Annotated in this window: 69 protein-coding genes, 2 tRNA genes, 3 rRNA genes, 1 pseudogene and 2 other annotated features (2 of these 77 only partly in view); of the genes and pseudogenes, 70 read left to right on the top strand and 5 right to left on the bottom strand. The window is 43.0% G+C overall.

All coding sequences use genetic code 11. The features are described from left to right. The 64 genes and pseudogenes from gltX to salA all read left to right on the top strand — a co-directional run. Positions 1-723, top strand: the final stretch of a protein-coding gene (gltX, locus tag M1D94_RS21060; RefSeq protein WP_014478617.1) for a glutamate--tRNA ligase. Its footprint begins 729 nt before the window's first position; only the last 723 of its 1,452 coding nucleotides appear in the window; its start codon lies beyond the left edge, outside the window; it ends in the stop codon at positions 721-723. 2 nt (positions 724-725) lie between these two features. Next, positions 726-956, top strand: a binding site (T-box leader). 68 nt (positions 957-1,024) lie between these two features. Further along, a complete protein-coding gene (gene cysE, locus M1D94_RS21055; RefSeq protein ID WP_003225749.1) occupies positions 1,025-1,678 on the top strand; it encodes a serine O-acetyltransferase in 654 nt (217 codons plus the stop codon). Continuing rightward, positions 1,675-3,075, top strand: coding sequence for a cysteine--tRNA ligase (gene cysS / locus M1D94_RS21050; RefSeq protein WP_038827787.1), 1,401 nt, complete (start codon positions 1,675-1,677; stop codon positions 3,073-3,075). The genes cysE and cysS overlap by 4 nt, the downstream gene beginning before the upstream one ends. 3 nt (positions 3,076-3,078) lie before the next feature. After that, positions 3,079-3,510, top strand: a complete 432-nt coding sequence (locus M1D94_RS21045) for a mini-ribonuclease 3 (RefSeq protein ID WP_014475597.1) — start codon at positions 3,079-3,081, stop codon at positions 3,508-3,510. Continuing rightward, entirely contained in the window at positions 3,494-4,243 is a 750-nt protein-coding gene (gene rlmB, locus M1D94_RS21040; RefSeq protein ID WP_014475598.1) for a 23S rRNA (guanosine(2251)-2'-O)-methyltransferase RlmB, read from the top strand. The genes M1D94_RS21045 and rlmB overlap by 17 nt, the downstream gene beginning before the upstream one ends. A 6-nt stretch (positions 4,244-4,249) precedes the next feature. Then, positions 4,250-4,762 (top strand): ribosome-dependent mRNA decay endonuclease Rae1/YacP, encoded by a 513-nt coding sequence (rae1, locus tag M1D94_RS21035; protein WP_003235032.1) that lies wholly within the window; start codon positions 4,250-4,252, stop codon positions 4,760-4,762. 62 nt (positions 4,763-4,824) lie between these two features. Then, a complete protein-coding gene (gene sigH / locus M1D94_RS21030; RefSeq protein ID WP_003225758.1) occupies positions 4,825-5,481 on the top strand; it encodes an RNA polymerase sporulation sigma factor SigH in 657 nt (218 codons plus the stop codon). A 92-nt stretch (positions 5,482-5,573) separates the two neighbouring features. Next, positions 5,574-5,723, top strand: coding sequence for a 50S ribosomal protein L33 (gene rpmG / locus M1D94_RS21025; RefSeq protein WP_003156421.1), 150 nt, complete (start codon positions 5,574-5,576; stop codon positions 5,721-5,723). 33 nt (positions 5,724-5,756) lie between these two features. After that, the gene (secE, locus tag M1D94_RS21020; RefSeq protein WP_004399676.1) at positions 5,757-5,936 is read left to right on the top strand and encodes a preprotein translocase subunit SecE; all 180 of its coding nucleotides are present in this window, start codon (positions 5,757-5,759) and stop codon (positions 5,934-5,936) included. A gap of 178 nt (positions 5,937-6,114) precedes the next feature. Beyond that, complete coding sequence (gene nusG, locus M1D94_RS21015) at positions 6,115-6,648, top strand: transcription termination/antitermination protein NusG (RefSeq protein WP_003225764.1); 534 nt, start codon at positions 6,115-6,117, stop codon at positions 6,646-6,648. Between the two features lie 167 nt (positions 6,649-6,815). Next, complete coding sequence (rplK, locus tag M1D94_RS21010; protein WP_003156430.1) at positions 6,816-7,241, top strand: 50S ribosomal protein L11; 426 nt, start codon at positions 6,816-6,818, stop codon at positions 7,239-7,241. Between the two features lie 94 nt (positions 7,242-7,335). Beyond that, positions 7,336-8,034, top strand: coding sequence for a 50S ribosomal protein L1 (rplA, locus tag M1D94_RS21005; protein WP_003235040.1), 699 nt, complete (start codon positions 7,336-7,338; stop codon positions 8,032-8,034). Between the two features lie 45 nt (positions 8,035-8,079). After that, positions 8,080-8,220 (top strand) — a sequence feature (ribosomal protein L10 leader region). A 65-nt stretch (positions 8,221-8,285) separates the two neighbouring features. Beyond that, positions 8,286-8,786: a 50S ribosomal protein L10 gene (gene rplJ / locus M1D94_RS21000; RefSeq protein WP_003235042.1), complete on the top strand. Its 501-nt coding sequence runs from the start codon at positions 8,286-8,288 to the stop codon at positions 8,784-8,786. A gap of 45 nt (positions 8,787-8,831) precedes the next feature. Next, positions 8,832-9,203, top strand: a complete 372-nt coding sequence (gene rplL / locus M1D94_RS20995) for a 50S ribosomal protein L7/L12 (protein ID WP_003156436.1) — start codon at positions 8,832-8,834, stop codon at positions 9,201-9,203. A gap of 89 nt (positions 9,204-9,292) precedes the next feature. Further along, positions 9,293-9,898: a class I SAM-dependent methyltransferase gene (locus M1D94_RS20990; protein ID WP_003235045.1), complete on the top strand. Its 606-nt coding sequence runs from the start codon at positions 9,293-9,295 to the stop codon at positions 9,896-9,898. A 245-nt stretch (positions 9,899-10,143) separates the two neighbouring features. Next, positions 10,144-13,725, top strand: a complete 3,582-nt coding sequence (gene rpoB, locus M1D94_RS20985) for a DNA-directed RNA polymerase subunit beta (protein WP_128441293.1) — start codon at positions 10,144-10,146, stop codon at positions 13,723-13,725. 61 nt (positions 13,726-13,786) lie between these two features. Then, entirely contained in the window at positions 13,787-17,386 is a 3,600-nt protein-coding gene (rpoC, locus tag M1D94_RS20980) for a DNA-directed RNA polymerase subunit beta' (RefSeq protein WP_004399688.1), read from the top strand. A gap of 178 nt (positions 17,387-17,564) precedes the next feature. Further along, positions 17,565-17,813, top strand: a complete 249-nt coding sequence (locus M1D94_RS20975; protein ID WP_003225778.1) for a 50S ribosomal protein L7ae-like protein — start codon at positions 17,565-17,567, stop codon at positions 17,811-17,813. A gap of 113 nt (positions 17,814-17,926) precedes the next feature. Further along, the gene (rpsL, locus tag M1D94_RS20970) at positions 17,927-18,343 is read left to right on the top strand and encodes a 30S ribosomal protein S12 (RefSeq protein ID WP_003225781.1); all 417 of its coding nucleotides are present in this window, start codon (positions 17,927-17,929) and stop codon (positions 18,341-18,343) included. A 41-nt stretch (positions 18,344-18,384) separates the two neighbouring features. Next, complete coding sequence (rpsG, locus tag M1D94_RS20965) at positions 18,385-18,855, top strand: 30S ribosomal protein S7 (RefSeq protein WP_003225784.1); 471 nt, start codon at positions 18,385-18,387, stop codon at positions 18,853-18,855. A 53-nt stretch (positions 18,856-18,908) separates the two neighbouring features. Then, on the top strand, positions 18,909-20,987 hold the full coding sequence (gene fusA, locus M1D94_RS20960; protein WP_003235056.1) for an elongation factor G: 2,079 nt from the start codon (positions 18,909-18,911) through the stop codon (positions 20,985-20,987). A gap of 119 nt (positions 20,988-21,106) precedes the next feature. Next, positions 21,107-22,297, top strand: coding sequence for an elongation factor Tu (gene tuf, locus M1D94_RS20955; protein WP_003235058.1), 1,191 nt, complete (start codon positions 21,107-21,109; stop codon positions 22,295-22,297). 98 nt (positions 22,298-22,395) lie between these two features. After that, positions 22,396-23,352, top strand: coding sequence for an alpha/beta fold hydrolase (locus tag M1D94_RS20950; protein ID WP_041850241.1), 957 nt, complete (start codon positions 22,396-22,398; stop codon positions 23,350-23,352). Positions 23,353-23,588: 236 nt separating this feature from the next. Next, positions 23,589-23,897 carry a 30S ribosomal protein S10 gene (gene rpsJ, locus M1D94_RS20945; protein ID WP_003156464.1) on the top strand — a complete coding sequence of 103 codons (309 nt, stop codon included), beginning with the start codon at positions 23,589-23,591 and terminating at the stop codon, positions 23,895-23,897. Between the two features lie 39 nt (positions 23,898-23,936). Then, positions 23,937-24,566: a 50S ribosomal protein L3 gene (gene rplC, locus M1D94_RS20940; protein ID WP_004399671.1), complete on the top strand. Its 630-nt coding sequence runs from the start codon at positions 23,937-23,939 to the stop codon at positions 24,564-24,566. A gap of 27 nt (positions 24,567-24,593) precedes the next feature. Next, positions 24,594-25,217, top strand: a complete 624-nt coding sequence (rplD, locus tag M1D94_RS20935) for a 50S ribosomal protein L4 (protein ID WP_003225792.1) — start codon at positions 24,594-24,596, stop codon at positions 25,215-25,217. Continuing rightward, positions 25,217-25,504 (top strand): 50S ribosomal protein L23, encoded by a 288-nt coding sequence (rplW, locus tag M1D94_RS20930; protein ID WP_003156467.1) that lies wholly within the window; start codon positions 25,217-25,219, stop codon positions 25,502-25,504. The genes rplD and rplW overlap by 1 nt, the downstream gene beginning before the upstream one ends. Positions 25,505-25,535: 31 nt before the next feature. Beyond that, complete coding sequence (gene rplB, locus M1D94_RS20925; RefSeq protein WP_003225795.1) at positions 25,536-26,369, top strand: 50S ribosomal protein L2; 834 nt, start codon at positions 25,536-25,538, stop codon at positions 26,367-26,369. Between the two features lie 57 nt (positions 26,370-26,426). Continuing rightward, entirely contained in the window at positions 26,427-26,705 is a 279-nt protein-coding gene (gene rpsS / locus M1D94_RS20920; protein ID WP_003156472.1) for a 30S ribosomal protein S19, read from the top strand. A 16-nt stretch (positions 26,706-26,721) separates the two neighbouring features. After that, the gene (rplV, locus tag M1D94_RS20915) at positions 26,722-27,063 is read left to right on the top strand and encodes a 50S ribosomal protein L22 (RefSeq protein ID WP_003156475.1); all 342 of its coding nucleotides are present in this window, start codon (positions 26,722-26,724) and stop codon (positions 27,061-27,063) included. A gap of 3 nt (positions 27,064-27,066) precedes the next feature. Continuing rightward, complete coding sequence (gene rpsC, locus M1D94_RS20910; protein WP_003235068.1) at positions 27,067-27,723, top strand: 30S ribosomal protein S3; 657 nt, start codon at positions 27,067-27,069, stop codon at positions 27,721-27,723. Between the two features lies 1 nt (position 27,724). Beyond that, a complete protein-coding gene (gene rplP, locus M1D94_RS20905) occupies positions 27,725-28,159 on the top strand; it encodes a 50S ribosomal protein L16 (protein WP_003225801.1) in 435 nt (144 codons plus the stop codon). Next, positions 28,149-28,349 carry a 50S ribosomal protein L29 gene (gene rpmC, locus M1D94_RS20900; RefSeq protein ID WP_003156482.1) on the top strand — a complete coding sequence of 67 codons (201 nt, stop codon included), beginning with the start codon at positions 28,149-28,151 and terminating at the stop codon, positions 28,347-28,349. Before rplP ends, rpmC begins: the two co-directional genes overlap by 11 nt. 22 nt (positions 28,350-28,371) lie before the next feature. Further along, positions 28,372-28,635, top strand: coding sequence for a 30S ribosomal protein S17 (gene rpsQ, locus M1D94_RS20895; protein ID WP_003225804.1), 264 nt, complete (start codon positions 28,372-28,374; stop codon positions 28,633-28,635). A gap of 40 nt (positions 28,636-28,675) precedes the next feature. Next, positions 28,676-29,044: a 50S ribosomal protein L14 gene (gene rplN / locus M1D94_RS20890; protein WP_003225805.1), complete on the top strand. Its 369-nt coding sequence runs from the start codon at positions 28,676-28,678 to the stop codon at positions 29,042-29,044. 36 nt (positions 29,045-29,080) lie between these two features. Continuing rightward, a complete protein-coding gene (rplX, locus tag M1D94_RS20885; protein WP_003156486.1) occupies positions 29,081-29,392 on the top strand; it encodes a 50S ribosomal protein L24 in 312 nt (103 codons plus the stop codon). A gap of 26 nt (positions 29,393-29,418) precedes the next feature. Then, on the top strand, positions 29,419-29,958 hold the full coding sequence (gene rplE, locus M1D94_RS20880) for a 50S ribosomal protein L5 (protein WP_003225809.1): 540 nt from the start codon (positions 29,419-29,421) through the stop codon (positions 29,956-29,958). A gap of 22 nt (positions 29,959-29,980) precedes the next feature. Then, positions 29,981-30,166, top strand: coding sequence for a 30S ribosomal protein S14 (rpsN, locus tag M1D94_RS20875; protein ID WP_003156488.1), 186 nt, complete (start codon positions 29,981-29,983; stop codon positions 30,164-30,166). Between the two features lie 31 nt (positions 30,167-30,197). Next, positions 30,198-30,596 (top strand): 30S ribosomal protein S8, encoded by a 399-nt coding sequence (gene rpsH / locus M1D94_RS20870; protein ID WP_003241998.1) that lies wholly within the window; start codon positions 30,198-30,200, stop codon positions 30,594-30,596. Between the two features lie 29 nt (positions 30,597-30,625). Continuing rightward, positions 30,626-31,165: a 50S ribosomal protein L6 gene (gene rplF, locus M1D94_RS20865; RefSeq protein WP_004399690.1), complete on the top strand. Its 540-nt coding sequence runs from the start codon at positions 30,626-30,628 to the stop codon at positions 31,163-31,165. 32 nt (positions 31,166-31,197) lie between these two features. Beyond that, a complete protein-coding gene (rplR, locus tag M1D94_RS20860) occupies positions 31,198-31,560 on the top strand; it encodes a 50S ribosomal protein L18 (protein ID WP_003225816.1) in 363 nt (120 codons plus the stop codon). 24 nt (positions 31,561-31,584) lie between these two features. After that, positions 31,585-32,085, top strand: a complete 501-nt coding sequence (gene rpsE / locus M1D94_RS20855; protein WP_003328273.1) for a 30S ribosomal protein S5 — start codon at positions 31,585-31,587, stop codon at positions 32,083-32,085. A gap of 13 nt (positions 32,086-32,098) precedes the next feature. Further along, positions 32,099-32,278 carry a 50S ribosomal protein L30 gene (gene rpmD, locus M1D94_RS20850; protein ID WP_003156497.1) on the top strand — a complete coding sequence of 60 codons (180 nt, stop codon included), beginning with the start codon at positions 32,099-32,101 and terminating at the stop codon, positions 32,276-32,278. A gap of 30 nt (positions 32,279-32,308) precedes the next feature. Next, positions 32,309-32,749, top strand: a complete 441-nt coding sequence (gene rplO / locus M1D94_RS20845; RefSeq protein WP_003225819.1) for a 50S ribosomal protein L15 — start codon at positions 32,309-32,311, stop codon at positions 32,747-32,749. Between the two features lies 1 nt (position 32,750). Next, positions 32,751-34,046, top strand: a complete 1,296-nt coding sequence (gene secY, locus M1D94_RS20840) for a preprotein translocase subunit SecY (RefSeq protein WP_004399662.1) — start codon at positions 32,751-32,753, stop codon at positions 34,044-34,046. Between the two features lie 54 nt (positions 34,047-34,100). Beyond that, positions 34,101-34,754, top strand: a complete 654-nt coding sequence (locus M1D94_RS20835; protein ID WP_003241987.1) for an adenylate kinase — start codon at positions 34,101-34,103, stop codon at positions 34,752-34,754. Then, the gene (gene map, locus M1D94_RS20830; RefSeq protein WP_003225828.1) at positions 34,751-35,497 is read left to right on the top strand and encodes a type I methionyl aminopeptidase; all 747 of its coding nucleotides are present in this window, start codon (positions 34,751-34,753) and stop codon (positions 35,495-35,497) included. The genes M1D94_RS20835 and map overlap by 4 nt, the downstream gene beginning before the upstream one ends. 65 nt (positions 35,498-35,562) lie before the next feature. Next, a pseudogene (locus M1D94_RS20825) lies at positions 35,563-35,831 on the top strand (ribosome-binding protein ybzG). Further along, the gene (gene infA, locus M1D94_RS20820; RefSeq protein ID WP_003156508.1) at positions 35,809-36,027 is read left to right on the top strand and encodes a translation initiation factor IF-1; all 219 of its coding nucleotides are present in this window, start codon (positions 35,809-35,811) and stop codon (positions 36,025-36,027) included. The pseudogene M1D94_RS20825 and the gene infA overlap by 23 nt, the downstream one beginning before the upstream one ends. A gap of 33 nt (positions 36,028-36,060) precedes the next feature. Then, positions 36,061-36,174 carry a 50S ribosomal protein L36 gene (gene rpmJ, locus M1D94_RS20815; RefSeq protein ID WP_003156543.1) on the top strand — a complete coding sequence of 38 codons (114 nt, stop codon included), beginning with the start codon at positions 36,061-36,063 and terminating at the stop codon, positions 36,172-36,174. 22 nt (positions 36,175-36,196) lie between these two features. Continuing rightward, complete coding sequence (gene rpsM, locus M1D94_RS20810) at positions 36,197-36,562, top strand: 30S ribosomal protein S13 (RefSeq protein WP_003235095.1); 366 nt, start codon at positions 36,197-36,199, stop codon at positions 36,560-36,562. A 20-nt stretch (positions 36,563-36,582) separates the two neighbouring features. Continuing rightward, positions 36,583-36,978, top strand: a complete 396-nt coding sequence (gene rpsK, locus M1D94_RS20805; RefSeq protein WP_009966385.1) for a 30S ribosomal protein S11 — start codon at positions 36,583-36,585, stop codon at positions 36,976-36,978. Between the two features lie 176 nt (positions 36,979-37,154). Continuing rightward, a complete protein-coding gene (locus M1D94_RS20800; RefSeq protein WP_003225835.1) occupies positions 37,155-38,099 on the top strand; it encodes a DNA-directed RNA polymerase subunit alpha in 945 nt (314 codons plus the stop codon). Between the two features lie 77 nt (positions 38,100-38,176). Continuing rightward, the gene (gene rplQ, locus M1D94_RS20795; protein WP_003225836.1) at positions 38,177-38,539 is read left to right on the top strand and encodes a 50S ribosomal protein L17; all 363 of its coding nucleotides are present in this window, start codon (positions 38,177-38,179) and stop codon (positions 38,537-38,539) included. A 127-nt stretch (positions 38,540-38,666) separates the two neighbouring features. After that, positions 38,667-39,512: an energy-coupling factor ABC transporter ATP-binding protein gene (locus M1D94_RS20790; RefSeq protein WP_004399689.1), complete on the top strand. Its 846-nt coding sequence runs from the start codon at positions 38,667-38,669 to the stop codon at positions 39,510-39,512. Further along, positions 39,488-40,357, top strand: coding sequence for an energy-coupling factor ABC transporter ATP-binding protein (locus tag M1D94_RS20785; protein ID WP_021482003.1), 870 nt, complete (start codon positions 39,488-39,490; stop codon positions 40,355-40,357). Before M1D94_RS20790 ends, M1D94_RS20785 begins: the two co-directional genes overlap by 25 nt. Further along, positions 40,354-41,151, top strand: a complete 798-nt coding sequence (locus M1D94_RS20780; RefSeq protein WP_004399656.1) for an energy-coupling factor transporter transmembrane component T family protein — start codon at positions 40,354-40,356, stop codon at positions 41,149-41,151. The genes M1D94_RS20785 and M1D94_RS20780 overlap by 4 nt, the downstream gene beginning before the upstream one ends. A 9-nt stretch (positions 41,152-41,160) precedes the next feature. Continuing rightward, positions 41,161-41,904, top strand: a complete 744-nt coding sequence (gene truA, locus M1D94_RS20775; RefSeq protein ID WP_021482002.1) for a tRNA pseudouridine(38-40) synthase TruA — start codon at positions 41,161-41,163, stop codon at positions 41,902-41,904. A 161-nt stretch (positions 41,905-42,065) separates the two neighbouring features. After that, positions 42,066-42,503: a 50S ribosomal protein L13 gene (gene rplM, locus M1D94_RS20770; RefSeq protein ID WP_003241966.1), complete on the top strand. Its 438-nt coding sequence runs from the start codon at positions 42,066-42,068 to the stop codon at positions 42,501-42,503. 20 nt (positions 42,504-42,523) lie between these two features. Then, positions 42,524-42,916 carry a 30S ribosomal protein S9 gene (gene rpsI, locus M1D94_RS20765; protein WP_004399691.1) on the top strand — a complete coding sequence of 131 codons (393 nt, stop codon included), beginning with the start codon at positions 42,524-42,526 and terminating at the stop codon, positions 42,914-42,916. A 460-nt stretch (positions 42,917-43,376) separates the two neighbouring features. Next, positions 43,377-44,144, top strand: coding sequence for a class I SAM-dependent methyltransferase (locus M1D94_RS20760; protein ID WP_456270371.1), 768 nt, complete (start codon positions 43,377-43,379; stop codon positions 44,142-44,144). 185 nt (positions 44,145-44,329) lie between these two features. Beyond that, positions 44,330-44,773, top strand: coding sequence for a YbaK family protein (locus tag M1D94_RS20755; RefSeq protein ID WP_161986757.1), 444 nt, complete (start codon positions 44,330-44,332; stop codon positions 44,771-44,773). Positions 44,774-44,832: 59 nt separating this feature from the next. Next, positions 44,833-45,546 carry an N-acetylmuramoyl-L-alanine amidase CwlD gene (gene cwlD / locus M1D94_RS20750; protein WP_015252979.1) on the top strand — a complete coding sequence of 238 codons (714 nt, stop codon included), beginning with the start codon at positions 44,833-44,835 and terminating at the stop codon, positions 45,544-45,546. Between the two features lie 95 nt (positions 45,547-45,641). Next, a complete protein-coding gene (gene salA, locus M1D94_RS20745; protein WP_003235124.1) occupies positions 45,642-46,700 on the top strand; it encodes an iron-sulfur carrier protein/transcriptional regulator SalA in 1,059 nt (352 codons plus the stop codon). A 35-nt stretch (positions 46,701-46,735) separates the two neighbouring features. On the opposite strand, the gene gerD is transcribed toward salA, so the two are convergent. Then, positions 46,736-47,293, bottom strand: a complete 558-nt coding sequence (gene gerD / locus M1D94_RS20740) for a spore germination lipoprotein GerD (protein ID WP_003235126.1) — start codon at positions 47,291-47,293, stop codon at positions 46,736-46,738. A gap of 109 nt (positions 47,294-47,402) precedes the next feature. On the opposite strand from gerD, the gene kbaA reads away from it, so the two are divergent. Further along, the gene (kbaA, locus tag M1D94_RS20735; RefSeq protein WP_103804246.1) at positions 47,403-47,999 is read left to right on the top strand and encodes a KinB-signaling pathway activation protein; all 597 of its coding nucleotides are present in this window, start codon (positions 47,403-47,405) and stop codon (positions 47,997-47,999) included. On the opposite strand, the gene pdaB is transcribed toward kbaA, so the two are convergent. Further along, a complete protein-coding gene (gene pdaB / locus M1D94_RS20730) occupies positions 48,000-48,764 on the bottom strand; it encodes a polysaccharide deacetylase family sporulation protein PdaB (RefSeq protein ID WP_021481998.1) in 765 nt (254 codons plus the stop codon). Between the two features lie 351 nt (positions 48,765-49,115). On the opposite strand from pdaB, the gene M1D94_RS20725 reads away from it, so the two are divergent. The 5 genes from M1D94_RS20725 (at position 49,116) to M1D94_RS20705 (ending at position 54,129) form a co-directional block, all read left to right on the top strand. Next, positions 49,116-50,665, top strand: a 16S ribosomal RNA gene (locus M1D94_RS20725). A gap of 170 nt (positions 50,666-50,835) precedes the next feature. Then, positions 50,836-53,763, top strand: a 23S ribosomal RNA gene (locus tag M1D94_RS20720). A gap of 55 nt (positions 53,764-53,818) precedes the next feature. Beyond that, positions 53,819-53,934 (top strand): 5S ribosomal RNA (gene rrf / locus M1D94_RS20715). The 16S, 23S and 5S rRNA genes sit together here with 2 tRNA genes alongside, the layout of an rRNA operon. A 45-nt stretch (positions 53,935-53,979) precedes the next feature. After that, positions 53,980-54,054 (top strand) — tRNA-Asn (locus M1D94_RS20710). A 2-nt stretch (positions 54,055-54,056) separates the two neighbouring features. Beyond that, a tRNA-Thr gene (locus tag M1D94_RS20705) sits at positions 54,057-54,129 on the top strand. Between the two features lie 106 nt (positions 54,130-54,235). Here M1D94_RS20705 and M1D94_RS20700 read toward each other — a convergent pair. From M1D94_RS20700 to M1D94_RS20690, 3 genes are all read right to left on the bottom strand, one after another. Continuing rightward, complete coding sequence (locus M1D94_RS20700) at positions 54,236-55,420, bottom strand: tyrosine-type recombinase/integrase (protein WP_456270370.1); 1,185 nt, start codon at positions 55,418-55,420, stop codon at positions 54,236-54,238. Continuing rightward, complete coding sequence (locus M1D94_RS20695; RefSeq protein WP_456270369.1) at positions 55,407-55,940, bottom strand: ImmA/IrrE family metallo-endopeptidase; 534 nt, start codon at positions 55,938-55,940, stop codon at positions 55,407-55,409. The genes M1D94_RS20700 and M1D94_RS20695 overlap by 14 nt, the downstream gene beginning before the upstream one ends. A gap of 85 nt (positions 55,941-56,025) precedes the next feature. Then, positions 56,026-56,180, bottom strand: partial view of a hypothetical protein gene (locus M1D94_RS20690; protein ID WP_456270368.1) — the 3' end only. It continues 511 nt past the right edge of the window; the window shows 155 of its 666 coding nt (coding positions 512-666); its start codon lies beyond the right edge, outside the window — the gene reads right to left on this strand; the stop codon is at positions 56,026-56,028.

The raw sequence follows: 56,180 nt of genomic DNA, 5'->3' as shown, positions 1-56,180 counted from the left end.
CTGATCGTAAACGAAAGCCGTAAAAAGCTCAGTAAACGTGATGAATCCATTATTCAATTCATCGAGCAGTACAAAGAGCTTGGCTACCTGCCAGAAGCGCTGTTCAACTTTATCGGACTGCTAGGCTGGTCACCGGTTGGAGAAGAAGAGCTTTTCACAAAAGAGCAGTTTATTGAAATTTTTGATGTAAATCGTTTATCTAAATCACCAGCTTTGTTTGATATGCATAAGCTAAAATGGGTTAACAACCAATATGTGAAGAAGCTGGATCTTGATCAGGTTGTTGAACTGACGCTTCCGCATTTGCAAAAAGCGGGCAAAGTTGGCACTGAGCTTTCTGCTGAAGAACAAGAGTGGGTTCGTAAACTGATTTCCCTGTATCATGAGCAATTAAGCTACGGTGCGGAAATTGTTGAGCTGACTGATTTGTTCTTTACGGATGAGATCGAGTATAATCAAGAAGCGAAAGCTGTTCTGGAAGAAGAACAGGTTCCTGAAGTGCTCAGCACATTCGCAGCGAAGCTTGAAGAGCTTGAGGAGTTCACTCCGGATAATATCAAAGCATCAATCAAAGCAGTGCAGAAAGAAACTGGCCATAAAGGGAAAAAACTGTTTATGCCGATTCGTGTTGCTGTAACAGGGCAAACTCACGGTCCGGAACTGCCGCAATCAATTGAATTGATCGGTAAAGAGACTGCAATTCAGCGTTTAAAGAATATCTAAATAAATGATTGTTGACAGGGAAGAGTATAAAGCTTTAGGCCATTACAGAAAGGATCTCCATTGGCTGAGAGAGATCCATGAGCCGGGTTTTAGAAGTGCGCCCTTAAGACCTTTGAAGAACGTTTTTTGAAATCAGTATTCAAAGGCGGCCGCCGCCGTTACAGGCTGAAGTTGGGAGAGCAGAAGTCTGCTTTTCAAACAGAGTGGAACCGCGCGGTTAAAGCGTCTCTGTCATGTTTACATGCAGAGACGCTTTTTTTATTGGGTAGAGGAAATCAGATAGAGAAACGGGGGGAAGCATGTGTTTTTTAGAATGCTCAAAGAAGACATTGATACTGTGTTCGATCAAGATCCCGCAGCAAGAAGCTATTTTGAAGTGATTTTAACTTATTCCGGTTTACATGCTATATGGGCGCATCGGATTGCACATGCTTTATATAAACGAAAATTTTATTTCCTTGCACGCCTTATATCTCAAGTAAGCCGATTTTTTACCGGGATAGAAATCCACCCCGGCGCTACAATCGGGAGAAGATTTTTCATAGACCACGGCATGGGGGTTGTCATTGGGGAGACATGTGAAATCGGCAATAACGTAACCGTTTTTCAGGGGGTTACCCTCGGGGGAACGGGGAAAGAAAAGGGAAAAAGGCACCCAACGATTAAAGATGACGCATTGATAGCCACAGGTGCTAAAGTGCTCGGTTCTATTACGGTCGGTGAAGGCTCAAAGATTGGGGCTGGTTCAGTAGTGCTGCATGATGTTCCTGATTTTTCAACAGTTGTCGGTATCCCTGGACGGGTCGTTGTACAAAATGGCAAGAAAGTAAGACGCGATTTAAACCATCAGGATTTGCCCGATCCAGTTGCTGACCGCTTTAAGTCTTTGGAACAGCAGATTTTAGAGCTGAAGGCAGAACTTGAAGACAGAAAAGAAAGGATCAATCAAAAATGACAATCACACTTTATAATACATTGACTAGACAGAAGGAAACATTTGTTCCTCTTGAAGAGGGAAAAGTGAAAATGTATGTATGCGGACCCACGGTTTACAATTACATTCATATCGGGAACGCGCGTCCGGCAATCGTTTACGATACGGTTCGAAACTATTTAGAGTATAAAGGCTATGATGTGCAGTATGTCTCTAACTTCACAGACGTAGACGATAAATTAATTAAAGCGGCAAATGAACTCGGTGAGGATGTACCCACCATTTCAGAGCGTTTTATTAAAGCATACTTTGAAGACGTAGGTGCGCTCGGCTGCCGAAAAGCCGACCTTCATCCGCGAGTAATGGAGAACATGGATGCCATTATCGAATTCGTAGATCAGCTCGTGAAAAAGGGCTACGCATATGAATCAGAAGGTGACGTATATTTCAAAACCAGAGCATTTGAAGGGTACGGAAAGCTTTCTCAGCAATCAATCGATGAACTTAGATCAGGTGCACGCATCCGAGTCGGCGAGAAAAAAGAAGATGCTCTTGATTTCGCACTGTGGAAAGCGGCAAAAGAAGGAGAAATCTCTTGGGATAGCCCTTGGGGAAAAGGACGTCCGGGCTGGCACATTGAATGCTCAGCAATGGTGAAAAAGTATCTGGGTGACCAGATTGATATCCATGCGGGCGGACAGGATTTAACATTCCCTCACCACGAAAACGAAATTGCGCAATCTGAGGCGCTAACAGGCAAAACGTTTGCGAAGTACTGGCTTCATAATGGTTATATCAATATTGATAATGAAAAAATGTCAAAATCACTAGGCAACTTTGTGCTTGTCCATGACATCATTAAACAGCATGATCCGCAGCTTTTGAGATTCTTTATGCTATCTGTTCATTATCGCCACCCGATTAACTATTCAGAAGAGCTTCTGGAGAATACGAAAAGCGCGTTCAACCGTTTAAAAACAGCGTACAGCAATCTTCAGCACCGTCTGAACAGCAGTACGAATTTAACGGAAGATGACGATCAATGGCTTGAAAAAGTTGAAGAACACCGCAAAGCATTCGAAGAAGCGATGGACGATGATTTTAATACGGCGAATGCCATTTCAGTCTTGTTTGACTTAGCGAAACACGCCAATTATTATCTTCAGAAAGACCATACAGCTGATCATGTAATTACGGCGTTTATCGAGATGTTTGACCGTATTGTTTCTGTCCTCGGTTTTTCGTTGGGTGAGCAGGAACTTCTCGATCAAGAGATTGAAGACTTAATCGAAAAGCGAAATGAAGCGCGCCGGAATCGCGATTTTGCATTGTCAGACCAGATCCGCGACCAGCTGAAAAGCATGAATATCATTCTTGAAGATACGGCTCAAGGCACTCGCTGGAAACGGGGACAATAACAGATGCTTGAATTTGATACGATAAAAGATTCTAAGCAGCTTAACGGTCTTGCGCTTGCTTATATAGGTGATGCCATTTTTGAAGTGTATGTCAGGCATCACCTGCTTAAGCAGGGCTTTACCAAACCAAATGATCTTCATAAGAAATCAAGCCGGATTGTTTCAGCAAAGTCACAGGCTGAGATCCTATTTTTTCTGCAGAATCAATCATTTTTTACGGAAGAAGAGGAAGCGGTGCTGAAAAGAGGCAGAAATGCCAAGTCAGGGACAATACCTAAAAATACAGATGTTCAGACGTACCGCTACAGTACAGCATTTGAAGCGCTTCTGGGCTACCTTTTTCTAGAGAAAAAAGAGGAACGACTTAGTCAGCTCGTAGCCGAAGCTATACAATTCGGGACGTCAGGGAGGAAAACAAATGAGTCAGCAACATGATTACGTCATAGGGAAAAATGCAGTGATCGAGACGTTAAAATCTGATCGGAAGCTGTATAAGCTGTGGATGGCGGAAAACACCGTAAAGGGACAAGCACAGCAAGTGATTGAGCTTGCCAAAAAGCAGGGAATCACGATTCAATACGTCCCGAGAAAAAAACTCGATCAAATGGTGACAGGACAGCATCAGGGCGTAGTGGCACAGGTTGCAGCGTATGAATATGCAGAACTGGACGATTTATATAAAGCAGCCGAAGAAAAAAATGAACAGCCTTTCTTCCTCATTCTGGACGAGCTTGAAGACCCTCATAATCTTGGTTCCATTATGAGGACAGCAGATGCGGTCGGCGCTCATGGCATCGTCATTCCAAAACGGAGAGCTGTCGGGCTGACAACAACAGTGGCAAAAGCTTCAACAGGAGCAATTGAGCACATTCCTGTAGCAAGAGTCACCAATTTGGCACGGACGTTAGAAGAGATGAAAGAGCGGGGAATCTGGGTTGTCGGAACGGATGCGTCCGCGCGTGAGGATTACCGTAATATGGACGGCAATATGCCTTTGGCTCTAGTCATCGGAAGTGAAGGAAAAGGGATGGGCCGCCTTGTGAAGGAAAAGTGCGATTTTCTCATTAAACTCCCGATGGCCGGAAAGGTAACTTCACTAAATGCATCTGTCGCGGCTGGTCTTTTGATGTATGAAGTCTACCGGAAACGAAACCCTCTGGGAGAATAAAGACCCATGGATATCCTGTTAGTAGACGGGTACAACATGATTGGAGCCTGGCCGCAGCTGAAGGATTTAAAAGCGAACAGTTTTGAAGAGGCGAGAGACGTACTGATTCAGAAAATGGCGGAATATCAATCGTATACAGGAAACAGGGTTATTGTTGTTTTTGACGCGCATCTCGTAAAAGGGCTTGAGAAAAAACAGACCAACCATAGAGTTGAAGTGATTTTTACAAAAGAAAATGAGACGGCTGATGAGCGGATAGAAAAGCTCGCTCAGGCTTTGAATAATATTGCGACTCAAATTCACGTTGCGACCTCTGACTATACTGAGCAGTGGGCGATTTTCGGACAGGGGGCATTGCGGAAATCGGCCCGGGAGCTTTTGAGAGAGGTAGAAACGATTGAAAGGCGAATAGAGAGACGGGTAAGAAAAATCACTTCCGAAAAGCCGGCGGGTAAAATTGCTTTATCGGAAGAGGTTTTGAAAACGTTTGAAAAGTGGAGGCGGGGAGACTTAGATTAAGTTGACGCTTTTTTGCCCAATACTGTATAATATTTCTATCTACGTGCGCCGGGGGGATCGGAGTGAATCTACAGAACAACAAGGGAAAATTCAACAAAGAGCAGTTTTGCCAGTTGGAGGACGAGCAGGTCATTGAAAAGGTTCATGTTGGGGACAGTGATGCGTTAGATTACTTGATTACGAAGTACCGAAACTTTGTTCGGGCAAAAGCAAGATCCTATTTCTTAATAGGGGCGGACAGAGAGGATATTGTTCAGGAAGGCATGATAGGCCTCTATAAGTCTATTCGTGACTTCAAAGAGGACAAGCTTACCTCATTCAAAGCTTTCGCAGAATTATGTATTACCCGCCAAATTATTACCGCAATAAAGACAGCTACTCGCCAGAAACACATTCCTTTGAATTCCTACGTCTCATTAGATAAACCGATTTTTGATGAAGAATCAGACCGAACGCTGCTGGATGTCATTTCAGGAGCGAAAACCTTAAATCCTGAGGAAATGATCATTAATCAGGAAGAATTTGATGATATTGAAATGAAAATGGGAGAACTATTAAGTGATTTAGAGAGAAAAGTACTCGTCTTATATCTCGACGGGAGAAGTTACCAAGAGATTTCTGATGAACTGAACCGACATGTGAAATCGATCGACAATGCCCTTCAGCGTGTGAAACGCAAGCTGGAGAAGTACTTGGAAATTCGCGAAATCAGTTTGTAATAGGAATTTATGCTATATTGACAGTATTTTTCTGACTATGATATGTTACTAAAGATAAGAACTAATGTCTATTTAGAAAAAGGTGTAATGACATGAGAAAAAAGATTACGTTAGCATGCAAGACATGCGGAAACCGTAATTATACGACAATGAAGAGCTCTGCATCAGCGGCTGAGCGATTAGAAGTAAAGAAATACTGCAGTACTTGCAATTCACATACAGCTCATCTTGAAACAAAATAGTTTTTGCGCTTTTAAATTGTGGAGGTCTTTTACATGCGTATTATGAAATTCTTTAAAGATGTTGGGAAAGAAATGAAAAAGGTAAGCTGGCCTAAAGGAAAAGAGTTAACGCGTTATACCATTACGGTAATTTCAACAGTTATCTTTTTTGTTATCTTTTTTGCCCTCCTTGACACAGGAATTTCTCAATTAATTCGTTTAATAGTTGAATAATGATCAGCAATACGTGCTATAATAGATCATAATATTACTTGCCAAAACCCGTTCAGCGGGTTTTTTATTGTGGCTTAAAATGAAAGTTATCATAGGCTTGCCGCCTATTTTTTGAAGCGTTATGGTAATTCACTAAAACCAAATGCGGGGAGGGAAGGACTGGACAGTCCTGAATAGAATGGAAAAGAATTGGTATGTTGTTCACACGTACTCTGGTTATGAGAATAAAGTAAAAGCCAACTTGGAAAAACGTGTTGAATCAATGGGGATGCAGGATAAAATTTTCCGTGTAGTCGTACCCGAAGAAGAAGAAACAGATATCAAAAACGGCAAGAAAAAAGTCGTGAAAAAGAAAGTATTCCCTGGTTATGTGCTTGTTGAAATTGTAATGACAGACGACTCTTGGTATGTTGTCCGCAACACGCCGGGCGTTACTGGATTCGTAGGATCTGCCGGGTCAGGTTCAAAACCGACGCCGCTTCTTCCGGGCGAAGCAGAAACCATTCTGAAGAGAATGGGCATGGATGAACGAAAAACTGATATTGACTTTGAACTGAAAGAGACAGTGAAAGTAATAGACGGACCTTTTGCTAACTTTACAGGATCAATTGAAGAGATTGATTATGATAAAAGCAAGGTCAAAGTTTTCGTTAATATGTTTGGCCGTGAAACGCCGGTTGAGCTGGAATTTACCCAAATCGACAAATTGTAATGTGAAAAAACTTGAAATTGCTATATATAAATGATAATATAGCAAAGGTACGTCTTGGACTTATCCAAGGCAACTAGCATGATATTTCGTCATTCATATAAAGAATGAAACCTTGAGTGGGAGGGTTTACCCTATTACCACATCACGGACTTAAGGAGGTGTGTCTCGTGGCTAAAAAAGTAGTTAAAGTTGTAAAATTGCAAATTCCTGCTGGAAAAGCTAACCCAGCACCACCAGTTGGACCTGCACTTGGTCAAGCCGGTGTTAACATCATGGGATTCTGTAAGGAGTTTAACGCTCGTACAGCTGACCAAGCTGGTTTAATCATTCCTGTTGAAATTTCGGTTTACGAAGACCGTTCATTTACATTTATTACAAAAACTCCACCTGCTGCAGTATTGCTTAAAAAAGCAGCTGGAATTGAGTCTGGTTCTGGTGAACCAAACCGTAATAAAGTGGCAACCGTTAAGCGCGATAAAGTACGCGAAATCGCTGAAACGAAAATGCCTGACTTAAACGCAGCAGACGTTGAAGCGGCAATGCGCATGGTTGAAGGTACTGCCCGCAGTATGGGTATTGTAATCGAGGATTAATTTGTTTCTTGTCGGGTTGCGAGTTTTAACAAGTTCGCAACCCTTATTCGTGGGAGGTTATTCCGCTATAACCACATAAGGAGGAAATTTTAAAATGGCTAAAAAAGGTAAAAAGTACGTTGAAGCTGCTAAGCTTGTAGACCGTTCTAAAGCTTACGACGTCTCTGAAGCAGTAGCTCTCGTTAAAAAAACAAACACAGCTAAATTCGACGCTACAGTTGAAGTGGCTTTCCGTTTAGGGGTTGACCCTCGTAAAAACGACCAGCAAATCCGTGGAGCAGTTGTTCTTCCAAACGGAACTGGTAAAACTCAGCGCGTTCTCGTTTTCGCAAAAGGCGAAAAAGCGAAAGAAGCTGAAGCTGCTGGTGCAGATTTCGTAGGCGATACTGACTACATCAACAAAATTCAACAAGGCTGGTTCGATTTCGATGTTATCGTAGCTACACCTGACATGATGGGTGAAGTTGGTAAAATCGGTCGTGTACTTGGACCAAAAGGTTTAATGCCAAACCCTAAAACTGGTACAGTTACTTTCGAAGTTGAGAAAGCGATCGGCGAAATCAAAGCTGGTAAAGTTGAATACCGCGTTGATAAAGCTGGAAACATTCATGTTCCTATCGGTAAAGTTTCTTTCGAGGATGAAAAACTTGTTGAGAACTTCACAACAATGTACGATACAATCCTTAAAGCTAAACCTGCTGCAGCTAAAGGCGTTTACGTGAAAAACGTTGCTGTAACTTCTACTATGGGACCTGGTGTCAAAGTAGACTCTTCAACTTTTAACGTAAAATAATATTGACATGACATCAACATTCTGATATTATTCAAAATGTTGTAAAATAGAATATCATTTATACCGTAGACAGTAGGGGCCTAACCGCTTAATTATCCTACCGAGGTGTATATTATCACAGCTATTACGTTACGTATGCTTGTATATACAGCCTCCATGTCTCATGGAGGCTTTTTATATGGAATCCGTCGTCTCAGTCGTGATCACCTAACGGTATAAGTGTTACACAAGAATCTACAGGAGGTGTAACCATGAGCAGCGCAATTGAAACAAAAAAAGTTGTTGTTGAAGAAATTGCTTCTAAACTGAAAGAAAGTAAATCAACGATCATCGTTGACTATCGCGGACTTAACGTTTCTGAAGTAACTGAACTTCGTAAACAGCTTCGCGAAGCTAACGTTGAGTTCAAAGTTTACAAAAATACGATGACTCGCCGTGCGGTTGAACAAGCTGAGCTTAATGGTTTGAATGATTTCTTAACTGGACCGAACGCGATCGCATTCAGCACTGAAGATGTTGTCGCTCCGGCTAAAGTTCTTAATGACTTCGCTAAAAATCACGAAGCTCTTGAAATCAAAGCTGGCGTTATCGAAGGTAAAGTTTCTACTGTTGAAGAAGTGAAAGCTCTTGCTGAACTTCCATCACGCGAAGGCTTGCTTTCTATGTTGCTTAGCGTACTTCAAGCTCCAGTTCGCAACCTTGCTCTTGCTGCAAAAGCTGTGGCAGAACAAAAGGAAGAACAAGGCGCTTAATCTAATCAGTTTTTCATAAATTAAAACAAAATGGAGGAATTACAAATGGCTTTAAATATCGAAGAAATCATTGCTTCCGTTAAAGAAGCAACTGTACTTGAATTGAACGACCTAGTAAAAGCAATCGAAGAAGAATTTGGCGTAACTGCTGCTGCTCCTGTAGCTGTAGCTGGCGGAGCTGCTGCTGGCGGAGCTGCTGAAGAGCAAAGCGAATTCGATCTTATCCTTGCTGGTGCAGGATCTCAAAAAATCAAAGTTATCAAAGTTGTACGTGAAATCACTGGTCTTGGCTTGAAAGAAGCTAAAGAACTTGTTGACAACACTCCAAAACCACTTAAAGAAGGTATTGCTAAAGAAGAAGCTGAAGAGCTTAAAGCTAAACTTGAAGAAGTTGGCGCTTCTGTAGAAGTTAAGTAATCTTCACTTACCTGTAGGGGAAGCTCGCTTTTATGAGGCGAGCTTTTTCTTTGCCATTCTTTAAGCCATGAAAAAAGGAGGTTCTAATAATGAGTGAGCACTATTATTCAGAAAAACCTTCAGTAAAAAGCAACAAGCAAACCTGGTCTTTTAGGCTTCGGAATAAAGATTTCACGTTTACCAGCGACAGCGGGGTTTTTTCTAAAAAAGAAGTTGATTTCGGCTCCCGCCTGCTGATTGATTCTTTTGAAGAGCCTGAGGTTGAGGGCGGCATTTTGGATGTAGGCTGCGGGTACGGCCCGATTGGTTTATCGCTCGCCAGCGACTTTAAAGACCGGACTATCCACATGATTGACGTTAATGAGAGAGCCGTAGAACTATCAAATGAAAATGCGGAACAGAACGGAATAACAAACGTTAAGATTTATCAAAGCGATTTGTTTTCAAACGTTGATTCTGCTCAAACATTTGCTTCTATTCTTACAAATCCCCCAATCCGAGCCGGAAAAAAAGTTGTCCATGCTATCTTTGAGAAAAGCGCTGAACACTTAAAAGCTTCAGGTGAATTGTGGATCGTCATACAGAAAAAGCAAGGCGCGCCTTCTGCCATTGAAAAGCTCGAGGAACTGTTCGATGAAGTTTCCGTCGTTCAAAAAAAGAAAGGCTATTATATCATAAAAGCAAAAAAAGTTTGACTCGGTATTTTAACTATGTTAATATTGTAAAATGCCAATGTATATATTTTGCTTGATATGATGAATTGTCAATATCTATGTATAAATTATACAAGTATGGAAATGCTAATAAAATCGGTATTTGTTTTTGGATGTGGTTTTCTTAATTAGAAACCCTTTTTTCTTTTGTCTTGTAAAAGTATTTTCTTTCTTTGGAAGAAATGCTTATTACACATATAATACGCATGATTTGAGGGGTGAATCAGTTGACAGGTCAACTAGTTCAGTATGGACGACACCGCCAGCGCAGAAGCTATGCTCGCATTAGCGAAGTGTTAGAATTACCAAATCTCATTGAAATTCAAACCTCTTCTTATCAGTGGTTTCTTGATGAGGGTCTTAGAGAGATGTTTCAAGACATATCACCAATTGAGGATTTCACTGGTAACCTCTCTCTTGAGTTCATTGATTATAGTTTAGGTGAGCCTAAATATCCTGTAGAGGAATCAAAAGAACGTGATGTGACTTACTCAGCTCCGCTAAGAGTGAAGGTTCGTTTAATTAACAAAGAAACTGGAGAGGTAAAAGACCAAGATGTCTTCATGGGTGATTTCCCTATTATGACAGATACAGGTACTTTTATCATTAACGGTGCGGAACGTGTTATCGTTTCCCAGCTTGTTCGGTCTCCAAGTGTATATTTCAGTGGTAAAGTAGACAAAAACGGTAAAAAAGGTTTTACCGCAACTGTCATTCCAAACCGTGGCGCATGGTTAGAATACGAAACTGATGCGAAAGATGTTGTTTATGTCCGCATTGATCGCACACGTAAGTTGCCGGTTACGGTTCTTTTGCGTGCTCTCGGCTTCGGCTCCGATCAAGAGATTCTTGATCTCATAGGAGAAAACGAATACCTGCGAAATACGCTTGATAAAGATAACACAGAAAACAGTGACAAAGCGTTGCTGGAAATTTACGAGCGTCTCCGTCCTGGAGAGCCGCCTACAGTAGAAAATGCGAAAAGCTTGCTTGATTCTCGTTTCTTTGATCCGAAACGATACGATCTTGCCAATGTAGGACGCTATAAAATTAATAAAAAACTTCATATTAAGAATCGCCTCTTCAATCAGAGACTTGCTGAAACGCTTGTTGATCCTGAAACAGGAGAAATCCTTGCTGAAAAAGGCCAGATTCTTGATAGAAGAACACTTGATAAAGTACTGCCATACTTAGAAAACGGAATCGGTTTTAGAAAGCTGTATCCGAATGGCGGCGTTGTTGAAGATGAAGTGACTCTTCAATCAATTAAAATCTTTGCTCCGACTGATCAAGAAGGAGAACAGGTTATTAATGTAATCGGCAATGCTTACATCGAAGAAGAGATTAAAAACATCACGCCTGCTGATATTATTTCTTCAATCAGCTACTTCTTCAACTTGCTGCACGGAGTAGGCGATACAGATGATATCGATCATCTTGGAAACCGCCGTTTACGCTCTGTAGGCGAGCTTCTCCAGAACCAATTCCGAATCGGTTTAAGCCGTATGGAGCGTGTGGTTCGTGAGAGAATGTCAATTCAAGATACGAATACAATTACGCCTCAGCAGCTGATCAATATTCGTCCTGTTATTGCGTCCATTAAAGAGTTCTTTGGAAGCTCACAGCTTTCTCAATTCATGGATCAGACGAACCCGCTTGCTGAATTAACGCACAAGCGTCGTCTGTCAGCATTAGGACCGGGCGGATTGACACGTGAGCGTGCCGGAATGGAAGTGCGTGACGTTCACTACTCCCACTATGGCCGTATGTGTCCGATTGAAACGCCTGAGGGCCCGAACATCGGTTTGATCAACTCACTATCATCTTATGCAAAAGTAAACCGTTTTGGCTTTATTGAAACGCCATATCGCCGCGTTGACCCTGAAACAGGGAAGGTAACGGGCAGAATCGATTACTTAACTGCTGATGAAGAGGATAACTATGTTGTCGCTCAAGCGAATGCTCGTCTTGATGACGAAGGCGCCTTTATTGATGACAGCATCGTAGCTCGTTTCCGCGGGGAGAACACTGTTGTTTCCAGAAACCGTGTAGACTACATGGATGTATCGCCTAAGCAGGTTGTATCTGCTGCGACAGCATGTATCCCGTTCTTAGAAAACGATGACTCCAACCGTGCCCTCATGGGAGCGAACATGCAGCGTCAGGCTGTGCCTTTGATGCAGCCGGAAGCGCCATTTGTTGGAACTGGTATGGAATACGTATCAGGAAAAGACTCTGGTGCCGCTGTTATTTGTAAACACCCTGGTATCGTTGAACGCGTAGAAGCGAAAAACGTTTGGGTTCGCCGTTATGAAGAAGTAGACGGTCAAAAAGTAAAAGGAAACCTGGATAAATACAGCCTGCTGAAATTTGTCCGCTCTAACCAAGGTACGTGCTACAACCAGCGTCCGATCGTAAGTGTCGGCGATGAAGTGGTAAAAGGAGAAATCCTTGCTGACGGTCCTTCTATGGAGCTTGGTGAACTTGCACTTGGCCGTAACGTAATGGTCGGCTTCATGACATGGGATGGCTACAACTATGAGGATGCCATCATCATGAGTGAACGCCTAGTGAAGGATGATGTTTATACATCTATCCACATTGAAGAATACGAATCAGAAGCACGTGATACGAAACTTGGACCTGAAGAAATCACTCGCGATATTCCAAACGTCGGTGAAGATGCGCTTCGCAATCTTGATGACCGCGGAATCATCCGTATTGGGGCAGAAGTAAAAGACGGAGATCTTCTTGTTGGTAAAGTAACGCCTAAAGGCGTAACTGAACTGACTGCAGAAGAACGCCTTCTTCACGCCATTTTTGGCGAGAAAGCCCGCGAGGTTCGTGATACTTCTCTTCGTGTGCCTCACGGCGGCGGCGGAATTATCCATGACGTTAAAGTCTTCAACCGTGAAGACGGAGACGAACTTCCTCCAGGTGTTAACCAGTTAGTACGCGTATATATCGTTCAGAAACGTAAGATTTCTGAAGGGGATAAAATGGCCGGTCGTCACGGTAACAAAGGTGTTATCTCTAAGATTCTTCCTGAAGAGGATATGCCTTACCTTCCTGACGGCACACCAATTGATATCATGCTTAACCCGCTGGGCGTACCATCACGTATGAACATCGGGCAGGTATTGGAACTTCACATGGGTATGGCCGCTCGTTACCTTGGCATTCACATTGCATCTCCTGTATTTGACGGAGCGCGAGAAGAGGATGTCTGGGAAACACTTGAAGAAGCCGGCATGTCTCGTGACGCCAAAACAGTGCTTTACGACGGACGTACTGGAGAGCCGTTTGATAACCGTGTATCTGTCGGTATCATGTACATGATCAAACTAGCTCACATGGTTGACGATAAACTTCATGCACGCTCTACAGGTCCTTACTCACTTGTTACGCAGCAGCCTCTTGGCGGTAAAGCGCAATTTGGCGGACAGCGTTTTGGTGAGATGGAGGTTTGGGCACTTGAAGCTTACGGTGCGGCTTATACTCTTCAAGAAATTCTGACTGTTAAGTCTGATGACGTGGTTGGACGTGTGAAAACATACGAAGCCATCGTTAAAGGCGACAATGTTCCTGAACCAGGTGTTCCGGAATCATTCAAAGTATTAATCAAAGAACTTCAAAGCTTAGGTATGGATGTCAAAATCCTTTCTGGTGATGAAGAAGAAATAGAAATGAGAGATTTAGAAGACGAAGAAGATGTGAAACAAGCTGACGGCCTGGCATTATCAGGTGATGAAGAGCCGGAAGAAACAGCATCTGCAGACGTTGAACGCGATGTAGTAACAAAAGAATAATCTCTAGTTATAAAGGCAAGTGACATCGGTTAATCCGAAGATAAAAAGGGAGGTAGGCCCCTTGCTAGATGTGAACAATTTTGAGTATATGAACATCGGTCTTGCTTCACCAGATAAAATCCGTTCATGGTCTTTTGGTGAAGTGAAAAAGCCTGAAACGATAAACTATCGTACGTTAAAACCTGAAAAGGACGGTCTATTCTGCGAACGCATTTTCGGACCTACTAAGGACTGGGAATGTCATTGCGGGAAGTACAAGCGAGTTCGTTATAAAGGCGTAGTTTGTGACCGCTGCGGAGTCGAAGTAACACGGGCTAAAGTCCGTCGTGAGAGAATGGGGCACATTGAACTGGCTGCCCCAGTTTCCCACATTTGGTATTTCAAAGGTATTCCAAGCCGTATGGGTCTTGTGCTGGATATGTCACCTCGTGCTTTAGAAGAAGTCATTTACTTTGCTTCTTACGTTGTAACTGATCCGGCGAATACACCGCTTGAAAAGAAACAGCTTCTGTCTGAGAAAGAATACCGTGCTTATCTTGATAAATACGGTAATAAATTCCAAGCATCTATGGGTGCTGAAGCAATTCATAAACTTCTTCAAGATATCGATCTTGTCAAAGAAGTTGATATGTTAAAAGAAGAGCTGAAAACTTCACAAGGACAACGACGTACTCGTGCGATCAAACGTCTTGAAGTTTTAGAAGCCTTTCGTAACTCAGGAAACAAGCCTTCTTGGATGATCCTTGATGTGCTTCCTGTTATTCCTCCGGAGCTTAGACCGATGGTTCAGCTAGATGGCGGACGTTTTGCGACTTCTGATTTGAATGACCTTTATCGTCGTGTCATCAACCGTAACAATCGTTTGAAACGCCTTTTGGACCTTGGTGCGCCTAGCATCATCGTTCAAAACGAAAAGCGTATGCTTCAAGAGGCTGTCGATGCCTTAATTGACAACGGCCGCCGCGGACGCCCTGTAACAGGCCCTGGTAACAGACCGTTAAAATCTCTTTCTCACATGCTGAAAGGGAAGCAAGGCCGTTTCCGTCAAAACCTTCTTGGTAAACGTGTCGATTACTCCGGACGTTCTGTAATCGTTGTTGGTCCTCATTTGAAAATGTACCAATGCGGATTACCGAAGGAAATGGCGCTTGAACTTTTCAAACCTTTCGTTATGAAAGAACTTGTTGAAAAAGGTCTTGCTCACAACATTAAGAGTGCGAAACGCAAAATTGAGCGCGTACAGCCTGAAGTTTGGGATGTACTAGAATCAGTTATTAAGGAGCATCCGGTACTGCTGAACCGTGCCCCTACACTTCACAGATTAGGTATCCAGGCGTTTGAACCAACGCTTGTTGAAGGACGCGCAATCCGTCTTCACCCGCTCGTATGTACAGCTTACAACGCTGACTTTGACGGTGACCAAATGGCGGTTCACGTACCATTATCTGCTGAAGCACAAGCTGAAGCACGCATCCTGATGCTTGCTGCTCAAAACATCTTGAACCCTAAAGATGGTAAACCGGTTGTAACACCGTCTCAGGATATGGTACTAGGTAACTATTACCTGACACTTGAGCGTGCCGGTGCTGTCGGTGAAGGTATGGTCTTCAAGAATACAGACGAAGCGCTTCTTGCTTATCAAAACGGGTATGTTCACCTTCATACGAGAGTAGCTGTTGCAGCTAACTCACTTAAGAATGTGACATTTACCGAAGAACAGCGCTCAAAATTGTTAATTACAACTGTCGGTAAGCTTGTCTTCAATGAAATTCTTCCGGAATCATTCCCTTACATGAATGAACCAACGAAGAGCAACATTGAAGAGAAAACACCTGACCGTTTCTTCTTAGAAAAAGGTGCTGACGTTAAAGCTGTTATCGCACAGCAGCCAATCAATGCGCCGTTTAAAAAAGGCATTCTGGGTAAAATCATCGCGGAAATCTTTAAACGATTCCATATTACGGAAACGTCTAAAATGCTTGACCGCATGAAAAACCTAGGTTTCAAATATTCAACTAAAGCTGGTATTACAGTTGGGGTTTCTGACATCGTCGTACTCGATGATAAACAAGAAATTCTTGAGGAAGCGCAAAGCAAAGTTGACAACGTTATGAAGCAGTTCCGCCGCGGTCTTATCACTGAAGAAGAACGCTATGAGAGAGTCATCTCTATCTGGAGTGCTGCAAAAGACGTTATCCAAGGCAAACTGATGAAATCACTTGATGAACTCAACCCGATCTACATGATGAGTGACTCTGGTGCCCGTGGTAACGCATCTAACTTTACGCAGCTTGCCGGAATGCGCGGCCTGATGGCCAACCCGGCTGGACGTATCATTGAGTTGCCGATCAAATCAAGTTTCCGTGAAGGTCTGACAGTATTGGAGTACTTTATCTCCACACACGGTGCGCGTAAAGGTCTTGCCGATACCGCTCTTAAAACTGCTGACTCAGGTTACCTTACACGCCGTCTCGTTGACGTTGCGCAGGATGTTATCATTCGTGAAACTGATTGCGGAACTGACCGAGGCATTCTTGCTAAGCCTCTTAAAGAAGGAACTGAAACAATTGAGCGCTTAGAAGAACGCTTAATCGGACGTTTTGCAAGAAAACAAGTGAAGCACCCTGAAACAGGTGAAGTGCTTGTGAATGAAAACGAACTGATTGATGAAGATAAAGCACTGGAGATTGTCGAAGCCGGCATTGAAGAAGTGTGGATCCGTTCTGCCTTCACATGTAATACGCCTCATGGTGTATGTAAACGATGCTATGGCCGAAATCTTGCAACTGGCTCCGATGTTGAAGTCGGTGAAGCTGTCGGAATCATTGCTGCCCAATCAATCGGTGAGCCTGGTACACAGTTAACAATGCGTACATTCCATACAGGCGGGGTTGCCGGAGACGATATCACACAGGGTCTTCCGCGTATCCAAGAGCTTTTCGAAGCGCGTAATCCGAAAGGTCAGGCAACAATTACAGAAATCGACGGTACAGTCGTTGAGATCAATGAAGTTCGTGATAAGCAACAGGAAATTGTGGTTCAAGGCGCAGTGGAAACACGTTCTTATACGGCACCTTACAACTCCCGCCTGAAAGTAGCGGAAGGAGATAAAATTACTCGAGGCCAAGTACTGACAGAAGGTTCAATCGATCCGAAAGAACTTCTTAAAGTGACTGACCTGACGACTGTTCAAGAGTATCTTCTCCATGAGGTTCAAAAGGTTTACCGTATGCAGGGTGTTGAAATCGGTGATAAACACGTAGAAGTAATGGTTCGCCAGATGCTTCGCAAAGTACGCGTAATTGATGCCGGTGACACTGATGTGCTTCCAGGTACATTGCTTGATATTCACCAATTTACTGAAGCAAACAAAAAGGTATTACTTGAAGGCAATCGACCTGCTACAGGCCGTCCTGTCTTACTCGGTATTACAAAAGCATCTCTTGAAACTGATTCATTCTTATCTGCTGCTTCCTTCCAGGAAACAACACGTGTCCTTACAGATGCAGCGATCAAAGGTAAGCGTGACGAGCTTCTCGGCTTGAAAGAGAATGTTATCATCGGTAAGCTTGTTCCAGCTGGTACAGGAATGATGAAATACCGTAAAGTAAAACCAGTATCAAATGTTCAGCCGACTGACGATATGGTCCCGGTTGAATAACTGATTTAATGCTGCTGAAAGACTGCAAAAACAGTCTTTCAGCAGATATATTTATGAAAAAGTCACTCTATGAGAAGAACGAAACTAAAAAATGTCATACCTTGTTGACATTCGTCTCCTAGAATGATAATATAACCAAGGTGCTCGAAATAAACCTGTTACTTTGGAGGATATGTTTATGTCTTATGATAAAGTATCACAGGCCAAATCAATTATTATTGGTACGAAGCAAACAGTGAAAGCTCTAAAGCGAGGTTCAGTAAAGGAAGTAGTCGTTGCAAAAGACGCAGATCCGATACTCACGTCAAGTGTTGTTTCACTTGCTGAAGATCAAGGTATCTCTGTCTCAATGGTTGAATCCATGAAAAAGCTCGGCAAAGCCTGCGGAATTGAGGTAGGAGCAGCCGCTGTTGCCATTATTTTATAACGTACTTTTGTTTTTGCGTAAGATTCCATCTTGTGTAAAGACATTGTTTTTTGCCTTTTGATGAACCACCTGGGTATGTGGGTTATAAAACGTAATGAAGGGAGGAAAAATTCATGCCTACAATTAATCAGCTAATTCGCAAAGGACGCGTGAGTAAAGTAGAAAACTCAAAGTCTCCTGCACTTAACAAAGGATACAACAGCTTTAAAAAAGAGCACACTAACGTATCTTCTCCACAAAAACGCGGGGTATGTACTCGTGTTGGTACAATGACACCGAAAAAACCGAACTCAGCACTTCGTAAATATGCTCGTGTTCGTTTGACTAACGGAATCGAGGTTACTGCTTACATTCCTGGTATCGGTCACAACCTACAAGAGCACAGTGTTGTACTTATCCGCGGCGGACGTGTAAAAGACTTACCAGGGGTACGTTACCACATCGTTCGTGGTGCGCTTGATACTGCTGGAGTTGAAAACCGTGCACAAGGCCGTTCTAAATACGGTACGAAAAAACCTAAAGCAAAATAATATACGAAAATACGCATAATTGATGAAGGGAGGATATTCAGATGCCACGTAAAGGTCCTGTAGCAAAAAGAGATGTTTTACCTGATCCGATTTACAACTCTAAGCTTGTATCTCGTCTAATCAACAAAATGATGATCGATGGTAAAAAAGGTAAGTCTCAAACAATCCTATACAAGTCATTCGATATCATTAAAGAACGTACTGGCAATGATGCAATGGAGGTTTTCGAACAAGCATTGAAAAACATCATGCCTGTACTTGAAGTAAAAGCACGCCGTGTAGGTGGTGCGAACTACCAAGTTCCTGTAGAAGTTCGTCCTGAACGTCGTACGACTCTTGGACTTCGCTGGTTAGTTAACTACGCTCGTCTTCGCGGAGAAAAAACGATGGAAGAGCGTTTAGCTAACGAAATCCTTGACGCAGCTAACAACACTGGTGCTGCTGTTAAGAAACGTGAAGACACTCATAAGATGGCTGAAGCAAACAAAGCATTTGCTCACTATCGCTGGTAGGATTTATAGATTAACAAAACACAATTTCCTAATAAGGAAGGAGAAATTACCCAATGGCAAGAGAGTTCTCCTTAGAAAAAACTCGTAATATCGGTATCATGGCTCACATCGATGCCGGTAAAACGACAACTACAGAACGTATCTTGTTCTATACTGGTCGTATCCACAAAATTGGTGAAACTCATGAAGGAGCTTCACAAATGGACTGGATGGAGCAGGAACAAGAACGTGGTATCACAATCACTTCCGCTGCGACAACTGCACAGTGGAAAGGATACCGCGTAAACATCATCGATACTCCAGGACACGTAGACTTCACAGTTGAAGTTGAACGTTCTCTTCGTGTACTTGATGGTGCTGTTGCTGTACTTGACGCGCAATCAGGCGTTGAGCCTCAAACAGAAACTGTTTGGCGTCAGGCAACAACTTATGGAGTACCGCGTATCGTTTTTGTTAACAAAATGGACAAAATCGGTGCAGACTTCCTTTACTCTGTAGGAACTTTAAGAGACCGTCTTCAAGCAAACGCTCATGCAATTCAATTGCCGATCGGTGCTGAAGATAACTTCGAAGGTATCATTGACCTTGTAGAAAACGTTGCGTATTTCTACGAAGATGACCTCGGAACTCGTTCTGATGCAAAAGAAATCCCTGAAGAGTACAAAGAGCAAGCTGAAGAGCTTCGCAACAGCCTTATTGAAGCTGTATGTGAGCTTGATGAAGAGCTTATGGATAAGTACCTTGAGGGTGAAGAAATCACAATTGACGAGTTAAAAGCAGGAATTCGTAAAGGTACATTAAATGTTGAATTCTACCCTGTTCTTGTTGGTTCTGCTTTCAAAAACAAAGGTGTTCAACTAGTACTTGATGCTGTTCTTGACTACCTTCCTGCACCAACTGACGTTGCTGCAATCAAAGGTACACGTCCTGATACAAATGAAGAGATTGAGCGTCATTCTTCTGACGAAGAGCCATTCTCTGCATTAGCATTTAAAGTTATGACTGACCCTTACGTTGGTAAGTTGACGTTCTTCCGTGTGTACTCTGGAACACTTGATTCTGGTTCATACGTGAAAAACTCTACTAAAGGCAAACGTGAGCGTGTTGGACGTATTCTTCAAATGCACGCTAACAGCCGTGAAGAAATCTCTACTGTATACGCAGGGGATATCGCAGCTGCTGTAGGTCTAAAAGATACAACTACTGGAGATACTCTATGTGATGAGAAGGATCTTGTTATCCTTGAGTCAATGGAATTCCCAGAACCAGTTATCGACGTTGCTATTGAGCCTAAATCAAAAGCTGACCAAGATAAAATGGGTATCGCTTTAGCGAAACTTGCTGAAGAAGATCCTACATTCCGTACTCAAACAAACCCAGAAACTGGCCAAACGATCATCTCTGGTATGGGTGAACTTCACCTTGATATCATTGTTGACCGTATGAAACGCGAATTTAAAGTAGAAGCCAACGTTGGTGCTCCTCAAGTTGCGTACCGTGAAACATTCCGTACCGGTGCAAAAGTTGAAGGTAAATTCGTACGTCAGTCTGGTGGACGCGGTCAGTTCGGACACGTTTGGATCGAATTCGAACCAAACGAAGAAGGCGCTGGCTTTGAATTTGAAAATGCGATTGTCGGTGGGGTTGTTCCTCGTGAATACATCCCAGCTGTTCAAGCAGGTCTGGAAGATGCACTTGAAAATGGTGTACTAGCAGGCTTCCCGCTTATCGACATTAAAGCTAAACTTTTCGACGGTTCTTACCATGATGTTGACTCAAACGAAATGGCATTTAAAGTTGCTGCTTCTATGGCATTGAAAAATGCAGTCAGCAAATGTAACCCAGTTCTTCTTGAACCAATCATGAAAGTAGAAGTGGTTATTCCAGAAGAATACATGGGAGATATCATGGGTGATATCACTTCACGTCGCGGACGCGTAGAAGGTATGGAAGCACGCGGTAACGCTCAAGTTGTTCGCGCTATGGTTCCTCTTGCTGAAATGTTCGGTTACGCTACTGCACTTCGTTCTAATACGCAAGGTCGCGGTACGTTCACTATGCACATGGATCACTACGAAGAAGTGCCGAAGAGCGTCGCAGAAGAAATTATCAAAAAAAATAAAGGCGAATAATTGATTTTGCCGCTTAACTCAAGTATAACTACTATTGTAAGATGAGGAAGTGAAAGCTTTCTTTCACTTCCTATCACTCTATACATTACTAATTAAAAGCTCTTAAGGAGGATTTTAGAATGGCTAAAGAAAAATTCGACCGTTCCAAATCACATGCCAATATTGGTACAATTGGACACGTTGACCATGGTAAAACAACTTTAACTGCTGCTATCACAACAGTACTTCATAAGAAATCTGGTAAAGGTACAGCTATGGCGTACGATCAAATTGATGGTGCTCCAGAAGAACGTGAGCGCGGTATCACAATCTCTACTGCACACGTTGAGTACGAAACTGAAACTCGTCACTATGCACACGTTGACTGCCCAGGACACGCTGACTATGTTAAAAACATGATCACTGGTGCTGCTCAAATGGACGGAGCTATCCTTGTAGTATCTGCTGCTGATGGCCCAATGCCACAAACTCGTGAGCACATCCTTCTTTCTAAAAACGTTGGTGTACCATACATCGTTGTATTCTTAAACAAATGCGACATGGTAGACGACGAAGAGCTTCTTGAACTAGTTGAAATGGAAGTTCGCGATCTTCTTAGCGAATACGACTTCCCTGGTGATGATGTACCAGTTGTTAAAGGTTCTGCTCTTAAAGCTCTTGAAGGAGACGCTGAGTGGGAAGCTAAAATCTTCGAACTTATGGATGCGGTTGATGAGTACATCCCAACTCCAGAACGCGACACTGAAAAACCATTCATGATGCCAGTTGAGGACGTATTCTCAATCACTGGTCGTGGTACAGTTGCTACTGGCCGTGTAGAACGCGGACAAGTTAAAGTCGGTGACGAAGTTGAAATCATCGGTCTTCAAGAAGAGAACAAGAAAACAACTGTTACAGGTGTTGAAATGTTCCGTAAGCTTCTTGATTATGCTGAAGCTGGTGACAACATTGGTGCCCTTCTTCGCGGTGTATCTCGTGAAGAAATCCAACGTGGTCAAGTACTTGCTAAACCAGGTACAATCACTCCACACAGCAAATTCAAAGCTGAAGTTTACGTTCTTTCTAAAGAAGAGGGTGGACGTCATACTCCATTCTTCTCTAACTACCGTCCTCAGTTCTACTTCCGTACAACTGACGTAACTGGTATCATCCATCTCCCAGAAGGCGTAGAAATGGTTATGCCTGGAGATAACACTGAAATGAACGTTGAACTTATTTCTACAATCGCTATCGAAGAAGGAACTCGTTTCTCTATTCGTGAAGGCGGACGTACTGTTGGTTCAGGCGTTGTTTCTACAATCACTGAGTAATAGTATGATTTTAAACGAGACCCCTGCGGGTCTCGTTTTTTGTTTGCTTATCTTTTTCTTGTATAATAGGATCTATCATATTCGAGGGGTTAATATTTATGATTCCTGAAAAGAAATCAATCGCAATCATGAAAGAAATAAGCATTGGAAATACAAAGCAAATGCTGATGATTAATGGAGATGACGTGAAAAATCCATTGCTGCTTTTTTTACATGGCGGGCCGGGAACGCCGCAAATCGGATATGTTAGACATTATCAAAAAGAGCTGGAACAGTATTTTACAGTAGTTCATTGGGATCAGAGAGGATCGGGGCTTTCTTATTCTAAGCGAATTTCGCATCACTCTATGACAATAAATCACTTCATTAAAGATACAATCCAAGTCACTCAATGGCTTTTAGCTCATTTTTCAAAATCAAAACTTTACCTAGCCGGTCATTCGTGGGGGTCAATACTGGCGCTTCATGTGCTGCAGCAGTGTCCTGATTTATTTTACGCGTATTATGGAATCAGCCAGGTTGTTAACCCCCACGATGAAGAATCAACTGCTTATCAACATATTCGTGAAATTTCTGAATCAAAAAAAGCCAGCTTATTATCTTTCCTCACACGTTTCATTGGTGCTCCGCCTTGGAAGCAGGATATCCAGCACCTTATCTATCGGTTTTGTGTCGAGCTAAGCAGGGGAGGCTTCACTCGCCGTCATCGTCAATCTCTAGCTGTATTATTTCAAATGCTTACTGGCAATGAGTATGGAGTGCGGAACATGCACAGCTTCCTTAATGGATTGCGCTTCAGTAAAAAACATTTAACTGATGAGTTGTACCAGTTTAATGCTTTTACATCAGTTCCTTCTATTAAAGTACCGTGTGTTTTCATTTCAGGGAAACATGACTTAATTGTTCCTGCTGAAATATCGAAACAGTATTATCATAAACTTGAGGCACCCGAAAAGCGCTGGTTTCAATTTGAGAAATCAGCTCACACCCCGCATATTGAGGAACCGTCATTATTCGCGAACACATTAAGTCGACATGCACGACACCATTTATGATAGATCCTTGATAAATAAGAAAAACCCCTGTATAATAAAAAAAGTGTGCAAACCATGCATATTTTAAATAAGTCTTGCAACATGCGCCTATTTTCTGTATAATGGTGTATGTTGGTCTTTGACTGCGATGAAGTGAGAGGTTGCTGACACACCCGGCCGCTTTGCCATGGCAAGGTGTTCAGGTTTTTCTCACGGAGAACTGTCTAACGTGATGTAGGCGAAAAGGAGGGAAAATAATGGCAAAACAAAAAATTCGTATTCGTTTGAAAGCATATGATCATAGAATCCTTGATCAATCTGCAGAGAAGATTGTTGAAACGGCAAAACGTTCTGGTGCCAGCGTATCTGGTCCGATTCCGTTGCCAACTGAAAAATCAGTTTACACAATCCTTCGTGCGGTGCACAAATACAAAGATTCTCGTGAGCAATTTGAAATGCGTACACATAAACGTTTAATCGACATTGTGAACCCAACACCACAAACTGTTGATGCTCTTATGCGATTAGACTTACCATCTGGTGTCGATATCGAAATTAAACTTTAATTCTAAAATATAGAATGATCTTAATAGGAGGTGTGACGAATGACCAAAGGAATCTTAGGAAGAAAAATTGGTATGACGCAAGTATTCGCTGAGAATGGTGATCTTATTCCGGTAACTGTTATCGAGGCTGCTCCAAACGTTGTTCTTCAAAAGAAAACAGCTGAAAACGACGGTTATGAAGCAATCCAGCTTGGTTTTGACGACAAGCGTGAAAAGCTTTCTAACAAACCTGAAAAAGGGCACGTTGCAAAAGCGGAAACTGCTCCTAAGCGCTTCGTTAAAGAATTACGCGGAGTGGAAATGGATGCGTATGAAGTTGGTCAGGAAGTCAAGGTTGAAATTTTCTCTGCTGGAGAAATCGTAGATGTAACAGGAGTATCTAAAGGTAAAGGTTTCCAAGGTGCGATCAAGCGCCACGGACAATCTCGCGGACCTATGTCTCACGGTTCACGCTACCACCGTCGTCCTGGTTCAATGGGACCTGTAGATCCTAACCGTGTATTCAAAGGTAAATTATTACCTGGACGTATGGGCGGAGAGCAAATCACTGTTCAAAACCTTGAAATCGTAAAAGTTGATGCAGAACGCAATCTTCTTTTGATCAAAGGTAACGTACCTGGTGCGAAGAAATCTTTAATCACTGTTAAAAGTGCTGTTAAATCTAAATAATTCTCTTAGGAAAGGAGGAAATTGATTATGCCAAAAGTAGCATTATACAACCAAAACGGTTCTACTGCTGGTGACATCGAATTAAACGCTTCTGTATTTGGTATCGAACCAAATGAGAGTGTTGTATTCGACGCTATTCTTATGCAAAGAGCTTCCTTACGTCAAGGAACTCACAAAGTAAAAAATCGTTCTGAAGTACGCGGCGGAGGTCGTAAACCATGGCGTCAAAAAGGTACTGGACGTGCCCGTCAAGGTTCAATCCGTTCACCGCAATGGCGCGGAGGTGGTGTCGTATTCGGCCCAACACCACGCAGCTATTCTTATAAATTACCTAAAAAAGTTCGCCGCTTGGCAATCAAATCAGTATTATCTTCTAAAGTGAACGACAACAACATCATCGTTCTTGAAGATCTTACTCTTGATACGGCTAAAACAAAAGAAATGGCAGCTATCCTTAAAGGATTATCTGTTGAGAAAAAAGCTTTAATCGTAACTGCGGATGCAAACGAAGCAGTAGCTTTATCTGCTCGTAACATTCCTGGAGTTACTGTTGTTGAAGCTAACGGAATCAACGTTTTAGACGTTGTCAACCACGAGAAGCTTCTGATTACAAAAGCAGCGGTTGAAAAAGTAGAGGAGGTGCTTGCATAATGAAAGATCCTCGTGATGTTCTAAAGCGCCCCGTCATTACTGAACGTTCTGCTGATTTAATGACTGAAAAGAAATATACTTTTGAAGTTGATGTAAGAGCTAACAAAACAGAAGTGAAAGACGCGGTTGAAAGCATCTTTGGAGTGAAAGTTGACAAAGTCAACATCATGAACTACAAAGGCAAATCAAAACGTGTTGGACGCTACACTGGTATGACTAGCCGTCGCAGAAAAGCGATCGTAAAACTTACTGCAGACAGCAAAGAAATCGAAATTTTTGAAGCTTAATTATCTGTAAAAAGAAGGAGGGAAATTCAAAATGGCGATTAAAAAGTATAAACCGACCTCTAATGGACGTCGTGGCATGACAACTTCAGATTTTGCTGAAATCACGACTGACAAGCCGGAAAAATCCTTGCTTGCTCCCCTTCACAAAAAAGGCGGACGTAACAACCAAGGTAAATTGACTGTACGTCACCAAGGTGGCGGACATAAACGCCAATACCGTGTTATCGACTTCAAACGCGATAAAGATGGTATACCTGGACGCGTTGCTACAGTTGAATACGATCCAAACCGTTCAGCTAACATCGCTCTAATCAACTATGCAGACGGAGAAAAACGTTACATTCTTGCTCCTAAAGGAATTCAAGTAGGTACTGAAATTATGTCAGGTCCTGAAGCTGACATTAAAGTAGGTAATGCACTTCCACTTATCAACATCCCTGTTGGTACAGTTGTGCATAACATTGAATTAAAACCTGGTAAAGGCGGACAGCTTGTACGTTCAGCTGGTACATCTGCTCAGGTTCTTGGTAAAGAAGGTAAATACGTTCTTGTGCGTCTTAACTCTGGTGAAGTTCGCATGATCCTTTCTGCTTGCCGTGCTTCTATCGGTCAAGTAGGTAACGAACAGCATGAACTTATCAACATTGGTAAAGCTGGACGTTCTCGCTGGAAAGGCATCCGTCCTACAGTTCGTGGTTCTGTAATGAACCCTAACGATCACCCACACGGTGGTGGTGAAGGACGTGCGCCAATCGGACGTAAATCACCAATGTCTCCATGGGGCAAACCAACTCTTGGATTCAAGACTCGTAAGAAAAAGAACAAATCCGATAAATTTATCGTACGTCGTCGTAAAAATAAATAACGGGGTTGTCTACGGTTCTTTTCGGACCGTAGTGCAATCACGAAGGGAGGTTCCAAAATGGCTCGCAGCTTAAAAAAAGGACCATTTGTCGATGGACACTTGATGACTAAAATCGAGAAATTAAATGAAACAGACAAGAAACAAGTCGTAAAAACTTGGTCTCGTCGTTCTACTATTTTCCCACAGTTTATTGGTCACACAATCGCAGTCTATGACGGACGTAAACACGTGCCTGTATTCATCTCTGAAGATATGGTAGGGCACAAGTTGGGTGAATTCGCTCCAACTCGTACGTACAAAGGTCATGCTAGTGATGACAAAAAAACAAGACGCTAAGAGAGGAGGCTTTTAAATGCAAGCTAAAGCTGTTGCAAGAACAGTCCGTATTGCTCCTCGTAAAGCACGTCTAGTAATGGACCTGATTCGAGGCAAGCAAGTAGGTGAGGCAGTATCAATCTTGAACCTTACACCAAGAGCTGCTTCTCCAATTATCGAGAAAGTATTAAAATCCGCTATTGCAAATGCTGAGCATAACTATGAAATGGACGCTAACAACCTGGTTATTTCTCAAGCATTCGTTGACGAAGGCCCTACGTTAAAAAGATTCCGCCCACGTGCTATGGGACGTGCGAGCCAAATCAACAAACGTACGAGCCACATTACAATCGTTGTATCAGAAAAGAAGGAGGGATAAGTAGTGGGTCAAAAGGTAAATCCAGTCGGTCTTCGTATCGGAGTCATTCGTGATTGGGAATCTAAGTGGTACGCTGGTAAAGATTACGCTGACTTCCTGCACGAAGATTTAAAAATTCGTGAATACATTAGCAAACGCCTTTCTGACGCTTCTGTTTCTAAAGTAGAAATCGAGCGTGCAGCAAACCGCGTTAACATTACGATCCACACAGCTAAGCCTGGTATGGTTATCGGTAAAGGCGGTTCTGAAGTCGAAGCACTTCGCAAAGCCCTTAACAGCCTTACTGGCAAGCGTGTACACATTAACATTCTTGAAATCAAAAGAGCAGATCTTGATGCACAGCTAGTTGCTGACAACATCGCTCGTCAATTAGAAAACCGTGTTTCTTTCCGCCGTGCGCAGAAACAACAAATCCAACGTACTATGCGTGCTGGAGCACAAGGTGTGAAAACAATGGTTTCTGGTCGTCTTGGCGGTGCAGATATCGCTCGTTCTGAATACTACAGTGAAGGAACTGTTCCATTGCACACATTACGTGCGGACATTGACTATGCAACATCTGAAGCTGATACTACTTACGGTAAGCTTGGTGTAAAAGTCTGGATCTATCGTGGAGAGGTTCTTCCTACTAAGAAGAAAAATGAGGAAGGAGGAAAATAATATGTTATTACCAAAACGCGTTAAATATCGCAGAGAGCATCGCGGAAAAATGCGTGGCCGTGCGAAAGGCGGTACTGAAGTACATTTCGGAGAATTCGGTATCCAAGCTCTTGAAGCTTCTTGGATTACTAACCGTCAAATCGAAGCTGCACGTATTGCGATGACTCGTTACATGAAACGTGGCGGTAAAGTTTGGATCAAAATTTTCCCTTCTAAACCTTACACTGCTAAACCACTTGAGGTACGTATGGGATCCGGTAAAGGGGCTCCAGAAGGTTGGGTAGCTGTTGTAAAACCGGGCAAAGTTTTATTTGAAATTTCTGGTGTGTCTGAAGAGGTTGCTCGTGAAGCGCTTCGTCTTGCATCTCACAAATTGCCAATTAAAACGAAGTTCGTAAAACGTGAAGAAATTGGTGGTGAATCAAATGAAAGCTAATGAAATTCGTGACCTTACCACTGCTGAAATTGAACAAAAAGTAAAGTCTCTTAAAGAAGAACTTTTCAATCTTCGCTTTCAATTAGCGACAGGACAACTTGAAAATACTGCTCGCATTCGTGAAGTGCGCAAAGCTATCGCGCGCATGAAAACTGTGATTCGTGAAAGAGAAATTGCTGCTAATAAATAATCACTGAGGGGAGGTCGTGAGCATGAGCGAACGTAACCAACGCAAAGTTTACCAAGGCCGTGTTGTTTCTGACAAAATGGATAAAACCATTACTGTTGTTGTTGAGACATACAAAAAACATACACTTTACGGTAAACGCGTAAAATACTCAAAAAAATTCAAAGCACATGATGAAAATAATCAAGCTAAAATCGGTGACATCGTTAAGATCATGGAAACTCGTCCATTGTCTGCAACTAAGCGTTTCCGTCTAGTTGAAGTTGTCGAAGAAGCTGTTATTATCTAATAAAGTTCGGAATTCTTTTTCCGAAGGGAGGTAACAAATAATGATTCAACAAGAGACTCGTTTAAAAGTAGCTGACAACTCTGGCGCACGTGAAGTACTTACTATTAAAGTTCTTGGTGGTTCTGGACGTAAAACAGCTAACATTGGTGATGTAATTGTTTGCACGGTTAAACAAGCAACACCAGGAGGCGTTGTCAAAAAAGGTGAAGTCGTAAAAGCTGTTATCGTTCGCACTAAAAGCGGAGCGCGCAGAAGTGACGGTTCATACATCAGCTTCGATGAGAATGCATGTGTTATCATCCGTGACGACAAGAGCCCACGCGGAACTCGTATCTTCGGACCAGTTGCTCGTGAATTGCGTGAAAACAACTTTATGAAAATTGTTTCTCTAGCTCCAGAAGTTATCTAATGAAATAAATGCCTTACTCAAGGAGGTGCGATCAGGATGCATGTAAAAAAAGGCGATAAAGTTATGGTTATCTCTGGTAAAGATAAAGGCAAACAAGGAACAATCCTTGCTGCTTTCCCTAAAAAGGACCGCGTTTTAGTTGAAGGTGTTAACATGGTAAAGAAACACTCTAAACCAACTCAAGCTAACCCTCAAGGCGGTATTTCTAATCAAGAGGCGCCAATTCATGTATCAAACGTTATGCCGCTCGATCCTAAAACAGGTGAAGTGACTCGCGTAGGATACAAAGTGGAAGATGGCAAAAAAGTTCGTGTAGCAAAAAAATCTGGGCAAGTTCTAGATAAATAGTATTAAAAGGAAGGGAGGTCTATCTCATGAACCGCCTTAAAGAAAAGTACAATAAAGAAATTGCACCTGCTTTAATGACTAAGTTCAACTATGATTCAGTCATGCAAGTGCCTAAAATCGAAAAAATCGTAATCAACATGGGTGTTGGTGACGCTGTTCAAAACGCCAAAGCAATCGACAGTGCTGTTGAAGAATTAACGTTTATCGCAGGTCAAAAACCTGTCGTTACTCGTGCGAAGAAATCAATTGCTGGATTCCGTCTTCGTGAGGGAATGCCTATCGGTGCGAAAGTAACTCTTCGCGGAGAGCGCATGTATGATTTCCTTGATAAACTTATTTCTGTATCTTTACCACGTGTACGTGACTTCCGCGGGGTTTCTAAAAAATCTTTCGACGGTCGCGGTAACTACACACTTGGTATCAAAGAACAGTTAATCTTCCCTGAAATTGACTACGATAAAGTAACAAAGGTTCGCGGAATGGACATCGTTATCGTAACAACTGCTAATACTGACGAAGAAGCTCGTGAGCTATTAACTCAAGTAGGTATGCCGTTCCAGAAATAATCAATGAAAGGGAGGCGAAATCGTGGCTAAAAAGTCTATGATTGCGAAACAACAACGTACACCAAAGTTTAAAGTACAAGAGTACACACGCTGTGAACGCTGCGGACGTCCGCATTCAGTCATTCGTAAATTTAAACTTTGCCGTATTTGTTTCCGTGAGCTTGCATATAAAGGACAAATTCCTGGCGTGAAAAAAGCCAGCTGGTAATCCCCAAGAAAGGGAAGGAGGTAATTATATAATGGTTATGACAGATCCAATTGCAGATATGCTAACTCGTATTCGCAATGCAAACATGGTACGTCATGAGAAGCTTGAAATTCCTGCTTCTAAATTGAAAAGAGAAATTGCTGAAATTTTAAAGCGTGAAGGTTTCATTCGTGACGTTGAGTTCGTAGAAGACAGCAAACAAGGTATCATCCGCGTTTTCTTGAAATACGGACAAAACAACGAGCGCGTTATCACTGGTCTTAAAAGAATCAGCAAGCCTGGTTTGCGTGTTTATGCTAAATCTAATGAAGTACCTCGCGTACTTAACGGTCTTGGAATCGCGATTATTTCTACATCACAAGGTGTTTTAACGGACAAAGAAGCCCGTGCAAAACAAGCTGGTGGAGAAGTTCTAGCATACGTTTGGTAAGAAGTTTAACATGAATGGAGGTGTTTGGTATGTCTCGTGTAGGTAAGAAGCTACTTGAGATTCCTTCTGATGTTACAGTAACGTTAAATGATAACAACACTGTAGCTGTGAAAGGACCAAAAGGAGAATTAACTCGTACGTTTCACCCTGATATGGAGATTAAAGTAGAGGACAATGTGCTTACAGTCGCTCGTCCTTCTGATCAAAAAGAGCACCGTGCCCTGCATGGTACGACTCGCAGTCTGCTTGGCAACATGGTTGAAGGTGTATCTAAAGGATTTGAAAGAGGTTTGGAATTAGTCGGTGTCGGTTACCGTGCTTCTAAATCCGGAAATAAACTTGTTTTAAACGTTGGATACTCTCATCCTGTTGAGATCGTTCCTGAAGAAGGCATCGAAATCGAAGTTCCTTCTCAAACAAAAGTAGTTGTAAAAGGTACAGACAAAGAACGCGTAGGAGCTATTGCTGCTAACATCCGCGCTGTACGTTCTCCAGAGCCTTACAAAGGTAAAGGAATCCGCTACGAAGGTGAAGTTGTTCGCCGTAAAGAAGGTAAATCTGCTAAGTAAGATCGCTTAAAGTGAAGAAAGGAGTGACCTAGATGATTACGAAAACTAGCAAAAATGCTGCTCGTCTTAAAAGACACGCTCGTGTTCGCGCTAAACTTTCCGGTACTGCTGAAAGACCGCGCCTGAACGTTTTCCGTTCTAACAAGCACATTTACGCTCAAATCATCGATGATGTAAATGGTGTAACACTTGCTAGTGCATCTACTCTCGATAAAGACTTGAACGTTGAAAGCACTGGAGATACTTCTGCTGCTACTAAAGTTGGAGAATTAGTTGCAAAACGCGCTGCTGAAAAAGGCATTTCTGACGTAGTATTTGACCGTGGCGGATACTTATACCATGGACGTGTAAAAGCTTTGGCTGATGCCGCTCGTGAAGCTGGACTTAAATTTTAATAAAAGAAGGAGGGACACATGATTATGCGTCGTATTGACCCAAGCAAATTAGAGTTAGAAGAACGCTTAGTTACGGTTAACCGCGTAGCGAAAGTTGTTAAAGGTGGTCGTCGTTTCCGCTTCGCAGCTCTAGTCGTTGTCGGTGACAAAAACGGACACGTAGGATTCGGTACTGGTAAAGCACAAGAAGTACCAGAAGCGATCCGCAAAGCTGTTGAAGATGCGAAAAAGAATTTGATTGAAGTACCAATGGTTGGAACTACAATTCCACACGAAATCATCGGACGTTTCGGTGCAGGTAACATCTTGTTAAAACCTGCTTCTGAAGGTACTGGAGTTATCGCTGGAGGCCCTGTACGTGCGGTACTTGAGCTAGCTGGTGTAGCTGATATCCTTTCTAAGTCTTTAGGTTCTAACACACCGATCAACATGATTCGTGCAACACTTCAAGGTTTAAGTGAACTTAAACGTGCTGAAGACGTTGCGAAGCTTCGTGGAAAATCTGTAGAAGAACTGTTAGGATAAGGAGGGAACATTAATGGCTAAATTAGAAATTACCCTCAAACGAAGTGTAATCGGTCGCCCGGAAGACCAACGCGTTACTGTAAGAACACTTGGTTTAAAGAAAACAAACCAAACTGTTGTTCATGAAGACAACGCTGCGATCCGTGGTATGATTAATAAAGTATCTCATTTAGTTTCTGTTAAAGAACAATAAAAATATTTGATCGGATAAGGAGGTGTCCTAATGAAACTTCATGAATTAAAACCTTCAGAAGGTTCACGCAAAACGCGTAATCGCGTAGGTCGTGGTATTGGTTCTGGCAACGGTAAAACAGCTGGTAAAGGTCACAAAGGTCAAAACGCTCGTTCTGGCGGCGGTGTACGCCCTGGATTCGAGGGGGGACAAATGCCTTTATTCCAACGTCTTCCTAAACGCGGTTTCACTAACATCAACCGCAAGGAATACGCTGTAGTCAACCTAGACAAATTGAACGGTTTTGCAGAAGGAACGGAAGTCACTCCTGAACTTCTTCTAGAGACTGGTGTTATTAGCAAACTTAATGCAGGAGTAAAGATTCTTGGCAACGGTAAATTAGAGAAAAAATTAACTGTAAAAGCCAATAAATTCTCTGCTTCTGCGAAAGAAGCTGTTGAAGCTGCTGGCGGTACAGCTGAGGTGATCTAACTTGTTTAAAACAATCTCCAACTTTATGCGTGTGAGTGATATCAGGAATAAAATCATATTCACTTTACTCATGCTTATCGTCTTTCGCATAGGTGCGTTTATTCCTGTGCCTTACGTTAACGCTGAAGCGTTACAGGCGCAGTCTCAAATGGGTGTTTTTGATCTCCTTAATACATTTGGCGGCGGTGCGCTTTACCAATTTTCCATTTTCGCAATGGGGATTACTCCTTATATCACGGCTTCGATCATCATTCAGCTGCTTCAGATGGATGTTGTACCGAAGTTTACCGAGTGGTCTAAGCAAGGTGAAGTTGGCCGCCGTAAATTAGCTCAGTTCACAAGGTACTTTACGATTGTGCTTGGTTTCATCCAAGCATTAGGTATGTCATATGGGTTTAACAATCTGGCAAACGGTATGCTGATCGAAAAATCCGGTGTATCGACATATCTTATCATTGCTTTAGTGCTCACTGGCGGAACTGCCTTTTTAATGTGGCTTGGGGAACAAATTACTTCTCATGGAGTAGGCAACGGAATATCGATCATTATCTTCGCGGGGATTGTGTCTAGTATTCCAAAAACAATTGGGCAAATATATGAGACTCAATTTGTCGGCAGCAACGATCAGTTGTTTATTCATATTGTGAAAGTCGCACTTCTTGTGATTGCGATTTTAGCAGTTATTGTTGGAGTTATTTTCATTCAGCAAGCCGTACGGAAAATTGCGATTCAATATGCTAAAGGCACAGGTCGTTCACCTGCTGGCGGAGGTCAGTCTACACACCTTCCATTGAAAGTGAATCCTGCAGGGGTTATTCCGGTAATCTTTGCGGTTGCGTTTTTGATAACGCCGCGGACGATCGCGTCATTCTTTGGAACAAACGATGTGACAAAGTGGATTCAAAACAACTTTGATAATACGCATCCGGTGGGTATGGCGATATATGTTGCGTTGATTATTGCCTTTACGTACTTTTATGCTTTTGTACAGGTAAACCCTGAACAAATGGCTGATAACCTTAAAAAACAGGGTGGCTATATCCCGGGGGTTCGTCCAGGGAAAATGACTCAAGATAGAATTACGAGCATTTTGTATCGACTTACGTTTGTGGGTTCTATATTCTTAGCCGTGATTTCCATTCTTCCTATCTTTTTCATTCAATTCGCTGGATTGCCTCAAAGTGCACAAATTGGCGGAACTTCTTTGTTAATTGTTGTCGGGGTAGCCTTGGAGACAATGAAACAACTAGAAAGCCAGTTGGTGAAACGAAACTACCGTGGATTTATGAAAAACTAGAGGAAATGGATTTATCCATTCCCTCTTAATAAAGAGAGGACGGGGGAAATCCGAATGAACTTAGTCTTAATGGGGCTTCCTGGTGCCGGTAAAGGCACACAGGGCGAACGAATTGTTGAGGATTATGGGATTCCTCATATCTCAACAGGAGATATGTTCCGTGCTGCTATGAAAGAAGAAACACCACTCGGACTCGAAGCAAAATCTTATATTGATAAGGGAGAGCTCGTACCTGACGAAGTCACAATCGGAATTGTAAAAGAGAGACTTGGCAAAGATGATTGTGAAAGAGGTTTTCTTCTGGACGGATTTCCGCGAACAGTCGCTCAAGCCGAAGCTCTTGAAGAAATTCTTGAGGAATACGGCAAGCCGATTGATTATGTCATTAACATTGAAGTCGACAAAGACGCTCTTATGGAACGTCTGACTGGACGCAGAATTTGCAGTGTTTGCGGCACAACCTATCATTTAGTCTTTAATCCGCCGAAAACGCCGGGTATTTGTGATAAAGACGGAGGCGAACTCTATCAACGGGCAGATGATAATGAGGAAACAGTCTCTAAACGGCTTGAGGTAAACATGAAGCAAACTCAGCCTTTACTCGATTTCTATTCAGAGAAAGGTTATCTTGCAAACGTGAATGGCCAGCAGGACATTCAAGACGTTTATGCAGATGTGAAGGATCTTCTTGGAGGATTAAAAAAATGATTATCTGTAAAACCCCACGTGAACTTGGTATCATGCGGGAAGCAGGGCGAATCGTGGCTTTAACTCATGAAGAGTTAAAAAAGCATATTAAACCAGGAATCTCGACAAAAGAATTGGATCAAATTGCCGAACGTTTTATTAAGAAGCAGGGTGCAATCCCATCTTTTAAGGGGTATAATGGGTTTCGCGGGAGCATTTGCGTATCAGTTAATGAAGAACTCGTTCACGGCATACCTGGCAGCAGGGTGCTGAAGGACGGTGACATCATCAGTATTGATATCGGTGCTAAATTAAATGGTTATCATGGTGACTCTGCATGGACATATCCGGTAGGAAACATCAGCGATGATGACAAAAAACTTCTGGAAGTGACAGAGGAGTCTTTATATAAAGGCTTGCAGGAAGCAAAACCAGGTGAACGTTTGTCGAATATTTCCCACGCAATACAAACGTATGTCGAAAATGAGCAGTTTTCAGTTGTTAGGGAGTATGTCGGACATGGTGTTGGTCAAGACTTGCATGAGGACCCGCAAATTCCTCATTACGGTCCGCCCAACAAAGGACCACGGCTTAAACCTGGCATGGTTCTCGCTATTGAACCTATGGTGAACGCTGGCAGCCGCTACGTGAAAACATTGGCTGATAACTGGACGGTTGTAACGGTAGATGGGAAAAAGTGTGCTCATTTTGAACATACGATTGCGATTACGGAAACGGGTTTTGATATACTGACGAGAGTCTAGATGATGAAAATAATTCCGAAGACAGATGTTTTTCAAGCTTGATAGGGCAGAAAGCTTGGGTGAACATTGGCAAGACCGAATTCATCTTGCTGCTTGTCGTTGGAATTTTAACCATCATCAATGTACTAACAGCAGACGGAGAAAAGCGTACATTTCATTCTCCTAAGAAAAAGAATATCAATCATTTAACCCTTTATGATTGCGTATCTCCGGAAGTTCAGAACAGTATAAACGAAACAGGGCGTGTGACAAACTTCTTTTGAAATTTGTCAGAAAGCAAGTTACTGATTTGAAGAAGGGAGAACACTTGAATGGCGAAAGACGATGTAATTGAAGTGGAAGGTACTATAGTCGAAACACTGCCAAACGCGATGTTCAAAGTTGAACTTGAAAATGGCCACACTGTTTTGGCTCATGTATCTGGTAAAATCCGCATGCACTTCATTCGCATTTTACCTGGAGACAAAGTTACGGTAGAATTATCTCCATATGACTTAACTCGTGGCAGGATTACGTACCGTTACAAATAAAGCACTCCGGAAACTGAAGGAGGTTGGAAACACATGAAAGTGAGACCATCAGTTAAACCAATCTGCGAAAAATGTAAAGTTATTCGCAGAAAAGGAAAAGTAATGGTGATCTGTGAAAATCCAAAGCATAAACAAAAACAAGGATAATTTATAAGGAGGTGCCCAGAGAATGGCTCGTATTGCTGGTGTAGATATCCCACGTGACAAACGTGTTGTTATTTCTTTAACATACATCTTCGGAATTGGCCGCACAACGGCTCAGCAAGTTTTAAAAGAAGCTGGAGTTTCAGAAGATACTCGTGTGCGCGATCTTACTGAAGAAGAACTTGGTAAAATCCGTGATATTATTGACAAACTGAAAGTAGAAGGTGACCTTCGCCGTGAAGTTTCTCTTAATATCAAACGTCTGATCGAAATCGGAAGCTACCGCGGAATCCGTCATCGCAGAGGATTACCTGTTCGCGGACAAAACTCTAAAAACAATGCGCGTACTCGTAAAGGTCCGCGTCGTACTGTAGCTAACAAGAAAAAATAAGTAAGGGAGGTTCTTAAACAATGGCTGCTGCTCGTAAATCTAACACGCGTAAACGTCGCGTGAAAAAGAATATTGAGTCTGGAATTGCTCATATTCGTTCAACTTTCAATAACACGATCGTTACGATCACTGACACTCATGGTAATGCTATTTCTTGGTCTAGTGCCGGAGCTTTAGGATTCAGAGGTTCTCGTAAATCTACTCCTTTTGCTGCGCAAATGGCTGCAGAAACAGCTGCTAAAGGTTCAATCGAACATGGTCTTAAAACTCTAGAGGTTACTGTTAAAGGACCTGGTTCAGGCCGTGAAGCTGCAATCCGTGCACTTCAAGCTGCTGGACTAGAAGTCACTGCTATCAGAGACGTAACTCCTGTTCCTCATAACGGATGCCGTCCACCAAAACGTCGCCGCGTGTAATTTGTTTGTATAGATTTTGTGTCCCTGTCAATAATGGGTTATGATACAGTTATTTATGAAACGAATGCACCGACTCGTTGCCTGAGCACATACGGGACTAAACAATGGGGAATTTCGGATGGAATCTCATATGATTCTATTCGAGGTTTCGACGTTTTGAAGGAGGGTTTTAAGTAATGATCGAGATTGAAAAACCAAAAATCGAAACGGTTGAAATCAGCGACGATGCCAAATTTGGTAAGTTTGTCGTAGAGCCACTTGAGCGTGGATATGGTACAACTCTGGGTAACTCCTTACGTCGTATCCTCTTATCCTCACTCCCTGGTGCCGCTGTAACATCAATCCAGATAGATGGTGTACTGCACGAATTCTCGACAATTGAAGGCGTTGTGGAAGATGTTACAACGATTATCTTACACATTAAAAAGCTTGCATTGAAAATCTACTCTGATGAAGAGAAGACGCTAGAAATTGATGTACAGGGTGAAGGAACTGTAACGGCAGCTGATATTACACACGATAGTGATGTAGAGATCTTAAATCCTGATCTTCATATCGCGACTCTTGGTGAGAATGCGAGTTTCCGAGTTCGCCTTACTGCTCAAAGAGGACGTGGGTATACGCCTGCTGACGCAAACAAGAGAGACGATCAGCCAATCGGCGTGATTCCGATCGATTCTATCTATACGCCAGTTTCTCGTGTATCTTATCAGGTAGAGAACACTCGTGTAGGCCAAGTTGCAAACTATGATAAACTTACACTTGATGTTTGGACTGATGGAAGCACTGGACCGAAAGAAGCAATTGCGCTTGGTTCAAAGATTTTAACTGAACACCTTAATATATTCGTTGGTTTAACTGACGAAGCTCAACATGCTGAAATCATGGTTGAAAAAGAAGAAGATCAAAAAGAGAAAGTTCTTGAAATGACAATTGAAGAATTGGATCTTTCTGTTCGTTCTTACAACTGCTTAAAGCGTGCGGGTATTAACACGGTTCAAGAGCTTGCGAACAAGACGGAAGAAGATATGATGAAAGTTCGAAATCTAGGACGCAAATCACTTGAAGAAGTGAAAGCGAAACTAGAAGAACTTGGACTCGGACTTCGCAAAGACGATTGACTAGTTTCCCTTGTGAACTAGGATTTTCGTGTGTTTATTATTCAGAAACAGCATTCCAATAAAGGAGGGGACATCACATGTCATACAGAAAACTAGGACGTACGAGTGCACAGCGTAAAGCTATGCTTCGTGATCTTACAACTGATTTGATCATCAACGAAAGAATCGAAACAACTGAAACACGTGCGAAAGAACTTCGCTCTGTAGTTGAAAAAATGATCACGCTTGGCAAACGCGGTGATCTTCACGCTCGCCGTCAAGCTGCTGCATACATCCGCAACGAGGTTGCAAACGAAGAAAATAACCAAGATGCACTTCAAAAATTATTCTCTGACATTGCAACTCGTTACGAGGAGCGCCAAGGCGGATACACACGTATTATGAAGCTTGGTCCTCGCCGTGGTGACGGAGCACCAATGGCAATTATCGAATTGGTTTAATCACATATTTTTGTGTATCTAAAGAAGGGCGGGACAGTTTCTAACTGGATCTATGCCCTTTTTTTAGATACTGCAACTTTTAATAGAGAGAAAAGCAGAGCATTAGCTGAGAGGAGGCCGGTTTTCCATGAATCAAAATCAGTTGATATCGGTAGAGGATATCGTATTTCGATATCGGAAGGACGCAGAAAGACGAGCACTAGACGGCGTCTCCCTGCAGGTGTATGAGGGTGAATGGCTTGCAATCGTAGGTCATAACGGTTCAGGGAAATCAACACTGGCCCGGGCATTGAATGGTTTAATTCTTCCTGAATCAGGCGACATTGAGGTTGCCGGGATTCAATTGACAGAGGAATCTGTTTGGGAAGTGCGTAAGAAGATAGGTATGGTCTTTCAAAATCCGGATAACCAATTTGTCGGAACGACTGTTCGCGATGATGTGGCTTTTGGTTTAGAAAACAATGGTGTACCGCGGGAAGAAATGATTGAGAGAGTAGACTGGGCAGTAAAACAGGTGAATATGCAAGATTTTCTCGATCAAGAGCCGCACCATCTCTCCGGAGGCCAAAAGCAGAGAGTTGCGATTGCGGGGGTTATTGCCGCACGTCCTGATATTATTATCTTAGATGAAGCAACATCCATGCTTGATCCGATCGGGCGAGAAGAAGTGCTTGAAACGGTAAGACATTTAAAAGAGCAGGGCATGGCGACTGTTATATCCATTACACATGATCTGAATGAGGCAGCAAAAGCAGACAGGATCATTGTCATGAATGGCGGTAAAAAATATGCTGAAGGGCCGCCTGAAGAGATTTTTAAATTGAATAAAGAACTTGTTCGAATTGGGCTTGATTTACCCTTCTCATTTCAGCTTAGCCAGCTTTTAAGAGAAAATGGACTGGCTTTGGAAGAAAACCATTTGACTCAGGAAGGGCTGGTGAAAGAGCTGTGGACATTACAATCAAAGATGTAGAGCATCGTTATCAGATGAAGACGCCGTTTGAGCGCCTAGCACTGTATGATATCAATGCATCGATTAAAGAAGGAAGCTACGTAGCCGTTATCGGGCATACAGGCTCTGGTAAGTCCACTCTTCTTCAGCACCTAAATGGTCTCCTGAAGCCGACGAAGGGACAGATATCACTAGGCAGCACTGTCATTCAGGCAGGGAAAAAGAATAAAGAACTGAAAAAACTTCGTAAAAAAGTCGGAATCGTTTTCCAATTTCCGGAGCATCAATTATTCGAAGAAACAGTTCTTAAAGATATTTCATTCGGACCGATGAACTTTGGTGTTAAAAAAGAAGATGCTGAACAAAAAGCGAGAGAGATGCTGCAGCTTGTAGGTTTATCAGAAGAGCTTTTGGACAGGTCCCCCTTTGAATTAAGCGGGGGACAAATGCGCAGAGTTGCAATTGCCGGCGTACTTGCAATGGATCCTGAAGTGCTTGTTCTGGATGAACCGACTGCAGGTTTGGACCCAAGAGGGCGAAAAGAGATTATGGATATGTTTTATGAGCTTCATCAGCGTGGGAACCTGACGACGATCCTTGTGACACACAGCATGGAGGATGCAGCTGCATACGCTGATGAAATGATTGTTATGCATAAAGGAACGATACAAGCATCAGGCAGTCCGCGTGATCTGTTTTTAAAGGGTGAAGAGATGGCCGGCTGGGGGCTGGATCTTCCTGAAACAATAAAATTCCAAAGACACCTTGAAGCTGTACTGGGTGTGAGATTTAATGAGCCTATGCTCACAATGGAAGATGCCGCTGCTGAAATCCGTGCTCTTTTTCAGGGGGAGAAGACTTTATGATGGACAGCATGATTATCGGCAAGTATGTACCGGGGACTTCACTTGTGCACCGGCTTGACCCCAGAACAAAACTGATCACGATCTTTTTATTTGTCTGCATTGTATTCTTAGCCAATAATGTTCAGACATATGCGTTGCTTGGTTTATTTACAATTGGCGTCGTTTCTTTAACAAGAGTTCCTTTCTCTTTTTTAATGAAAGGGCTGAAGCCAATCATCTGGATTGTCCTTTTTACGTTCCTTCTTCACATCCTTATGACACATGAAGGACCGATTATCTTTCAAATAGGTTTTTTCAAAGTCTATGAGGGCGGTCTGGTTCAGGGGATATTCATTTCTCTTAGATTCGTCTATTTGATTTTAATCACAACTTTATTAACGCTTACGACTACACCGATTGAGATTACCGATGGAATGGAGCAGCTGCTGAACCCATTGAAAAAATTAAAGCTTCCTGTTCATGAGCTGGCTCTTATGATGTCAATTTCTTTACGGTTTATTCCGACACTGATGGAGGAGACAGATAAGATCATGAAGGCTCAGATGGCGCGAGGCGTTGATTTTACAAGCGGGCCTGTCAAAGAAAGAGTGAAGGCTATTGTCCCGCTTCTTGTCCCGCTCTTCGTCAGCGCATTTAAACGCGCCGAAGAGCTTGCGGTGGCAATGGAAGCAAGAGGCTATCAAGGCGGAGAAGGACGTACGAAATATAGAAAGCTTGTATGGACAGGAAAAGACACTTCTGTCATTGTCAGCTTAATTGTATTAGCTGCTTTGTTATTTTTCTTAAGGGCTTAGAGGTGCTGTATGAGACTGAAATGCACGATTTCTTATGACGGACATTTGTTTAACGGTTATCAGGTTCAGCCGGGCAAAAGAACGGTTCAGGATGAACTGGAGAAGGCTTTGGCTGTCCTGCATAAGTCAAAAGACAGAATTCCGGTCGTTTCGTCTGGAAGAACAGACAGCGGGGTTCACGCAGCCGGACAGGTGATTCATTTTGACACTCCACTGTCTATCCCGGCTGAGAGATGGCCATATGCCTTAAATGCACTGCTTCCGGACGATATCGCAGTCAAACAGGCAGAAATTGCGGATGATGGGTTCCATGCACGATTTAGCGCAGTCAAAAAAGAATATCGCTACTTTGTATACACGGAGAAACACCCGGACGTATTTAAACGGCATTACGCTTACCATTTTTCATATCGCCTTAATGTGCAGGACATGAGAGAAGCGGCAAAGCATCTTATAGGGACACATGATTTTACGAGCTTTTGCGCGGCTAAAACAGAAGTGCAGGACAAGATAAGAACGATTTACGAACTTGATTGGACTGAGACGGCTGACGGCCTGCAAATGCGGATCACAGGCAGCGGTTTCTTATATAATATGGTCAGAATTATTGCGGGTACTTTGCTTGATGCAGGTATTGGAAAAATTTCTCCCGATGATGTGAAATCCATGCTGGAAGCGAAGGATCGCGAAGCGGCAGGGCGCACAGCGCCGGGGCACGGGCTATATTTGTGGAACGTTTACTATGACAACTAAACCAGGTGTATAATATTTTCTTGACAGAGTCTGCATAAAGTTATAAGATATCATATGGTATGTATTTCAACCCCACGATAAGCCCCGGAACTTATTGTGTTTTGAAATAGAACGTAATCGAAGTTTATTGAAAATGACAGATCATTTAGGAGGGAAATTCAATGCGTACAACACCTATGGCTAACGCAAGTACTATTGAACGCAAGTGGTTAGTTGTTGATGCTGCTGGCAAGACTTTAGGTCGTCTTTCTTCAGAAGTTGCAGCTATCCTTCGCGGAAAACACAAACCAACTTACACACCACACGTTGATACTGGAGATCATGTGATCATCATCAACGCTGAAAAAATCGAGTTAACTGGTAAAAAGTTAACTGACAAAATCTACTACCGTCACACTCAACATCCAGGCGGATTAAAATCAAGAACTGCTCTTGAAATGCGTACAAACTACCCTGAGAAAATGCTTGAGCTTGCTATCAAAGGCATGCTTCCAAAAGGTTCTCTAGGTCGTCAAATGTTCAAAAAATTGAACGTATACCGTGGTTCTGAGCATCCACACGAAGCACAAAAACCTGAAGTTTACGAACTTCGCGGTTAATTAAAAAGGAGGTTACCAATTTGGCACAGGTTCAATATTACGGTACTGGCCGTCGTAAAAGCTCTGTAGCGCGTGTGCGTTTAGTTCCAGGAGAAGGCCGTATCGTCGTTAATAATCGTGAAATCAGCGAACATATCCCATCTGCAGCTTTAATCGAAGATATCAAACAACCATTAACTTTGACTGAAACAGCTGGCACTTATGATGTTTTAGTAAACGTACATGGAGGCGGCTTATCTGGTCAAGCTGGAGCAATCCGTCACGGTATCGCTCGTGCTTTGCTTGAAGCAGATCCAGAATACCGTACAACTCTTAAACGTGCAGGTCTTCTGACTCGTGACGCTCGTATGAAAGAACGTAAAAAATACGGTCTTAAAGGCGCTCGTCGTGCACCTCAGTTCTCAAAACGTTAATTTTACGTTTTCAAAAAGCTCTCGACCTTGGGTTGGGAGCTTTTTTCTTTTAATATAACGTGGCCAGCTCCGCATAAAAATAACACTGAATGGACGCTTGACGGGGTTAAACAATTTGTTTGTTTATAAACGGTCTCACTGTAAAAATCATGATAGCTTTCATTTTTATTCAATTGGAAGTTCGGTCAATGTTTATTATCGTTATGTCGACAGCCCAGCTCCATTTAACCACTGTATCTCATCCGTTAAAGTTCACTGCTGATTAACCCGGAGAAACAATAGCTCTCATTGCTAATGGCTTTATGTAACGAAGTAAAAGTAAATCTGATGATATAAATCACATATCTCCTTTGTGATTTTTTTGCGTTTTTATGAACTTTTTTCTAAATATGCAAAGGGAAAGCGATATCAATCTAGAAATATTTGTTATACTCTATACATTAAAGTAAGGAGAAGATTCATGAATGCGTTAGTAGCTCATAATAGCAAAGCCTGGGATAAAAAAGTAGAAACAGGCAATGAATGGACTGTTGCTGCTGAGCAGCAGGTTATCGAACAAGCAAAAAAAGGTAATTGGGATATAAGGGTAACGCCAATGAAAGATGTACCGAAGAATTGGTTTCCGCCTATCAAAGGTCTGAAAGTACTCTGTTTAGCCTCAGGCGGTGGCCAGCAGGGTCCAGTTTTGGCAGCCGCAGGTGCGGATGTCACCGTATTAGATAACTCAGAAAAACAGCTGAATCAGGATAGAATGGTTGCTGAGCGAGATGGTCTCACGATACACACTGTCAAAGGAAGCATGGACGATTTAAGTGTATTTAATGATGAATCATTTGATGTCATTGTACATCCTGTTGCCAATGTTTTTGTTGAGAATGTCCTCCCGGTATGGAAGGAAGCGCACCGTGTGTTGAAAAGGAACGGTGTTCTAATCTCGGGTTTTGTCAATCCTGTTGTATTTCTGTTTGATACAGAATTAGAACAGCAAGGTGTTTTAAAAGTAAAACACTCCATTCCATATGCTGACCCAGAAGATCTTCCGAAACATAGAGTGAAAAAACTGATCGAAAATAATGAGGCTCTGGAATTCGGCCATTCCTTAGAAGACCAAATCAAAGGCCAAATTGATGCTGGTTTTATCGTTACTGGTTTTTATGAAGATAAAGGCGGGTTTGTATTAGACCAATATATCCATACATATTCTGCAACAAGAAGCGTGAAAGTATGAAAAGCAGCGACCTGTTAGAGGGGCTGCTTTTTTTATAACTAATTACAGAACGTTTGTTCCTGACCCTGCAGAAAGTTGATTTTTTATCGATTTTACACCTTCATTTGGGCGAATTTCCAACCGAATTCGGGCATTGTTTCATTATCCAAACCTCAAAATAATCGATAAAAGGAGAGTGAATTTATATGGGAGAAGTACTGTCTTTTATGGATGTGAAACGCCAAAAGGATTTTGAATTAGAAAAGAACTTGCTCAAAGAACTCTCTCTGAGACAAATTATCCAGTCTGTTAAGGATTGTTTGGAACCATTATTTCCATTTTTACATGATGAACGAGATATTATTACTGAAGGCTGTATTGATTTTGCGATTGAAGCTTATTTGTTAGGCGGGCGTTTTGGGATATTCGGCTATTACGGAGAATCCATGCAAAGTATCAGTGCCCGCTCTGCAAGAGAAGAAGAAGAGCTACGTATGGAGTTTTTTGATTATCTCTATAATTGGATACACGAGCAATACGCAACATTTGATAAAAACACGGTTTATGAAGCGGCACGCAAGTTCATTAAAGATTGGTGGACAGCGGGGTTTGTTCAAAGAGAAAAACAGTGTAAGCTTCGCATGCGATAATCATATTTCCCGGCCCTGTCCCATAGTTATGTAATAACGGACAAGCGGGAGGGGAAGGGATGAGGAAAAAGCTTAAATGGCTCAGTTTTTTGCTAGGCTTCATCGTATTACTATTTCTGTTCAAATATCAGTTCAGCAATAACGACTCTTGGAAGCCGTGGAGCCTGCCCTTGAGCGGTAAAATCATTTATCTAGATCCAGGTCATGGCGGGCCTGACGGCGGAGCAGTCGGCGGAAAGCTGTTAGAGAAGGATGTTACCCTGGAAGTGGCCTTTAGAGTCAGGGATTATCTTCAAGAACAAGGAGCGCTTGTTATCATGACCAGAGAAAGTGATACTGATCTCGCTCCAGAAGGAACAAAAGGCTATAGTCGACGAAAAGCTGAGGATCTAAGACAACGAGTCAAATTAATAAACCATTCAGAGGCGGAGCTCTATATCAGCATTCATCTTAATGCGATTCCGTCACAAAAATGGAGCGGAGCCCAAAGCTTTTATTACGGGAAATATGCGGAAAATGAGAAAGTCGCAAAATACATCCAAGATGAGCTGAGAAGAAATCTGGAAAACACAACCCGGAAAGCAAAGCGGATTCATGGTATCTACTTAATGCAAAACGTCACCAAACCGGGGGCGCTTATAGAAGTCGGATTTTTATCCAATCCAAACGAAGCAACGCTGCTCGGTAAACCGAAATATCAAGACAAGGTGGCATCTTCCATATATAAAGGCATTTTGCGATATTTCACAGAAAAAGGAGACCCTCCGGAGTAATGGAGGGTTTTCTTGTGGTTCTAAGCATAAGACACCCGCCATTTATGTATGATATAATAATAATTGTAAACGAATACACAAAAGGGTGAGGTTCGATGATAAGAGAAGATGAAGTAAGAAAACTAGTCGGAGAAATGCGCGAACCTTTTCTTCAAAGACCTCTGGGAGAATTGGATGCCGTTAAGGAAATTAAAATAAAGCCTGAAAAACGGCATATCAGTGTAAAAGTCGCTCTTGCAAAAACAGGAACTGCAGAACAAATGCAGATTCAGCAAGAGATCGTAAACGTATTAAAAGGGGCAGGAGCTGAGACAGTCGGCCTTCGATTTGAAGAGCTGCCTGAAGAAACGGTTGCTAAATTCCGGGCGCCGTCAGCTGAGAAAAAAACATTATTAAATATGGATAACCCGCCAGTCTTTCTTGCTGTAGCAAGTGGAAAAGGCGGCGTAGGCAAGTCAACTGTGTCAGTAAACCTAGCTATTTCTCTGGCTCGTCTAGGGAAAAAGGTTGGTTTAATTGATGCGGATATTTATGGGTTCAGTGTGCCGGACATGATGGGTATCACTGTGCGTCCAACAATTGAAGGAGAGAAACTTCTTCCTGTTGAACGCTTTGGAGTAAAGGTCATGTCAATGGGCTTTTTCGTAGAAGAAAATGCTCCGGTCGTATGGAGAGGGCCGATGCTCGGCAAAATGCTGAATAACTTTTTCCATGAAGTAGAGTGGGGAGAAGTAGACTATATTGTTCTTGATCTTCCGCCTGGTACAGGGGACGTTGCTCTCGATGTACATACAATGCTTCCGAGCTGCAAAGAAATTATCGTATCTACGCCACATCCGACAGCTGCTTTTGTCGCGGCCAGAGCGGGCTCTATGGCGATTAAAACCGATCATGAGGTCGTGGGTGTCATAGAGAACATGGCTTATTATGAAAGTGCAAAGACAGGGGAAAGAGAATATGTGTTTGGAAAAGGCGGAGGAGATAAACTGGCTGAGGAACTAAACGTGCCTTTACTCGGCAGAATCCCATTGAAACAGCCCGATTGGGATAAGGACCAATTTGCTCCGTCTGTTTATGACGAAAATCATCCAATCGGAGAAATATATCAGGACATCGCAAAAAAAATAGATGCAAAAATGTCAGTGCAGGTATAAAAGGTGAACCGGGATTCCAGATCCCGGCTTTCCCTTTATTCACTTTCTTTGGCCGTGTCTTTTGCTGCTTTTTTCAGTTCATCTTCGAACTGTTTTTTGTAAAGCGGACTAGAAAGTGTTTCGTTAATAACCTCTTCTAAATAACTGCGGAATTCTTGGCTTTTTGCCAGCTGGCTGTACTTTTTATCCATGCCGGGATCCTGCATAACGCTCATCAGCATCTTCTGGTAATCTGGATCCTTCATCAGCTTTTTAATCACTTTTTCATGCTCTGTTTGAAGAGTTTTGGCAAAGCCCTCAGCAAAATCAGTGTCTTCAAAGATGTTTTTCCAAAATTCTTCACCTTTTTTAGATGTGAGTGTTTTTTCTATTGTTCCTTTAATTGCATCTTGGTCAATCACCAGCGCTTCATTCATGGCATCATCATTTAATAATTCCTTAATAGCTTTCTTTCCATCATCAGTTTTTAATATATCAACAACCATTTTTTTGGTCTGATCATAGTCCATATCCGCTGCTTGGTCTTTTGGAGCGCAAGCTGTTACAGATAATAATAAAAAACAGCTCATCAATAGCGTTTTGGCTTTTGACATGCTTAAGCTCCTTTCACATACTTGTCTTACCTTTAATATGATTCATCTGTTTGGAATTATACATAACAAAATATCGCTGTTCGCGATTTTTGAGGGGATGAATAAAGAAATGAAAAGCCGTGGTTTAGTTCGTTTTTTCTTTTCTATTTTAGCTGTCGGGGCGCTTATCACGAGTATTGTGGGTTTTGCTTTAAAATGGGGAGAATATAGAGGGCTGTTTCTGACATTTGAAGCGGGACAGATTTTCTCTGTTTTATTTTGGTTTATCGGTGTAGGCATGATTTTCAGTGTGATCAGCCAAATGGGTTTTTTCGTGTTTTTAACAGTCCATCGGTTTGCGCTTGAGATATTAAGGTCCTCCTCTTTGTGGAATTTGCTGCAGTTGTTTTTCATCCTGTTTGTTGCTTTTGATTTAATGTACGTGCGTTTTTTATTTTTTGGAGAGAGCGGAGAATCGCTGGCTGGGTATGCGTGGTTACCGGCGTTTTTATTGATCTTTGGAGTGATTACAGCTTATATAAAGCAAAAGCAGTCCTCTAAGAAAACATTTGTGTCATCGTTGTTTTTGATGGTTGTGATTACCGCATTAGAATGGTTCCCTGCATTAAGAGTAAATGATGAGGACTGGCTTTATTTAATGCTTTTTCCGTTAATGGCATGTAATGCCTTCCAATTGCTTATGCTGCCGAAGTTTGCAGCAAAGTAATTACTTTACCTCTGCGGATCTGGCATCAGAATTTGCGATGAGATCACCCACGGTTACATTTTTTAATCCTTTTTCTTTCAGCTGATGGATGATATCAGGCAATGCTTCTTCTGTTTGTTTTGCCGAATCGGAGGCATGTAAAAGAATAATGTCTCCACCGGAAACTTGCTTGGTCACATTGTCGATGATTTTTTCAACTCCGGGATTTGTCCAGTCTTGAGAGTTCACACTGTAATGAACGACTGTATAATTGTATTGCTTTGCGACCTTTAGAACATTCTTATTGAATTGGCCGGTAGGGGGTCTTAATAGCTGTATGTCTTTGACCCCTAACTTTTCAAAGGCTGTTTGCGCACGGTTCATGTCCTTTTTTATTTCGCTGCTCTCTAAATTGGCATAGTTTTTATAAGCGTAGCCCATGCTCCCGATTTGATGTCCGTCCTTTACGATACGGGCCACTGTGTCGGGATGGCGTTCTGCCCAAGAAGCGGAAAGAAAAAACGTTGCATTTTTAATCCCGTTTGCTTTCAGAGTATTAAGTATCGGTTCTGCTCTCTCATCACCCCAGCTGATATCGAAAGTAAGTGAAATATCTTTAGAGTCTGTTTCTCCTTTATAAATGGCTTTAGGTCCGGTGTCAGTTGAAAACACGGGAAGCGGAACAGCTCTTTGGATATAAAAAAAGCTGGCAGCTGCAAATGCGGCGATAAGTATAATAATTAATTGTTTCACCCGTTTAATGTGCCACACATAGAAGTGATTCACTGATGATGCCTCCTTATCTTGTCCATCATTCTTGTTTTACATCTTATGAGCATGGACAATTGAATATAACCGATAAAATGTCTCTTCACATACAGCCAAAATTGGGTGTTGACCTTTTGATAATATCCGTGATATATTATTATTCGTCGCTGATAAACAGCTGACATCAACTAAAAGCTTCATTAAGTACTTTGAAAAAAGTTGTTGACTTAAAAGAAGCTAAATGTTATAGTAATAAAGCTGCTTCGTTAAGCGGCGGTGATGATCTTTGAAAACTAAACAAGACAAAACGTACCTGTTAATTCAGTTTTTAAAAATCGCACAGCGATGTGCGTAGTCAGTCAAACTACTTTATCGGAGAGTTTGATCCTGGCTCAGGACGAACGCTGGCGGCGTGCCTAATACATGCAAGTCGAGCGGACAGATGGGAGCTTGCTCCCTGATGTTAGCGGCGGACGGGTGAGTAACACGTGGGTAACCTGCCTGTAAGACTGGGATAACTCCGGGAAACCGGGGCTAATACCGGATGGTTGTTTGAACCGCATGGTTCAAACATAAAAGGTGGCTTCGGCTACCACTTACAGATGGACCCGCGGCGCATTAGCTAGTTGGTGAGGTAACGGCTCACCAAGGCAACGATGCGTAGCCGACCTGAGAGGGTGATCGGCCACACTGGGACTGAGACACGGCCCAGACTCCTACGGGAGGCAGCAGTAGGGAATCTTCCGCAATGGACGAAAGTCTGACGGAGCAACGCCGCGTGAGTGATGAAGGTTTTCGGATCGTAAAGCTCTGTTGTTAGGGAAGAACAAGTACCGTTCGAATAGGGCGGTACCTTGACGGTACCTAACCAGAAAGCCACGGCTAACTACGTGCCAGCAGCCGCGGTAATACGTAGGTGGCAAGCGTTGTCCGGAATTATTGGGCGTAAAGGGCTCGCAGGCGGTTTCTTAAGTCTGATGTGAAAGCCCCCGGCTCAACCGGGGAGGGTCATTGGAAACTGGGGAACTTGAGTGCAGAAGAGGAGAGTGGAATTCCACGTGTAGCGGTGAAATGCGTAGAGATGTGGAGGAACACCAGTGGCGAAGGCGACTCTCTGGTCTGTAACTGACGCTGAGGAGCGAAAGCGTGGGGAGCGAACAGGATTAGATACCCTGGTAGTCCACGCCGTAAACGATGAGTGCTAAGTGTTAGGGGGTTTCCGCCCCTTAGTGCTGCAGCTAACGCATTAAGCACTCCGCCTGGGGAGTACGGTCGCAAGACTGAAACTCAAAGGAATTGACGGGGGCCCGCACAAGCGGTGGAGCATGTGGTTTAATTCGAAGCAACGCGAAGAACCTTACCAGGTCTTGACATCCTCTGACAATCCTAGAGATAGGACGTCCCCTTCGGGGGCAGAGTGACAGGTGGTGCATGGTTGTCGTCAGCTCGTGTCGTGAGATGTTGGGTTAAGTCCCGCAACGAGCGCAACCCTTGATCTTAGTTGCCAGCATTTAGTTGGGCACTCTAAGGTGACTGCCGGTGACAAACCGGAGGAAGGTGGGGATGACGTCAAATCATCATGCCCCTTATGACCTGGGCTACACACGTGCTACAATGGACAGAACAAAGGGCAGCGAAACCGCGAGGTTAAGCCAATCCCACAAATCTGTTCTCAGTTCGGATCGCAGTCTGCAACTCGACTGCGTGAAGCTGGAATCGCTAGTAATCGCGGATCAGCATGCCGCGGTGAATACGTTCCCGGGCCTTGTACACACCGCCCGTCACACCACGAGAGTTTGTAACACCCGAAGTCGGTGAGGTAACCTTTTAGGAGCCAGCCGCCGAAGGTGGGACAGATGATTGGGGTGAAGTCGTAACAAGGTAGCCGTATCGGAAGGTGCGGCTGGATCACCTCCTTTCTAAGGATATTATACGGAATATAAGACCTTGGGTCTTATAAACAGAACGTTCCCTGTCTTGTTTAGTTTTGAAGGATCATTCCTTCGAAACGTGTTCTTTGAAAACTAGATAACAGTAGACATCACATTCAATTAGTAATACAAGATATCACATAGTGATTCTTTTTAACGGTTAAGTTAGAAAGGGCGCACGGTGGATGCCTTGGCACTAGGAGCCGATGAAGGACGGGACGAACACCGATATGCTTCGGGGAGCTGTAAGCAAGCTTTGATCCGGAGATTTCCGAATGGGGAAACCCACCACTCGTAATGGAGTGGTATCCATATCTGAATTCATAGGATATGAGAAGGCAGACCCGGGGAACTGAAACATCTAAGTACCCGGAGGAAGAGAAAGCAAATGCGATTCCCTGAGTAGCGGCGAGCGAAACGGGATTAGCCCAAACCAAGAGGCTTGCCTCTTGGGGTTGTAGGACACTCTGTACGGAGTTACAAAAGAACGAGGTAGATGAAGAGGTCTGGAAAGGCCCGCCATAGGAGGTAACAGCCCTGTAGTCAAAACTTCGTTCTCTCCTGAGTGGATCCTGAGTACGGCGGAACACGTGAAATTCCGTCGGAATCCGGGAGGACCATCTCCCAAGGCTAAATACTCCCTAGTGACCGATAGTGAACCAGTACCGTGAGGGAAAGGTGAAAAGCACCCCGGAAGGGGAGTGAAAGAGATCCTGAAACCGTGTGCCTACAAGTAGTCAGAGCCCGTTAACGGGTGATGGCGTGCCTTTTGTAGAATGAACCGGCGAGTTACGATCTCGTGCAAGGTTAAGCAGAAGATGCGGAGCCGCAGCGAAAGCGAGTCTGAATAGGGCGCATGAGTACGTGGTCGTAGACCCGAAACCAGGTGATCTACCCATGTCCAGGGTGAAGTTCAGGTAACACTGAATGGAGGCCCGAACCCACGCACGTTGAAAAGTGCGGGGATGAGGTGTGGGTAGGGGTGAAATGCCAATCGAACCTGGAGATAGCTGGTTCTCTCCGAAATAGCTTTAGGGCTAGCCTCAAGGTAAGAGTCTTGGAGGTAGAGCACTGATTGGACTAGGGGCCCCTACCGGGTTACCGAATTCAGTCAAACTCCGAATGCCAATGACTTATCCTTGGGAGTCAGACTGCGAGTGATAAGATCCGTAGTCGAAAGGGAAACAGCCCAGACCGCCAGCTAAGGTCCCAAAGTATACGTTAAGTGGAAAAGGATGTGGAGTTGCTTAGACAACCAGGATGTTGGCTTAGAAGCAGCCACCATTTAAAGAGTGCGTAATAGCTCACTGGTCGAGTGACTCTGCGCCGAAAATGTACCGGGGCTAAACGTATCACCGAAGCTGCGGACTGTTCTTCGAACAGTGGTAGGAGAGCGTTCTAAGGGCTGTGAAGCCAGACCGGAAGGACTGGTGGAGCGCTTAGAAGTGAGAATGCCGGTATGAGTAGCGAAAGAGGGGTGAGAATCCCCTCCACCGAATGCCTAAGGTTTCCTGAGGAAGGCTCGTCCGCTCAGGGTTAGTCGGGACCTAAGCCGAGGCCGAAAGGCGTAGGCGATGGACAACAGGTTGATATTCCTGTACCACCTCCTCACCATTTGAGCAATGGGGGGACGCAGGAGGATAGGGTAAGCGCGGTATTGGATATCCGCGTCCAAGCAGTTAGGCTGGGAAATAGGCAAATCCGTTTCCCATAAGGCTGAGCTGTGATGGCGAGCGAAATATAGTAGCGAAGTTCCTGATTCCACACTGCCAAGAAAAGCCTCTAGCGAGGTGAGAGGTGCCCGTACCGCAAACCGACACAGGTAGGCGAGGAGAGAATCCTAAGGTGATCGAGAGAACTCTCGTTAAGGAACTCGGCAAAATGACCCCGTAACTTCGGGAGAAGGGGTGCTCTGTTAGGGTGCAAGCCCGAGAGAGCCGCAGTGAATAGGCCCAGGCGACTGTTTAGCAAAAACACAGGTCTCTGCGAAGCCGTAAGGCGAAGTATAGGGGCTGACGCCTGCCCGGTGCTGGAAGGTTAAGAGGAGCGCTTAGCGTAAGCGAAGGTGCGAATTGAAGCCCCAGTAAACGGCGGCCGTAACTATAACGGTCCTAAGGTAGCGAAATTCCTTGTCGGGTAAGTTCCGACCCGCACGAAAGGCGCAACGATCTGGGCACTGTCTCAACGAGAGACTCGGTGAAATTATAGTACCTGTGAAGATGCAGGTTACCCGCGACAGGACGGAAAGACCCCGTGGAGCTTTACTGCAGCCTGATATTGAATGTTGGTACAGCTTGTACAGGATAGGTAGGAGCCTTGGAAACCGGAGCGCCAGCTTCGGTGGAGGCATCGGTGGGATACTACCCTGGCTGTATTGACCTTCTAACCCGCCGCCCTTATCGGGCGGGGAGACAGTGTCAGGTGGGCAGTTTGACTGGGGCGGTCGCCTCCTAAAAGGTAACGGAGGCGCCCAAAGGTTCCCTCAGAATGGTTGGAAATCATTCGCAGAGTGTAAAGGCACAAGGGAGCTTGACTGCGAGACCTACAAGTCGAGCAGGGACGAAAGTCGGGCTTAGTGATCCGGTGGTTCCGCATGGAAGGGCCATCGCTCAACGGATAAAAGCTACCCCGGGGATAACAGGCTTATCTCCCCCAAGAGTCCACATCGACGGGGAGGTTTGGCACCTCGATGTCGGCTCATCGCATCCTGGGGCTGTAGTCGGTCCCAAGGGTTGGGCTGTTCGCCCATTAAAGCGGTACGCGAGCTGGGTTCAGAACGTCGTGAGACAGTTCGGTCCCTATCCGTCGCGGGCGCAGGAAATTTGAGAGGAGCTGTCCTTAGTACGAGAGGACCGGGATGGACGCACCGCTGGTGTACCAGTTGTTCTGCCAAGGGCATCGCTGGGTAGCTATGTGCGGACGGGATAAGTGCTGAAAGCATCTAAGCATGAAGCCCCCCTCAAGATGAGATTTCCCATTCCGCAAGGAAGTAAGATCCCTGAAAGATGATCAGGTTGATAGGTCTGAGGTGGAAGTGTGGCGACACATGGAGCTGACAGATACTAATCGATCGAGGACTTAACCATATTTTTGAATGATGTCACACCTGTTATCTAGTTTTGAGAGAACACTCTCAATTTGTTTGGTGGCGATAGCGAAGAGGTCACACCCGTTCCCATACCGAACACGGAAGTTAAGCTCTTCAGCGCCGATGGTAGTCGGGGGTTTCCCCCTGTGAGAGTAGGACGCCGCCAAGCAGATTTATTAATTCTACCATGTTTGTTTATGAAGCTTTATATTATTCCGCAGTAGCTCAGTGGTAGAGCTATCGGCTGTTAACCGATCGGTCGTAGGTTCGAATCCTACCTGCGGAGCCATTGCTTCCATAGCTCAGCAGGTAGAGCACTTCCATGGTAAGGAAGAGGTCAGCGGTTCGAGCCCGCTTGGAAGCTTATTTAAAATACGTTGATCTTATGCAGTTTCCGCGAAATATGGAACTGTTATTTTTTTTGTCTAAAATAGTTGGGTGTCATACGGGTGGCAAATTAGAGAATTTCTCTAAAATGTCCCCGTTTTTAATATATTATTGATTGCATCAGCAACTAAAATATCTGATTCACGGTTAGCGTGAGTGTAAATATTCAAAGTGGTTTGGACGTTAGCATGGCCAAGCCTCTGAGAAATAGCTTTAATGTTTAATCCAGGTACTTTCCCAATTTGATTTATTAACATCGTTGCGTGTGAGTGTCTCATATCATGAAGACGTCCTGGCTTGATATTGTGTCTCTTAGTGAATCTCTGCCACCAAGTATTAGGTGAGGTTGGATACTGGGGTTGCCCCATATCCCCACCAAATAACAAAAGCTTATCTGTTCCTCTCCACAGTTCACCCAACAGTAATTTATTCTTCTTGATCTCTCGTAGCAAAATAGCTGCTTCTTGCATAATATCAGGCGGCATCGTAACTTTACGGAAAGAGTTACTTTTAGGATCTTTAAACCGATAACCTTTCTTCTTTGTATATTGTAAAGACTCATCAATTCTGACTTCATTAGTATCAAAAAATAAATCTGTTTCATCGATTGCTAATAGTTCACCTCTACGAAATCCACCAGTAAAAGCAAATTTAATCATAACTCTGTTCCTCAATGGAGCGTGTGCATCTAATAGCATAAAAATTTCCTTTATTTCTTCTTCAGTATAAATTTCATATTCATTGTATTTTTGTTTTGGCCGCTTTACGTTTTCTGCAGGGTTTTCTTTTATAATTTTCCACTCAGCTGCTCTTCCTAAGATATCTCTAATGATTCGATATCTTGCATGAATGCTTGACGTTGAGACATCATTTTCCCTTTGGTATTCTTCTAGGAAATTTAATATGTGAATAGGCTGAATCTCGTCTAAGTACATGTCTCCAAAATAGGGCTGTATTTCTTTCCCCATAATATATTCATAAGTTTCACGAGTTTTATCATCGAGATGATCTAGGGCATATTTTTTCTCCCAGTCCTCTATGAACATATTGAATGTTCGTTTGTGTGGTGTGATATAAGCGCCGGCTTCAACTTCTGTTTTGAATTTATACCATTCACTCTCCAGGTAATTGCGCAGCTTTTTAGTGGTTTTTAATAAAGCTGGATCCTCTATTCTAATTGTTTTGACCTTTCTTTTTCGCTTGCTCTTTGTACCGATATTAACAACTAATCGAAATGACTTTTCGCCTCTTTTTTCAATTGTTGGCATATAAAATTTTCTCCCTTTCTTTATTCTTTTGAATCATAAATGATTGGTACTTAAAGCTGAATAACTTACGGAAGTACATATCCAATCTTTTTTCTGCAAAAGGATGTGTAACCTGAAAAAGATCAGATATGAGACTTATAGATTCCCGCTTAGTTGCCGGTAATTTGATGTTTTTCAGCATAAAGCTAGGTACGGCAAAGTGATACATAAACGCATTTGCTTGATTCTCCTGTAATTCTCTAAAAAGTGGGGGTAATTTGTATTGAACACCTACATGATTTATGTGATGGCACAGTTCATGGGAAAAGTCTTCCCACTGCTTTTTTTTAGATAATCGCGAATCAAGAATAATGCAAGCCATTCCCAGCAGTTTTACTGCTACAGATGAACGGTTTTTGTAATGGACTATTATTTTTAATCTATCTGCAATTAGTTCCAAGTCCCATATACCCGGATCAACGATTCCAATACCTGTATATATTGTCTTGATTCGATCTTCAAGAAGTGATAATTGATACAAGATAAAGCCTCCTACTAACGTACGCAAACCTATGTTCGGTTTTATGTTGAAAAGAAAAGCTCCCTAAAGAGCTTAAATACTATATTTAGTTTATATCTAATTTAATACTCTTTTCGTTTGTTATAGTTTTATATGATTCGCTATCATAAGTGTCTCCCAGAACAAGAGTCAAAGAATTTATCTCTTCTGGATCTCCGTCATATATAACTCCTATTGTGTACTCATCTTTAGCGTTCCCGT

The sequence above is a fragment of the Bacillus sp. JZ109 genome (assembly GCF_053903135.1).
This window is presented reverse-complemented; position numbering and strand designations above follow the sequence as displayed.

Bases quoted from the DNA above. Each gene is read 5' to 3' on its own strand.
- M1D94_RS20975 (WP_003225778.1), top strand. From the start codon at position 17,565: ATGTCTTATGATAAAGTATCACAGGCCAAATCAATTATTATTGGTACG.
- kbaA (WP_103804246.1), top strand. From the start codon at position 47,403: ATGAAAAGCCGTGGTTTAGTTCGTTTTTTCTTTTCTATTTTAGCTGTC.
- rplA (WP_003235040.1), top strand. From the start codon at position 7,336: ATGGCTAAAAAAGGTAAAAAGTACGTTGAAGCTGCTAAGCTTGTAGAC.
- infA (WP_003156508.1), top strand. From the start codon at position 35,809: ATGGCGAAAGACGATGTAATTGAAGTGGAAGGTACTATAGTCGAAACA.
- map (WP_003225828.1), top strand. From the start codon at position 34,751: ATGATTATCTGTAAAACCCCACGTGAACTTGGTATCATGCGGGAAGCA.
- salA (WP_003235124.1), top strand. From the start codon at position 45,642: ATGATAAGAGAAGATGAAGTAAGAAAACTAGTCGGAGAAATGCGCGAA.
- rpsS (WP_003156472.1), top strand. From the start codon at position 26,427: ATGGCTCGCAGCTTAAAAAAAGGACCATTTGTCGATGGACACTTGATG.
- rplB (WP_003225795.1), top strand. From the start codon at position 25,536: ATGGCGATTAAAAAGTATAAACCGACCTCTAATGGACGTCGTGGCATG.
- rplO (WP_003225819.1), top strand. From the start codon at position 32,309: ATGAAACTTCATGAATTAAAACCTTCAGAAGGTTCACGCAAAACGCGT.
- M1D94_RS20760 (WP_456270371.1), top strand. From the start codon at position 43,377: ATGAATGCGTTAGTAGCTCATAATAGCAAAGCCTGGGATAAAAAAGTA.
- rplX (WP_003156486.1), top strand. From the start codon at position 29,081: ATGCATGTAAAAAAAGGCGATAAAGTTATGGTTATCTCTGGTAAAGAT.
- gerD (WP_003235126.1), bottom strand. From the start codon at position 47,293: ATGTCAAAAGCCAAAACGCTATTGATGAGCTGTTTTTTATTATTATCT.
- rpsQ (WP_003225804.1), top strand. From the start codon at position 28,372: ATGAGCGAACGTAACCAACGCAAAGTTTACCAAGGCCGTGTTGTTTCT.
- M1D94_RS20790 (WP_004399689.1), top strand. From the start codon at position 38,667: ATGAATCAAAATCAGTTGATATCGGTAGAGGATATCGTATTTCGATAT.
- rlmB (WP_014475598.1), top strand. From the start codon at position 3,494: ATGAGTCAGCAACATGATTACGTCATAGGGAAAAATGCAGTGATCGAG.
- rplP (WP_003225801.1), top strand. From the start codon at position 27,725: ATGTTATTACCAAAACGCGTTAAATATCGCAGAGAGCATCGCGGAAAA.
- rpmJ (WP_003156543.1), top strand. From the start codon at position 36,061: ATGAAAGTGAGACCATCAGTTAAACCAATCTGCGAAAAATGTAAAGTT.
- rpmG (WP_003156421.1), top strand. From the start codon at position 5,574: ATGAGAAAAAAGATTACGTTAGCATGCAAGACATGCGGAAACCGTAAT.
- M1D94_RS20990 (WP_003235045.1), top strand. From the start codon at position 9,293: ATGAGTGAGCACTATTATTCAGAAAAACCTTCAGTAAAAAGCAACAAG.
- rpsG (WP_003225784.1), top strand. From the start codon at position 18,385: ATGCCACGTAAAGGTCCTGTAGCAAAAAGAGATGTTTTACCTGATCCG.
- M1D94_RS21045 (WP_014475597.1), top strand. From the start codon at position 3,079: ATGCTTGAATTTGATACGATAAAAGATTCTAAGCAGCTTAACGGTCTT.
- fusA (WP_003235056.1), top strand. From the start codon at position 18,909: ATGGCAAGAGAGTTCTCCTTAGAAAAAACTCGTAATATCGGTATCATG.
- rplF (WP_004399690.1), top strand. From the start codon at position 30,626: ATGTCTCGTGTAGGTAAGAAGCTACTTGAGATTCCTTCTGATGTTACA.
- rplN (WP_003225805.1), top strand. From the start codon at position 28,676: ATGATTCAACAAGAGACTCGTTTAAAAGTAGCTGACAACTCTGGCGCA.
- rpmC (WP_003156482.1), top strand. From the start codon at position 28,149: ATGAAAGCTAATGAAATTCGTGACCTTACCACTGCTGAAATTGAACAA.
- rplW (WP_003156467.1), top strand. From the start codon at position 25,217: ATGAAAGATCCTCGTGATGTTCTAAAGCGCCCCGTCATTACTGAACGT.
- secE (WP_004399676.1), top strand. From the start codon at position 5,757: ATGCGTATTATGAAATTCTTTAAAGATGTTGGGAAAGAAATGAAAAAG.
- rae1 (WP_003235032.1), top strand. From the start codon at position 4,250: ATGGATATCCTGTTAGTAGACGGGTACAACATGATTGGAGCCTGGCCG.
- rpsL (WP_003225781.1), top strand. From the start codon at position 17,927: ATGCCTACAATTAATCAGCTAATTCGCAAAGGACGCGTGAGTAAAGTA.
- rplM (WP_003241966.1), top strand. From the start codon at position 42,066: ATGCGTACAACACCTATGGCTAACGCAAGTACTATTGAACGCAAGTGG.
- M1D94_RS20835 (WP_003241987.1), top strand. From the start codon at position 34,101: ATGAACTTAGTCTTAATGGGGCTTCCTGGTGCCGGTAAAGGCACACAG.
- rpsJ (WP_003156464.1), top strand. From the start codon at position 23,589: ATGGCAAAACAAAAAATTCGTATTCGTTTGAAAGCATATGATCATAGA.
- M1D94_RS20950 (WP_041850241.1), top strand. From the start codon at position 22,396: ATGATTCCTGAAAAGAAATCAATCGCAATCATGAAAGAAATAAGCATT.
- cysS (WP_038827787.1), top strand. From the start codon at position 1,675: ATGACAATCACACTTTATAATACATTGACTAGACAGAAGGAAACATTT.
- nusG (WP_003225764.1), top strand. From the start codon at position 6,115: ATGGAAAAGAATTGGTATGTTGTTCACACGTACTCTGGTTATGAGAAT.
- rpsK (WP_009966385.1), top strand. From the start codon at position 36,583: ATGGCTGCTGCTCGTAAATCTAACACGCGTAAACGTCGCGTGAAAAAG.
- rplJ (WP_003235042.1), top strand. From the start codon at position 8,286: ATGAGCAGCGCAATTGAAACAAAAAAAGTTGTTGTTGAAGAAATTGCT.
- M1D94_RS20800 (WP_003225835.1), top strand. From the start codon at position 37,155: ATGATCGAGATTGAAAAACCAAAAATCGAAACGGTTGAAATCAGCGAC.
- rpsM (WP_003235095.1), top strand. From the start codon at position 36,197: ATGGCTCGTATTGCTGGTGTAGATATCCCACGTGACAAACGTGTTGTT.
- rpsH (WP_003241998.1), top strand. From the start codon at position 30,198: ATGGTTATGACAGATCCAATTGCAGATATGCTAACTCGTATTCGCAAT.
- rplR (WP_003225816.1), top strand. From the start codon at position 31,198: ATGATTACGAAAACTAGCAAAAATGCTGCTCGTCTTAAAAGACACGCT.
- tuf (WP_003235058.1), top strand. From the start codon at position 21,107: ATGGCTAAAGAAAAATTCGACCGTTCCAAATCACATGCCAATATTGGT.
- M1D94_RS20780 (WP_004399656.1), top strand. From the start codon at position 40,354: ATGATGGACAGCATGATTATCGGCAAGTATGTACCGGGGACTTCACTT.
- rplD (WP_003225792.1), top strand. From the start codon at position 24,594: ATGCCAAAAGTAGCATTATACAACCAAAACGGTTCTACTGCTGGTGAC.
- rplL (WP_003156436.1), top strand. From the start codon at position 8,832: ATGGCTTTAAATATCGAAGAAATCATTGCTTCCGTTAAAGAAGCAACT.
- M1D94_RS20755 (WP_161986757.1), top strand. From the start codon at position 44,330: ATGGGAGAAGTACTGTCTTTTATGGATGTGAAACGCCAAAAGGATTTT.
- rplQ (WP_003225836.1), top strand. From the start codon at position 38,177: ATGTCATACAGAAAACTAGGACGTACGAGTGCACAGCGTAAAGCTATG.
- rpsE (WP_003328273.1), top strand. From the start codon at position 31,585: ATGCGTCGTATTGACCCAAGCAAATTAGAGTTAGAAGAACGCTTAGTT.
- rpmD (WP_003156497.1), top strand. From the start codon at position 32,099: ATGGCTAAATTAGAAATTACCCTCAAACGAAGTGTAATCGGTCGCCCG.
- truA (WP_021482002.1), top strand. From the start codon at position 41,161: ATGAGACTGAAATGCACGATTTCTTATGACGGACATTTGTTTAACGGT.
- M1D94_RS20700 (WP_456270370.1), bottom strand. From the start codon at position 55,420: ATGCCAACAATTGAAAAAAGAGGCGAAAAGTCATTTCGATTAGTTGTT.
- rplC (WP_004399671.1), top strand. From the start codon at position 23,937: ATGACCAAAGGAATCTTAGGAAGAAAAATTGGTATGACGCAAGTATTC.
- rplV (WP_003156475.1), top strand. From the start codon at position 26,722: ATGCAAGCTAAAGCTGTTGCAAGAACAGTCCGTATTGCTCCTCGTAAA.
- cwlD (WP_015252979.1), top strand. From the start codon at position 44,833: ATGAGGAAAAAGCTTAAATGGCTCAGTTTTTTGCTAGGCTTCATCGTA.
- rplE (WP_003225809.1), top strand. From the start codon at position 29,419: ATGAACCGCCTTAAAGAAAAGTACAATAAAGAAATTGCACCTGCTTTA.